Below are 52442 nucleotides of genomic sequence, written 5' to 3' on the forward strand. Positions count from 1 at the left end.
CGGTGCGCCGTGTGTCTTACGTGGTGGAAAACGCTCGCGTCGAGCAGCGTACCAACCTGGACAAGCTGGTTATCGACCTGGAAACCAACGGTACCCTGGATCCGGAAGAGGCTATCCGTCGTGCCGCGACCATTCTGCAGCAGCAGCTGGCCGCGTTCGTCGACCTCAAGGGTGACAGTGAGCCTGTGGTAGTCGAGCAGGAAGACGAGATCGATCCGATCCTGCTGCGTCCGGTAGATGACCTGGAATTGACCGTGCGTTCGGCCAACTGCCTGAAGGCAGAAAACATTTACTACATCGGCGACCTGATTCAGCGCACCGAAGTAGAACTGTTGAAAACCCCGAACCTGGGCAAGAAATCCCTGACCGAAATCAAGGATGTTCTGGCCTCTCGCGGTCTGTCCCTCGGTATGCGCCTCGACAACTGGCCGCCGGCAAGTCTGAAGAAAGACGATAAGGCGACTGCCTGATCGTCATCATCACCGAACGTGAGTTTGGTAAGGAATTGAACCATGCGTCATCGTAAAAGTGGCCGTCACCTGAGCCGTACCAGCGCGCACCGCCAGGCCATGTTCCAGAACATGGCGGTTTCGCTGTTCGAGCACGAGCTGATCAAAACTACTCTGCCGAAAGCCAAAGAACTGCGTCGCGTTGCCGAGCCGCTGATCACTCTGGCCAAGGTAGACAGCGTTGCTAACCGTCGTCTGGCATTCGATCGTACCCGTTCGAAAGCCATTGTCGGCAAGCTGTTCAACGACCTGGGCAAGCGCTACGCCACCCGTCAGGGCGGCTACCTGCGCATCCTCAAGTGCGGTTTCCGCGCTGGTGACAACGCGCCGATGGCTTACGTTGAGCTGGTCGACCGTCCGGTCGGCGGCGCAGTGGAAGCTGCTGAGTAAGTTGTAGGTTGTGACAAGGAACCGGGCTCAGGCCCGGTTTTTTGTTGCCTGAATGAATGATATTCCGCACGTCGTGTTTGATATTGTGTGCGCCTGGTGCCTCGGGTATGGTTGCTTCGACTTCCTTTCCGCCGCCTACCGGCCTCCTATAACAACAAGTGCCTATCATGTCCGAACCTACCGCGTTGAGTTTGATTCCCCCCGTCGTCGTGCTGGTCTGCGCCATCTGGCTGCGTCGACCTATCCTTGCGCTGCTGCTTGGCGCCATCAGTGGCCTGCTCCTGCTCGGCCCGCAGCACTCACTTTCCGGCTTTGCCGAGATATCGCTCAAGGTGATGCAGGATGAGACCATCGGCTGGCTGATCCTGGTCTGCGGCAGCTTCGGCGCGCTGATCGCCTTGCTGGTACGCACCGGCGGCGCGCTGGCGTTCGGCCGGGCTGCGCTGAAGCTGGCGAAGGGGCGGCGCTCGTCCTTGCTCATGACCTGTGTGCTCGGCGTGGTGATCTTCGTCGACGACTACCTGAATGCGTTGACCGTCGGCGAGACCATGAAGCGCGTCACCGACCGCTTCAAGGTGTCGCGGGAGATGCTGGCCTATGTGGTCGACTCCACCGCCGCGCCGGTGTGCGTGCTGGTACCGTTGTCGACCTGGGCGGTGTTCTTCGGCGGGCTGCTGGAGAGCAACGGCATCGCCGAGGCGGGCAGTGGTATCAGCGTTTACATGCAGGCCATTCCCTACATGTTCTATGCCTGGCTGTCGGTGCTGATCGTGCTGCTGGTGGCCGGTGGGCTGATCCCGGCCATCGGGCCGATGCGCAAGGCGGAAGTGCTTGCCCGTCATGGTTCGGCCGGCGCCATGCACGTCGGAGAGCTGGGTTCCGGGCTGGACCTTGGTGCCCAGGGCTCGGAGGACGGCCTGGAGCAGTCCGGCGAGGCGCGCGGCAAGCTCTACAACTTTCTGCTGCCCCTGCTGCTGCTGGTCGGCTTTACCGTGTATTTCGATATCGACGTGTGGATGGGCATGCTGGCGACGCTGGCCCTGGTGGTGCCTTTCTACCTGGTGCAGGGGTTGATGCCGCTGGACGAGATGCTCGAGCAGATGATGGAGGGCTTCAAGTCGATGCTGCCGGCCATCGGTACGGTTATCGCGGCGTTTATCTTCAAGGATGTCTGTGACCAGCTGCTGTTGCCGCAGTTCGTGGTTGCGTCGCTGCAGCCCTACATGAGCGCCCAGTTGTTGCCGGGCGTGGTGTTCGTGGCGATGGCCCTGCTGGCATTCGCCACCGGTTCGTCCTGGGGGATCTTCGCGGTGACCATCCCGATCGTCATGCCCCTGGCCTATGCCCTGAATGCCGATATCCCGCTGGTGATCGGCGCCTTGCTGTCGGCCTCGGCCTTCGGCAGCCAGGCCTGTTTCTACAGTGACTCCACGGTGCTGGCCGCCCAGGGTTCGGGTTGTAACCTGATCAGCCATGCGTTGACGCAGTTGCCCTACACCTTGATCGCGGCGGGTCTGGCGTTCGTAGGCTTCGTGCTGATTGCCTAGCGGTTGGCGGTGATCGGTGCCTGCTTCTTGTGCTCTGCGCGCGCCCCAGAACGGCGCGATGAATGCACTGCGGGGCAGATAGACCAAGCGCCTCCTTCGGGAGGCGTTTGCCTTCGGGCTTGACCGGCCGGCCCGCTGCGACCAGCATGGGCCGCTGTTTTCCGCCGTTACCCAAGGAATGTCCGGATGAAAGGCCAAGTCGAAGTCATCGACTATTTGAAAGTGTTGCTCAAGGGTGAGCTGGCCGCTCGCGATCAGTATTTCATTCACTCGCGGCTGTATGCGGATTGGGGCTTCGACAAGCTCTTCGTGCGCATCAATCACGAGATGGAAGAGGAAACCCAGCACGCCGATGCCCTGTTGCAGCGCATCCTGTTTCTCGAGGGCCTGCCAGACATGACGCCGGCGCCCTTCACGTTCGGGCAGAGCGTGCCGGAGGCCCTCAAGCTCGATCTGGCGCTGGAGTACGAAGTGCGCGCGGCCCTGAGCAAGGGGATCGAGCTGTGCGAGCGCCACCAGGACTACCAGACACGCGACATCCTCCTCGCGCAGCTGAAGGATACCGAAGAGGACCACGCCTACTGGCTGGAGATCCAGTTGCAGCTGATCGACAAGCTGGGCCTGGAGAAGTACCTGCAGGCGCAGCTCTAGCCGCCACGGCAGGTAAGAAAAAGCCCCGGATTGCCGGGGCTTTTTCGTGGTGCTGAGGCGCGCCGGGTCAGCTGGTGACGCCAGCGGCGGCGGGCAGGCGATCGCGCTGCAGCAGGGGGCGGAGGAAGTGGCCGGTGTGTGACTGGGCCATTTCCGCGACCTCTTCCGGGGTGCCGCAGGCGATGATCTGGCCACCTTTCGAGCCGCCCTCGGGACCGAGGTCTACCAGCCAGTCGGCGGTCTTGATCACGTCCAGATTGTGCTCGATCACCACCACGGTGTTGCCGTGGTCGCGCAGGCGGTGGAGCACGTCGAGCAGCTGCTGGATGTCGGCGAAGTGCAGGCCGGTGGTCGGCTCGTCGAGGATGTACAAAGTCTTGCCGGTGTCGCGCTTGGACAGCTCTCGGCTCAGCTTGACCCGCTGCGCCTCGCCGCCGGACAGGGTCGTCGCGCTCTGCCCCAGCTTGATGTAGGACAGGCCGACGTCCATCAGGGTCTGCAGCTTGCGTGCAATCGCCGGGACCGCGTCGAAGAAGCCGCGGGCCTCCTCGATGGTCATGTCGAGCACCTCGGTGATGCTCTTGCCCTTGTACTTCACTTCCAGGGTCTCGCGGTTGTAGCGCTTGCCCTTGCACACGTCGCAGGGCACGTAGATGTCCGGCAGGAAGTGCATCTCCACCTTGATCACGCCGTCGCCCTGGCAGGCCTCGCAGCGCCCGCCCTTGACGTTGAAGCTGAAGCGGCCCGGACCATAACCGCGCGAGCGCGACTCCGGCACGCCGGCGAACAGCTCGCGGATCGGAGTGAACAGGCCGGTGTAGGTGGCCGGGTTGGAGCGCGGGGTGCGGCCGATCGGGCTCTGGTCGATGTCGACCACCTTGTCCAGGTGCTGCAGGCCGTCGAAGCTGTCGTGGGCGGCGGCTTCCAGGGTGGTGGCGCCGTTCAGCGCGGTGGCCGCGAGGGGGAACAGGGTGTTGTTGATCAGGGTCGACTTGCCCGAGCCGGACACCCCGGTGACGCAGGTCAGCAGACCGACCGGTAGCTCCAGGTCGACGTTGCGCAGGTTGTTGCCGCGGGCGCCCTTGAGCTTGAGCAGCTTCTTGCGGTCGATGGGCGTGCGGGTCTCCGGGTAGCGGATGCGCACCCGGCCGGAGAGGTACTTGCCGGTCAGCGAGTCCGGGTGGTTCATCACCTCGTCCGGGGTGCCCTCGGCGACGATGCGGCCGCCGTGCACGCCAGCGCCGGGGCCGATGTCGACCACGTAGTCGGCCAGGCGGATGGCGTCCTCGTCGTGCTCGACCACGATGACCGTGTTGCCCAGGTTGCGCAGGTGGGTGAGGGTGCCGAGCAGGCGTTCGTTGTCGCGCTGGTGCAGGCCGATGGAGGGCTCGTCGAGGATGTACATCACCCCTACCAGGCCGGCGCCGATCTGGCTGGCCAGGCGGATGCGCTGGGCCTCGCCGCCTGACAGGGTGTCGGCGCTGCGGTCCAGGGTCAGGTAGTCGAGGCCGACGTTGACCAGGAACTGCAGGCGCTCGCGGATTTCCTTGAGGATCTTCTCGGCGATCTCGCCACGGCGGCCGGTCAGGTGCAGTTCGCCGAAATAGTCGCAGGCCTCGCCCACCGGCAGGCCGGTGACTGCCGGCAGGGTGCGCTCGCCGATCCACACGTGGCGCGCCTCGCGGCGCAGGCGGGTGCCGCGGCAGTCCGGGCAGGGTTGGGTGCTGAGAAACTTGGCCAGCTCCTCGCGCACGCTGGCCGATTCGGTTTCGCGGTAGCGCCGCTCCAGGTTCGGCACGATGCCCTCGAAGGGGTGTGAACGCTTGACGATGTCGCCGCGGTCGTTGAGGTACTTGAAGTCGACGTTCTGCGCGCCGCTGCCGAACAGGATGACTTTCTGCTGTTCGGCGGCCAGTTCGTCGAAGGGGATTTCCAGGCTGAAGCCGAAATGCGCGGCCAGCGAGCCGAGCATCTGGAAGTAGTAGACGTTGCGCCGGTCCCAGCCGCGGATCGCGCCTTCGGCCAGGGTCAGCTCGCCATTGATCAGGCGCTTGGTGTCGAAGAACTGCTTGACCCCCAGGCCGTCGCAGGTCGGGCAGGCGCCGGCGGGGTTGTTGAAGGAGAACAGCTTGGGTTCCAGCTCGCTGATCGAGTGGCCGCAGTGCGGGCAGGCGAAGCGCGCGGAGAAGATGATCTCCTCGCCGGGCTCTTCGTCCATTGGCGCCACCAGGGCGATGCCGTCGGCCAGGTTGAGGGCGGTCTCGAAGGACTCGGCCAGGCGCTGCTGCAGGTCTTCGCGGACCTTGAAGCGGTCGACCACCACGTCGATCGAGTGCTTCTTCTGCTTGTCCAGCTTGGGCAGCTCGTCCAGTTCATGCAGGCGGCCGTTGACCCGGGCGCGGACGAAACCCTGGGCGCGCAGCTCCTCGAACACCGACAGGTGCTCGCCCTTGCGCTCGCGGATGACCGGGGCCAGCAGCATCAGCTTGCGGCCCTCGGGCAGGGCCAGCACCTGGTCGACCATCTGGCTGACGGTCTGCGCCTCCAGCGGTACGTCGTGGTCCGGGCAGCGCGGGATGCCGACGCGGGCGTAGAGCAGGCGCAGGTAGTCGTAGATTTCGGTGATGGTGCCGACGGTGGAGCGCGGGTTGTGCGAGGTGGACTTTTGCTCGATGGAGATGGCCGGTGACAGGCCCTCGATGGTGTCGACGTCGGGCTTCTCCATCATCGACAGGAACTGCCGGGCATAGGCCGAAAGCGATTCGACGTAGCGGCGCTGGCCCTCGGCATACAGGGTGTCGAAGGCCAGGGAGGATTTGCCGGAGCCGGACAGGCCGGTGATCACGATCAGCTTGTCCCGCGGCAGGGTCAGGTCGATGTTTTTCAGGTTATGGGTGCGTGCCCCACGGATCAGAATCTTGTCCACAAACAGCGGCCTCGCTTGGCGGGCGGAAACCCTCGAGTATACGGCCCGCTTGCACCCTGCGGCAAAGTGCGCGCCTGTGCCGCAGGCGGGATGGCTGCTAGAATCGCCGCCTTGTTTCGATGGGGTTCTGGTAAATGCACGATCCGCACAGCGAGCGCATGAGTGGCGGCGAAACCCGCGCGGCCGGTGGCCTGGCCCTGGTGTTTGCCTTTCGCATGCTCGGCATGTTCATGGTGTTGCCGGTGCTGGCGACCTACGGCATGGAGCTGCGCGGCAGCACGCCGGCGCTGATCGGCCTGGCTATTGGCGCCTACGGCCTGACCCAAGCGTTTCTGCAGATTCCCTTCGGCATGCTTTCCGACCGCATCGGCCGCCGTCCGGTGATCTATGTCGGGCTGCTGATCTTCGCCGCCGGCAGCGTTCTGGCGGCCAACGCCGACTCGATCTATGGGGTGATCGCCGGGCGCGTGCTGCAGGGCGCCGGAGCCATCTCCGCGGCGGTGATGGCGCTGCTGTCGGACCTGACCCGCGAGCAGCACCGGACCAAGGCGATGGCGATGATCGGCATGAGCATCGGCCTGTCCTTCGCCGTGGCCATGGTGGTCGGGCCGCTGCTGACCCGCGCCTTCGGCCTGTCCGGGCTGTTCTGGGTCACCGCGGCCATGGCCCTGCTGGGCATTCTGATCGTCGCCGGCCTGGTGCCGCGTACGGCCGGGCCGTTGCAGCACCGCGAGTCGGGCGTGGCCAGGCAGGCGCTCTGGCCGACCCTGAAGCATACCGACCTGCTGCGCCTGGACTTCGGCATCCTCGCCCTGCACGCCATCCTCATGGCCAGCTTCGTCGCCCTGCCGCTGGCCCTGGTGGAGCAGGGCGGCCTGCCCAAGGAAGAGCACTGGTGGGTCTACCTGACCGCGTTGCTGGTGGGTTTCTTCGGCATGCTGCCGTTCATCATCTATGGCGAGAAGAAGCGTCAGATGAAGCGCGTGCTGCTGGGCTCGGTGGCGGTGCTGCTGGCCTGCGAGCTGTATTTCTGGGTCTGGGGCAGCAGCCTGGGTGCGCTGGTGCTGGGCGCCGTGGTGTTCTTCACCGCGTTCAACCTGCTGGAGGCTTCGCTGCCCTCGCTGATCAGCAAGGTGGCCCCGGCCGGCGGCAAGGGCACGGCGATGGGCGTGTACTCCACCAGCCAGTTCCTCGGCGCGGCCCTGGGTGGCATCCTCGGCGGCTGGCTGTACCAGCACTACAGCCTGTCGGGCGTGTTCCTCGGCTGCGCCGTGCTGGCCCTGCTTTGGCTGGTCTTTGCTGTTACTATGCGCGAACCGCCTTATGTCACCAGCCTGCGCCTGCCGCTTTCAGCGGCGGCATTGCAAGAAGCGGGGCTGGCCGAGCGATTACTGGCAGTGCCTGGAGTGGCGGATGCCGTGGTGGTGGCCGACGAGGCCGCCATCTATATCAAAGTGGATACCCAACAATTGGATCGCATGTCCCTGGAGCGCCTGATCAATTCGGCGCCGGCGACGTGCTGAAAGCCTAGGAGAACGTTATGGCCCGTGGGGTTAACAAAGTCATTCTGGTCGGTACCTGCGGACAGGACCCGGAAACCCGCTACCTGCCCAGCGGCAACGCGGTCACCAACCTGAGCCTGGCCACCAGCGAGCAGTGGACCGACAAGCAGACCGGGCAGAAGGTCGAGAAGACCGAGTGGCACCGCGTGTCGCTGTTCGGCAAGGTCGCCGAGATCGCCGGCGAGTACCTGCGCAAGGGCTCCCAGGTGTACATCGAGGGCAAGCTGCAGACCCGCGAGTGGGAAAAGGACGGCGTCAAGCGCTACACCACCGAAGTCATCGTCGACATGCAGGGCACCATGCAGCTGCTTGGCGGCCGCCCGAGCGGCGACAGCGGCGACTCGGCGCCGCGCCAGCAGCGCCCGGCACCTCAGCGTGCCCCGCAGCAGCAGGCCCCGCGCCCGGCAGCACAGCAGCCGGCCCAACCGGCGGCTGATTTCGACAGCTTCGACGACGACATCCCGTTCTGATCGCCTGAGTTCAGCCTTAATCATGCGAATGCGCCTGATGCTGCTGGGTGGCGGCAATGCGCTGGGGCAGTCCCTGATCCGTCTCGGCGCCGAGGAAGACATCGGCTTCCTCGCCCCGCGTCCGCCTAACGCCGGCTGGGATGCCGCCAGCCTGACCCAGCTGCTCGACGACACCCGCCCCGACGCTTTGGTCAACCTGGCCTATTACTTCGACTGGTTCCAGGCCGAGGGCGTCGACGCTGCACGCCTGGCTGCCCAGGAGCGGGCGGTCGAGCGCCTGGCCGAGCTGTGCAAGCATCACGAAATCCGCCTGCTGCAGCCCTCCAGCTACCGGGTGTTCGACGGCTCGCGGGTCACCGCCTACAGCGAGAAGGAAGACCCGCAGCCCCTGGGCGAGCGCGGTCTGGCCCTCTGGCGCCTGGAGCAGAGCGTTCGATCGGCCTGCCCAAAACACGTGCTGCTGCGCTTCGGCTGGCTGCTGGATGACAGCCCCCAGGGGCTGCTCGCCCGCTTCCTGGCCCGCGCCGAGGGCGAGCAGGAGGTGCGTCTCGCCGACGATCGGCGGGGCAATCCGACCCCGGTGGACGATGCCGCGCGGGTGATCCTCGCCGTACTCAAGCAGCTCGACTGCGAGTCGCCGCTGTGGGGCACCTACCACTACGGTGGTCACGAGGCGACCACTGCGCTGGCGCTGGGCCAGGCGGTGCTGAGCGAGGCGCGTCACTATCGTCATAACCTGGTGGAGGAGATCGCCGCCCAGGCTCATGCCGCCCGCGCCGACGCCGCGGTGGAGCCGCAACATGCGGTGCTCGCCTGCAAGAAGATCTTCCACACCTTCGGCATCAAGCCGCGCGCCTGGCGCGCCGGGTTGCCGAGCCTACTGGATAGCTACTACCGCCATGTCTGACGCGCCCGTTCTGGTTACCGGCGGTGCCGGCTTCATCGGCTCGCACCTGGTCGATGCCCTGCTGGCCCAAGGCCGCAGCGTGCGGGTGCTGGACAACCTGTCGATGGGCAAGCGCAGCAACCTGCCAATGGACAATCCGCGCCTGCAGTTGCTCGAAGGCGACGTCGCCGATGCGGCGCTGGTGAGTGAGGCGCTGAGTGGCTGCCAGGCCGTGGCGCACCTGGCCGCGGTGGCCTCGGTGCAGGCATCGGTGGACGATCCGGTGAGCACTCACCAGAGCAACTTCGTCGGCACCCTGAATGTCTGCGAGGCCATGCGCGAGCAGGGCGTCAAGCGGGTGCTGTTCGCCTCCAGCGCGGCGGTCTATGGCAACAACGGCGAGGGTCAGGCGATCGACGAGGACACGCCGAAGGCACCGCTGACCCCCTATGCGGCGGACAAGCTGGCCAGCGAGCACTACCTGGACTTCTACCGTCGCCAGCACGGCCTGCAGCCGGCGGTCTTTCGTTTCTTCAATATATTCGGCCCGCGCCAGGACCCGTCCTCGCCCTATTCCGGGGTGATCAGCATCTTCACCCAGCGCGCCCAGCAGGGCCTGCCGATCACCGTGTTCGGCGATGGTGAGCAAACCCGTGACTTCTTCTATGTCGCCGACCTGGTCGAGCTGCTGCTGCAGGCCCTGCTGGCGCCGCAGGTGGTCAGTGGGGCGGTCAACGTCGGTTGGAACCAGGCCACCAGCCTCAATCAGCTGCTGGCCGAGATCGGCGGCCTGTTCGGCGGTCTGCCGCCGGTCAGCCACCAGGCGCCGCGGCCGGGCGATATCCGCCATTCGCGGGCCGACAACGGACGCCTGCGCAGCAGCTACCGGCTGCCGCCCGCGACGCCCTTGCGCAAGGGCCTGCAGGGCCTGCTCGGTCTCGACTGAGGCTTTCGCCCTGACCCCGAAAGCCGGCGCCATGCCGGCTTTTTTGTGAGGCGTAGCGCGCCTAGAAGCGGTAGCCGAGGCCGAGCATATAGACGTACGGGTCGACGTCCAGGTCGACCTTGACCTCGGCGCCGCCGTAGGAGGTGGTGGCGCTGGTGTCGATGTCGATATAGCGCACCTGGGCGTTGAGCAGCAGGTTGTCGCTCAACAGATAGTCCACGCCGAGCTGTGCGGCCAGCCCCCATGAGTCCTCTAGGTCCAGGCCCTCAAATCCCTTGGTTTCGGCTGCGCTGCTCAGTTGCGTGTCGAAGAACCAGGTGTAATTGAGGCCGGCGCCGACATAGGGCTGCAAGGCCGAGGCGTTCGCCAGCGGGTAGTACACCAGGCTCAAGGTCGGCGGCAGCTGCCTGAGTTCGCCCAGTTGGCCGTTCAGCCCGGCGAAGATGCCCGGCATGCCTTTCACGCCGACATCGTGATTGAAGGGTGTGGCGACCAGCAGTTCGATGCCCAAATGCACGCTGAGCATGTAGGTGGCGGTCAGGCCCAGTTGGGTGTCGCTCGTCACGGTGGCCCGGGTTCCGGCTACCTGGCTGTTCAGGGCGCCGACCCATATGTCGCCGCTCTCTTCCCGTGGGTCTGCGCCGATGGCGCCGGCGCGCAGAACGATGTCACCGGCCTGATAGGCCTGGGCCTGGGCCTGGGCCGGGCCCGCGGTCAGCAGGGCGGTGAGGAGGGTGAGGGTGAACAGCGGCTTGCGCATGGGCGGCTCCAGTTGGGTCAGGGGTGGCGGTGCTGGCGGCATTGTTAGGGCGCTAGGAAAAGGCGCTTTTGACTTGGCTCAATAGAGCGCGCAGGCGCTGTCATTGGAATCTGGTCGTTGCCTTCGCTGCGACTAAAGATGATAATGGTTCTCTTTTTGATCTGGCCCAAGGACGAGGACTGTCCCATGCCCCTAGATTCCCCCCGAGCACTGGCCGCGGCCGTGCTGCTTGCCAGTGCGCCGCTGCTGGCGGCGCCGCTGGATGCCGCGCTGGACGAAAGCCAGCGTCTGGCCCTCGAGGCCAAGGCCTCCCAGGCGCGCATCGAACAGCTCGATGACAGCAGCCGCGGGATGCTCACCGAGTACCGCGCTGCCCTGCAGCAGGCCGAGGCCCTTCAGGACTACAACCGTCAGCTGCGTGCGCTGGTCGCCGCCCAGCGCCAGGAGCTGGCGAGCTATCAGCGCCAGCTGGAGGGCATCGAGCGTACCCAGCAGGCGGTGACACCGCAGATGGCGCGGATGGTCGAGGTCCTAGGCCAGTTCATCGCCGCGGACCTGCCCTTCCTGCCCGAGGAGCGCGCCGACCGCCTGGCCCAGTTGCAGGAACTGCTGCCGCGCGCCGACGTCAGCCTGGCGGAAAAGTACCGGCGCATCCTCGAGGCCTACCAGGTCGAGAGCGACTACGGTCGTACCCTGGAGGCCTGGCGCGGCGAGCTGCAGGGCGAGGCCGGTGCGCGTAGCGTGCAGTTTCTGCGCCTGGGGCGGACGATGCTCTACTACCAGACCCTCGACGGTCATGAGAGCGGCTGGTGGAGCCCGCACAGCCGCAGCTGGCAACCACTCGATGGCGGGGCCCGACGCCCGTTGTACCGGGCCATTGCCATCGCCCGCCAGGAGCAGGGTCCCGCGCTGCTCGACCTGCCGGTGAAGACCCTGAGCCAGGAGGCACGACCATGAGCCTTCGACTGTTGTTCGCCCTGGCCCTGCTGCCGGCCCTGGCCGGCGCCGCCGAGTCGCTCGATCCCGATCAGCTGCTGCAGCGCATTCGCGCCGAGCGCGTGGCCGAGGTCGCGGCCATGGCGGCGCGCGAGCAGGCCTTCGTCGCCGAGCGCGGCGAGCGCGCGCGCCTGTTGGCCGGCGCCCGCGCCGCCCTGCACGAGCAGAAGGCCGAGGCCGAGCGGCTGAAGGCCGAGTTCGATCGCCAGGAGGCGGAGCTGGCCGAGCGGGAGCAGCGGCTGAATCAGCGCGCCGGGCATCTCGGCGAGCTGTTCGCGGTGGTTCGCCAGAGCGCCGGCGATGTCGCCGGGCAATGGCAGGACAGCCTGCTCAACGCCCAGTACCCCGAGCGCTTGGGGCGCCTAACGGCCCTGGCCGAGAGCCGCAACCTGCCCTCGGCCGAGGACCTGGAGGGCTATTGGATGCTGCTGCTCGAAGACCTGGCCGCCAGTGGCCGTATCGAGCAGGTCGAGCTGCCGGTGGTGGCCGCCGATGGCACCCGCAGCGCTCAGCCGGTGCTGCGCGTCGGCACCTTCTCCGCTTTCGGCGACGGGGCCTTCCTGCGCTATGACGCCGATGCCGGCGAGCTACTGGCGCCGTCCCGGCAGCCGGCCGGCCTGGGCCTGGTCGCGGACTACCGCGGCAGCCAGGAGGGCCTCGCCCGCCTGCCGATCGACCCCAGTCGTGGCGCCCTGCTGGCGCAGCTGCAGCGCCAGCCGACCCTGTGGGATCGCCTGCAGCAGGGCGGCCTGGTCGGCGGGGTGATAGTCGTGCTGGGCGTGGTGGGGTTGCTCCTGGCCATCTGGCGCCTGGTCCATCTGGTCGGTGTCGGCCGTGGGGTGAGCGCGCAGATCCGCGAACTCGGCACGCCGCGTGCGGACAATCCATTGGGCCGGGTGATCGGCGTGCTCGGGCCCGCGCCGCAGCTGGCCGACCTGGAGACCCTGGAGCTCAAGCTGGACGAGGCGATCCTGCAGGAGACCCCGCCGCTGGAGCGTGGCCAGGGCCTGCTCAAGCTGCTGGCCGCGGTGGCGCCGCTGCTCGGCCTGCTCGGCACGGTCACCGGGATGATCGTCACCTTCCAGGCCATCACCCAGGGCGGTGGCGATTCGCGGCTGATGGCCGAGGGCATCTCCCAGGCCCTGGTGACCACGGTGCTGGGCCTGGTGGTGGCGATCCCGCTGCTGTTCCTGCACAGCCTGCTGGCCAGCCGCAGCAAGGGGCTGATCCAGTTGCTCGAGCAGCAGAGCGCCGGCCTGATCGCCCTGCACCTGTCGGGGACACCGCGCCGTGAGTGACGGACTCGGCCTGTGGCTGCGCCTGGTCGACAGCAGCCATGGACTGCTCGACTTCATGGCCGCCGGCGGCGTGGTGATGTGGGGGCTGGCCGGGCTCTGCGTGCTGTTCTGGACCCTGGTGTTCGAACGTTTCTGGTACGTGCGGCGGATCTTCCCGCGCTGGGGCGAAGAGCGTCGACGGGCCTGGCAGCGGTTGCTGCGCGAGGGGGGCGGCAACTGGCAGCGGACGGTGCGCAGCGCCTGGCTGGCCCAGGCCCGCCAGCAGCTGGCCGGGCCCCTGCGCCTGGGCAAGACCCTGGTGGCGCTGTATCCGCTGCTGGGGCTGCTCGGCACCGTCAGCGGCATGGTCGCGGTGTTCGACGTGCTGGCGCTGAACGGCACCGGCAACCCCCGCGGCATGGCTGCCGGGGTCTGGCAGGCGACCCTGCCGACCCTGGCCGGGATGGTCCTGGCCATCAGTGGATTGTTCAGCCTGGCGCGTCTGGAACGCGATGCCCGCCGGGCCCTCGAGCAGCTGGCCGACCAGCTGCGTCATGACTGAGGCTGCAAGAATATGAGAATGCGCCGTCATCACCAGCAAGACGAAGACACCGGCATCGACCTGACGCCGATGCTCGACGTGGTCTTCATCATGCTGATCTTCTTCATTGTCACCAGCTCCTTCATCAAGGAGGCCGGCGTCGAGGTGCAGCGTCCCCAGGCGCAGACCGCCAGCCCCCAGGACAAGGGCAATATCCTTATCGCCATCACCGCCGACGGCCAGGTGTGGATGGACAAAAAGCAGGTCGATGTGCGCAGCGTGCGCGCCCATGTCGAGCGCCTGCGGGTCGATCAGCCGGACGGTGCGGTGGTGGTACAGGCCGATCAGGATGCGCGCACCGGCCTGGTGGTGCAGGTCATGGACCAGGCGCGCCTGGCCGGCGTGCAGGACGTCGCCCTGGCCGCCAGTACGGGGGCGCTCTGATGCGTCTGGCGCTGTCCTTCCTCGGTGCCTGCCTGATGGTCCTGGCCTTGTTCGCCCTGATGCTCTACCTGGTCGCGCCGCCGCGCAGCCAGCCGAGCGATGCGCCGGTGACCGTGGCCAACTTCGTGCGCCTCGACGGCGAGGCGAGCCGTGCCGCCACCCGCTCGCGCCAGCAGGCACCGCAGCCGCCCCAGGCCCAGCCCACCCAGACGCCGCCGGCGCCCACGCCGCTGGCGGCGGCGCCCAGCACCACGCTGCCGGCCCTGGACCTGGCCGTGCCCAGCTTGAGCAGTGCGGTCAGTGTCGCCAGTGCGCCGACGCCGAGCCTCAGCGGCCTGGCGGCGGGCGTGTCGGCCCCCGGTAGCGCCGCCGCCAGCGAGGCCGCTGGCCAGCCCGGGGGGGCGGAGAGCGAGGTGATGCCGCTCAACGACGTCAGCCCCGAATACCCGCGCTACGCCCTGCAGCGCGGCATCCAGGGCCACGTCAGGCTGGCCTTCACCATCAACCGCTCCGGGGCGGTGGAGAACCTGCGGGTGCTGGAGGCCAGCCCGGCCAATGTCTTCGAGCGCGAGGCGCGCCGGGCCGCCGTGCGCTGGCGCTTCGCCCCGCGCACGGAGAATGGTCTGGCCGTGGCCCGCGAGGCGGTGAAGACCCTGTACTTCCGCCTGGAAGGAGGGCGCTGAGATGCCTCGTCTGTTGCTAACGCTGATGCTCTGCATGAGCGGCACCGTGCTGGCTGCCACCCAGAGCGTCGACCCGGCGGTTTTCCGCGCCCTGAATGCCGCGCAGAGCGCCCAGCAGCAGGGCGACTACGCCGCCGCCCGGCGCGCCCTGGAGGCGGCCACGGCCCCGTCCGGCAGCCTGGAGCAGGCCCTGCTGTGGCGCAGTCGTGGCTACCTGGCCTGGGCGCAGGGGCAGAACGCCGCGGCGATCGACTGGCTGGAGCAGGCGCTGCAAAGCGGCGAGCTGGCCGCCGACCTGGCGGCCGATGAGCAGCTGAACCTGGCCAGACTGAATCTGCTGGAGCGCCGCTACGCGCGGGTCGTGGAGCTGCTGGCGCCGCGTCAGGCCGCGGCCGGGGAGGCGGAACTGCAACTGCTGGTGCAGGCCTATCAGAGCCTGGAACAGCCGGCAAAGGCCCTGCCCCTGGCCGAGCGCTACGTGCAGGCCAATCCCCGGGCAGCGGACAGCTGGCTGCAGTTCCTGGTGGCGGTAAACGCCGATCTCGAGCGTTATCCGGCCGCCGAGCGCTGGCAGCGCCGGCTGCTCGCTCGCGAGCCCGAGCAGTCCACGCGCTGGCGCCAGCTGGCGGCCTTGCAACAGTTGGGCGGCGGCCATGCCAAGGCCCTGGCTACCCTGCGTGCCGCCCACAGCAAGGGCCTGCGTTTCAGCGCGGCCGAACTGGACAGCCTGGCGCTGCTGGCCGGCGCGGCGCAGCAGCCCTGGCAGGGCGCCCAGCTGCTGACCGGGATGCTCGAGCAGGGGCTGCTGCCGCGTACCGCCGAGCGCCAGGAGCGCCTTGCCCAGCTCTGGTGGCAGGCGCGCGAGCGCGACGCGGCGGCGGCGCAGTTCCGCGAGCTGGCGCAGCGCACCGGCAGTGCCCGGCATTGGCTGAGCCTGGCCCAGCTGGAGCTGGAGCAGCGCCGTTGGCGTGCGGGCCTGGCCGCCCTGGCGAAGGCCGAGGGTGTCGGCGCCGAGCGCCGCCAGGTCCGTGCCTGGCGCGAATGGGCGCAGCAGGAGTTGCGCCGCGAGGAGCAGGATCGGCACGCCAGTGCACGCTGAGTGCCTGGGCGAAGACGAAAAAGCCAGCCCCATGGGGCTGGCTTTTTAGGTTTGGACCGTATCGCGGATTGCCGGCCTGCGCTCAGCCGTCTTCCAGCTGGTAGGCGTAGATCTTCTGCGCCTGCATCCGGTAGCCGGCCTCGGCCAGCTCGCTGCTGCTCGACTCGACCTGCAGCGGGCCCTCGATCCAGAACGGCTGGTACAGCGCATCGAGCAGCACGCCCAGCTCGCTGGTGACGTGGACGATCTGGTTGGACGGCGGTGGCGGCACATGGATGCAGGCGCCGAAGTAGGGCACCAGGAGGAACTCGGTGACGCGGCCTTCCTCGCTGACATCCAGCGGCACGATGTAGCCCGGCAGTTTCACCGCGCTGCCGTGCAGGGCCTTGACCACGGGGGCGGCCGGCGCCTGCTGTTTCGCCGCCGGGGCCGTTTCGGCGGCCAGGGCGTCGGCCAGCTGCGACAGGTCATGCACGGGGGCGGGCGAGCTGATCTGCGGCGGCGCGTCGGCGGGGATCAGCTCGGACCAGGTCAGCTCACGGGCCTGTTCCGCCACGCACGGCAAGGCCAGGACAGCGAGCAGGGCGACAAACAGGGAACGGAACATGCAGGAGCCTCACAAACGAATGGACAGGCCGTCGGCGAGCGACTGCCGGTAGGCGCGCCAGGCCGGCACGCCACCCATCAACAGGGCGGCGGCCAGAATAGCGCCGAGCAGGCTCCACTCATAGGGCGTCGGCGCATTCAGCGGCAGGTACAGGCCGTAGTAGGCCTGCACCGGGGCCTGGGCGACGGCGATGCCCAGGTACAGCAGCAGCAGGCCCAGCAGCAAGCCGGCCAGCGCCAGCGCCGACGCCTCCAGCACCAGCAGGCCGCCGATGTGCCAGGGCCGGGCGCCGAGCGAGCGCAGAATGGCCATCTCCCTGCGCCGTTCATTGAGGCTGGTGAGGATCGCCGTGAGCATGCCGATCAGCCCGGTCAGCACGACGAACAACGAGACCACGAACAGTGCCCGCTCCGCCGTGCCCATCAGGCTCCACAGCTCCTGCAGGGCGACCCCGGGAAGAATGGCCAGCAGCGGCTCGCCGCGGAACTCGTTGATCGCGCGTTGGACGCTGAAGGTGGCGATCTTGCTGTTGAGCCCCAGTAGCACTGCAGTAATGGCCTCGGGCTGCAGGTCCAGGGTGCGGGCCCGCTCGGCCGAGATCCTGGCCGAGCCGCGGGCCGGCATGCCGCTCTGCCAGTCGAGGTGCAGCGCCTGCATGCCGCCCAGGGAAATGTGCAGGGTGCGGTCCACCGGGGTGCCGGTGCGGGCGAGGATGCCGACCACCGTGAACGGCTTGTCGTCGTGCTTGAGCAGGCTGATATCGGCCACGCCGTGGGCCAGTACCAGTTCGGCGCCGAGCCGGTAGTGCAGCGCCTCGGCCACCTCGGCACCGAGCACCACCTCGAACGGATCGCTGTCGAAGGGCCGGCCCTCGGCCAGTTGCAACTGGCGGTCGCGGGCGAAGCGATAGTGCTCGAAATAGGCGGTGCTGGTGCCGAGCACCCGGTAGCCGCGGTGCGAGTCGCCCAACGACAGGGGGATGGCCCATTTGACCTGGGGGTGCTCGGCGAAGTGGCGGAAGCTGTCCCAGCGGATGTTGTTGGTGGCGTTGCCGATGCGGAACACCGAGTACAGCAGCAGGTTCACGCTGCCCGAGCGCGCCCCGACGATCAGGTCGGTGCCGCTGATGGTGCTGGCGAAGCTGGCGCGGGCCTCGTGGCGCACCCGCTCGACGGCCAGCAGCAGGCACATCGACAGGGCGATGGCGAACACCGTCAGCAGCGCGGTGAAGCGGCGGTTGGCCAGGCTGGCCAGGGCGATGCGCAGCAGGTGCATCTCAGGCCTCCCGGGTGCGCGCGGCGCGGTTGAGCTCGGCCAGCGACAGGCTGCGATCGAACAGGTGGGCCAGGCTCTGGTCATGGCTGACGAACAGCAGGCTGGCGCCAGCCGCGCGGCATTCGGCGAACAGCAACTGGAGGAAACTCTCGCGGGCGTCATGGTCCAGCGCCGAGGTGGGCTCGTCGGCGATCACCAGTTCCGGCTGGCCGATCAGCGCGCGGGCGGCGGCGACGCGCTGCTGCTGGCCGATGGACAGCTGGTCGGCGCGGCGCTCGAGCAGCTCGGTCTGCAGGCCCAGGTGCTCGAGCAGGGCGGCGGCGGCCCCGTCGACGCTGCCGTGACGCTGGCTGGCGCGCTGCGCTCGCAGCCGCGAGAAGCGGCAGGGCAGCTCGACGTTGTCGCGCACCGAGAGAAACGGCAGCAGGTTGAACTGCTGGAAGATGTAGCCGGTGTGGTCGACCCGGAAGCGGTCGCGGGCGCCGGCGGAGAGCTGGCCGAGGTCCTGGCCGAGCAGACGGATATGCCCGTGCTGGGCCCGCTGCACGCCGCCGAGCAGGCCGAGCAGGGTGGTCTTGCCACTGCCGCTGGGGCCCTTGAGAAACAGGGTCTCGCCGCGTTGCAGGGAGAAGTGGGGAATATCCAGCAATTGCGCCTGGCCGGGCCAGGCGAAGCCGAGGTCGGCGAGTTCGATCAGAGCTTGGGTCATGGTCCGGCTATCGGGTGATTCGTGGGGCCAGGGCTGTCGCTGCGGGAGAGGCGGGTCCGCTCCCGCAACGGCTCAGAAACTCAGGCGTGGCTGCGCCGCGGTCAGCTCGACGCCCTGCTGGCCGCTCGGGCCGATCAGTTGTACCTGAATCTTCTCGGTGGCGGGGAAGCGTTTGAACAGTTCGCCCAGGTCCAGTTGTTTCAATTCGTTCGCGCGGGTGCAGTCGAAGCGATAGTGGGCGTGGACCTCGCTGTGCTCGCCTTCGTCGGCGTGGTGCTCGTGGTCATGGGCATCGCCGCCAAATAGCGGGCTTTGCAGTTCCACCTGGGTCACCTTGCAGTCGCCGGCGGCGAGGGCGAACAGCGTCAGCGGCTGCTCCAGCTCGGCCTTGACGGCGGCAACCTTGGCCTTGTCGGCGTCGCTTGCGGCGGCGTGCTCGAAGCCCACCAGGTTCATCGCCGGGCTTTCCAGCTGCAGTTCCAGGCGCAGGCCTTCGAGTACCACATTGAGGCTGGCTGCGCCGTGCTCGTGGGCGCTCAGGCTCTCGTGCGCATGGTCGTGCTCGTTGGCCTGGGCGATGGCCAGGGGCAGCAGGGCGAAGGGCAGGGCAAGCAGCAGGCGGCGCATGGAGGTCTCCGATCCGAGAAGTATGAATGGTTATGTTATAACAACTTGGCCCTGGGCTGGCCAGCCCCTTGGCCATCGGCGGCCGCCATGGGAGCATGGCGGCATCGATTGGGAGGGATGGGCAATGGTGCGCATACGCGGACGGATCGGCGACTGGCCGGTGGATTTGACCCTGGAACTGGACGCCGAGGACTGGGCGCAGCTGGCCAAGCATTTGCCGGCGGCGGTCGCCGAGCCAGTCGCCGCGGCAGCGCCGGTGGTGGAGCAGGGCGACAGCCTGTGGCGCACCACCCTGGAGCTGTTGCGCCAGGCTAGGCAGGTCGAGGGGCCGCAGCTGCTGGCCCAGCTGGCCGCGCTGAGCGGCGGCGAGGCCGCGGGCAAGCGCCTGCTGGTGCGTCTGCGCCATAGTCCCCAGGTGCGCGTGGAAACCGGCGCGGACACACCGGTCTATCACTGGCAGGGCGATTAGCCGGCCTGGTCGATGCGCACCCCCGGCGCGCCGCGCTGCAGCAATTCGCGCAGGTCGTCGGGAACGCTGACCTTGTGCAAGGCCGTGCTGTCGACCATGACGTAGGTGACTTCGCCCCTTGCGAGCAGCCGCTGGTCCTCATGGCGCAGGATGTCCACCTGCAGGCTGTAGGAACTGTTGCCGATGCGCAGGGTCTGCACGCGCAGTTCGAGCACCTCGTCGAAGTGCGCCGATGCGCTCCAGTCGATGTTCAGGCGCACCACCTGGGTGTCCAGGCCCCGCTCCAGCAAGGCCCGATAGCTGCCGAGCAGGGCCCGGTAGAACTCCCCGGCAGCCAGGTCGATGTAGTCGGCGTAGCGGGCGTTGAACACCACTTGCTGGGCGTCGCACTCGGCATAGCGCACCCGCAGCAGTAACTGAAAGGGCGGCTCCATGTCAGTAGATCGCCTGGTACAGCTTGCGTCGGTAAGTGGTGACCAGCGGGTGGTCGTTGCCGAGCAGGTCGAACACCTGCAGCAGGCTCTTGTGGGCCACGCCGTCGGCATAGCCGCGGTTGCGCACGAACAGCTTGAGTAGGGCGTCCAGCGCCGCCTCGTACTGCTGGCGGGCCAGTTGCTGAATGGCCAGCTGGTAGGCGGCCTCGTCGTCTTCGCCGTTCTGCGCCAGGCGGCTCTTCAGGCTGGCCACCTCCGGCAGGTCGGCGGCCTGCCGGAGGAAGGTCAGTTGCGCGCGGGCGCCGGCCAGGGCCTGTTTGTGTTCATCGCCCTGGACCGCATTGAGCACGGTCTCGGCTTCGCCCAGTTCGCCCCGCTCGGCCAGGCAGCGGGCGTAGAGAATCAGAGCGCCGGCGTTTTCGTTGTCCTCGCCGAGCAACTGCTTGAGCAGGGCTTCCGCTTCGCCGATGCGGCCGTCGGCGAACAGCGCCTGGGCGCTCTGCAGCAGGTCGGCCTCGGGGGCCGCGGGCTCGGCGACGTGGGGCTGGAGCATGGCGCGGATCGCCGACTCCGGCTGGGCGCCGGCGAAGCCATCGACCGGCTGGCCGTCCTTGAACAGCACCACGGTGGGCAGGCTGCGGATGCCGAAGCGGGCGACGATGTCCTGCTCGGCGTCGCAGTCGACCTTGGCCAGCAGCAGCTCACCCTGGTAGCCCTCGGCGATCTTCGCCAGCAGCGGCATCAGCGCCTTGCAGGGCGCACACCATTCGGCCCAGAAGTCCACCAGCACCGGTTTGTGAAAGGAGTTCTGGACGACCAGCTGTTCGAAGCTGGCGGCGCCGGATACGTCGAAGATATAGGGGGTGTCGCTCATGGTCGGTCTCGGACAGGGGCAAAGTGGTTAGGACTATAGATGCGGCCGTGGGTGGCTGGAAACAAGGGCGGTGGCCACCGCGGCGTTCAGCTGCGTTGTGCGTGGTACAGGCTGACCTGGCGAAACTCAGCCGGTTCGGCCAGGTCCGGCCAGGTGCAGGCGTCGAGCAGCGCGAGGCGCTGATACAGCGGGTGGCGAAAATCCCGTACCCGCGAGTCGGCCACCAGGGCCTCACGGCCGCGGCTGAGGAACTGATCGAGCAGCGGCAGGTTGGCGCGGTCGTAGAGCGCGTCGGCGACGATGATCAGGTCGAAGCGGTCGGTCTCCTGAAAGAAGTCCGCCGAGTAGCTCAGCTCGACGCCATTGAGTGCAGCGTTGGCCTGGCAGGCCAGCAGGGCCAGCGGATCCAGGTCGCAGGCCATCACTTCCAGTGCTCCGGCCCTGGCCGCGGCAATGGCCGCCACCCCGGAGCCGGCGCCGAAGTCCAGCACGCGCTTGCCGCGTACCCAGTGCGGATGCTCGGCCAGCCAGCGCGCCAGCACCAGGCCGCTGGCCCAGCAGAAACACCAGTAGGGCGGTTCCTCAAGGATGCGCCGGGTTTCATCCGGGCTGAAGGCGCGATCCATATTGGCGGCATCGATCAGCCACAGCCGCAGCTCGCTGCCGGGCAAGGTGGCGACGCCGAGGCGGGCGTCGCCGAGCAGCTCGGCCAATGCGCGCTGCAGCTGCGCGGGCGCATTCATGGCGCCGGCACTAGGCGCAAGCTGCCGACGCCCTGGTTGTCGGCGTGACGGATGGGCAGGGGCGGCAGGCGCAGGATCAGGCGGCCGGAGTGATGGGCGCGGCCACGCAATTCGACTCGCAGGTTACGGGGGAAGGCGTGCGGGTTGAAGCTCAGGCGGAACGGCAGGGCGCGGCCGTTGCCGCTCAACTGGATGTTGCCCAACAGGCGCTGCGGCAGGCCGCGCTGGTCCAGGGTCAGCAGGGCCAGCTCGACCTCGGCGCCGCTGGGCACGCCGAGCAGCAGTCCGCTGAGCTCGCGCAGGTGCTCGGGCACGGGTGGCGGGGGCGCGGCGGGCTTGGGGCTGGCCGCTGGCGGCGCGGCAGTGTCGGGGGCGCTTGCGCAGGCGGCGAGTAATACGGCCAGGGCAAACGCTGCAAGCGGTCTCGGCGACATGGGGAAGTCCATCGGCACGGGTGCCTGGAAGCTTAGTTGCAGGCGCGCCTGTATACCGCAAAGTAGGCGGCTTGTCTTGCCTGCGGGATGCGCTACCATGACGCCTTTCCGTTCAAGGCCTAGCCCATCTATGCACTGTCCGTTCTGCGGTGCCAACGACACCAAGGTCATCGACTCGCGCCTGGTCGCCGAGGGCGAGCAAGTGCGCCGCCGGCGCGAGTGCCTGGCCTGCGAGGAGCGTTTCACCACCTTCGAAACCGCCGAGCTGGTGATGCCGCGGCTGATCAAGCAGGACGGCAGCCGCCAGCCCTTCGATGAAGAGAAGCTGCGCGCCGGCATGCAGCGTGCGCTGGAGAAGCGTCCGGTGAGCATCGAGCGCCTGGAGGCGGCCATCGCCCATATCAAGCACAAGCTGCGCGCCACCGGCGAGCGCGAGATCAAGTCGCTGGTGCTCGGTGAGTTGGTGATGGGCGAGCTGCAGAAGCTCGACGAGGTCGCCTACATCCGCTTCGCCTCGGTGTACCGGCGCTTCCAGGATCTCAACGAATTCCGCGAGGAAATCGAGCGCCTGTCCCGCGAGCCGTCGAAAGACTGATGCACAACTGTGACCAGGCCTTCATGGCCCGCGCCCTCGAGCTGGCCCGCAAGGGCCTGTACTCCACCCACCCGAACCCGCGCGTCGGCTGCGTCGTGGTCGCCGATGGGCGCATTGTCGGCGAAGGCTGGCATGCCCGGGCCGGCGAGCCCCATGCCGAGGTGCACGCGCTGCGCCAGGCCGGCGAGCGGGCCCGCGGCGCCACCGCCTACGTGACCCTGGAGCCCTGCAGTCACCATGGACGCACGCCGCCCTGCGCCGACGCGCTGATCGCCGCCGGCGTCAAACGGGTGGTCGCGGCCATGCAGGACCCCAACCCGCAGGTGGCCGGCAATGGCCTGGCGCGCCTGCAGCAGGCCGGGATCGAGGTGCTCAGCGGGGTGCTCGAAGGCGAGGCGCGGATTCTCAATGCCGGTTTCATCAAGCGTATGGAGCAGGGGCTGCCCCTGGTCCGGGTCAAGCTGGCGATGAGCCTGGACGGCCGCACCGCCATGGCCAGCGGCGAGAGTCAGTGGATCACCGGGCCGGCGGCGCGGGCCGCGGTGCAGCGCTTGCGCGCCCGTTCCAGCGTGGTGCTGAGCGGAGCCGACACGGTGCTGGCCGACGGCGCGCGGCTGACCGTGCGCCCCGACGAACTGGGCCTGGGCGCCGAACTGACCGCCCTGGCCGCGGCCCGTCCACCGCTGCGGGTGCTGATCGACGGGCGCCTGCGGGTGCCACTGGACGTGCCGTTCTTCCGGGCCGGGCCGGCGCTGGTGGCCACCTGTGCCGCCGCCGCGGCGCGCGAGCGCTTTCTCGAGGAGGGGCACGAGCTGCTGGCCGTGCCCGGCAGTAACGGCCACGTGCATCTGCGCAAGCTGCTGGCCGAACTGGCCGCGCGCGGCGCCAACGAGGTGCTGGTCGAGGCCGGGCCGCGCCTGGCCGGGGCCTTCGCCCGCCAGGGCCTGGTCGACGAATACCAGCTGTTCGTCGCGCCCAAGCTGCTCGGCTCCACTGCCCGGCCGCTGCTCGAGCTGCCCCTGGCGCGCATGGCCGAGGCGCCGGAGCTGGAGATCGTCGATATGCGTGCGGTGGGTGAGGACTGGCGGATCATCGCCGTGCCCAAGGCCAAGGGCTGATCGGCCGATCGCAGGCCCGGGCGCGCTCGCAGCCATGCAGGCGCGGGTCAATTGTGGTAAAACGCCTGTCGGCCACCTGGTGGCCGCAACGTTCTCAGGGCGGGGTGCAATTCCCCACCGGCGGTAATGGCGCGCAAGGCGTCGAGCCCGCGAGCGCTTGCCGACTGTCCTGTTGCAGGGCGATGGCAAGGTCAGCAGACCCGGTGCGATCCCGGGGCCGACGGTCACAGTCCGGATAAAGAGAGAGCGGGATTGTCTGAAAGGGCGCCGATGCGGGCGCCTGCTAGATCCCTTTCGATCAGTCACGCCCTGTTTGTTTATAAACAGGAGTTCGTCTAGATGTCACAGGCTTATCAATCGATCCCGGCACGCGGCGTGTTCGCTCCGCTGCGTGTCGTATCCGAGTCCGCGGAGGCGCTATGTTCACCGGCATAATCGAGGCCATCGGCAATATCCGGGCGTTGAGCCCCAAGGGCGGCGACGTGCGTGTCTACGTCGAGACCGGCAAGCTCGACCTGGGCGATGTAAAGCTGGGCGACAGCATCGCGGTAAACGGCGTGTGCCTGACCGCGGTGGAGCTGCCGGGCGACGGTTTCTGGGCCGACGTCAGCCGCGAAACCCTGGCGCGCACCGCCTTCATCGACTTCAAGCCCGGCAGCCGGGTCAACCTGGAAAAGGCCCTGACCCCGACCAGCCGCCTGGGCGGTCACCTGGTCAGTGGTCATGTCGACGGCGTCGGCGAGGTGCTGTCCCGCGAGGACAACGCCCGTGCCGTGCAATTCAAGATCCGCGCGCCGCGGGAACTGGCCAAGTACATCGCCCACAAGGGCTCGATCACCGTCGACGGCACCAGCCTGACGGTGAACGCGGTCAGCGGCGCCGAGTTCGAGCTGACCATAGTCCCGCACACCCTGGCCGAGACCATCATGGTCGACTACCGTCCAGGACGGCTGGTCAACCTCGAGGTCGACCTGCTGGCGCGTTACCTGGAGCGCCTGCTGCTCGGCGACAAGGCCGCCGAGCCCAAGGCCGGCGGCCTGACGGAAAGTTTTCTGGCCGAACACGGCTACCTGAAGAATTAAGGAACCGCCAGCATGGCACTCAACAGCATCGAAGAACTGATCGAAGACATCCGCGCCGGCAAGATGGTCATCCTCATGGATGACGAGGACCGCGAGAACGAGGGCGACCTGATCATCGCCTCGGAAGCGGTCACCGCCGAGCACATCAACTTCATGGCGCGCTTCGCCCGCGGCCTGATCTGCATGCCCATGACCCGCGAGCGCTGCGAGCTGCTCAAGCTGCCGCTGATGGCGCCGCGCAACGGTTCCGGCTTCGGCACCAAGTTCACCGTCTCCATCGAGGCCGCCGAAGGCGTCACCACCGGCATCTCGGCCGCCGACCGGGCCCGCACCGTGCAGGCCGCGGCGGCGAAGAGCGCCAAGGCCGACGATATCGTCAGCCCCGGGCACATCTTCCCGCTGATGGCGCAGCCAGGCGGTGTGCTGGCCCGTGCCGGGCACACCGAGGCAGCCTGCGACCTGGCGCGCATGGGCGGCTTCGAGCCGAGCGGGGTGATCTGCGAGATCATGAACGACGACGGCACCATGGCCCGCCGCCCGGAGCTGGAGGAGTTCGCCGCCGAACACGGCATCAAGATCGGCACCATCGCCGACCTGATCCACTACCGGCTGATTCACGAGCGCACCGTCGAGCGCATCAGCGAACAGGAACTGGACACCGAGCAGGGCCACTTCAACCTAGTGACCTACCGCGATGCGGTGGAAGGCGACGTGCACATGGCCCTGACCCTGGGCGCCATCAGCCCGGAGGAGCCGACCCTGGTGCGGGTGCACAACATGGACCCGCTGCGCGACCTGTTCATGGTCAAGCAGGAAGGGCGCTGGAGCCTGCGCGCGGCCATGGCCGAGGTGGCCAAGGCCGGCAGCGGCGTGGTGCTGCTGCTGGGCAATCCGCTGACCGGACAGGACCTGCTGGCCCACCTGGAGCGTCAGCTGGGCCACGAGCACAAGGCGGCCAGCCCGACCACCTACAGCACCGTCGGTGCCGGCTCGCAGATCCTGCGCGACCTCGGCGTGCGCCAGATGCGCCTGATGAGTTCGCCAATGAAGTTCAACGCAATATCCGGTTTCGACCTGGAAGTTGTAGAATACCTGCCCTCCGAATAACCCCGAGGGGCGCCAAGGGCGCCCCGGCTCTTTTTCCAGACGAGACCCGCTATGACCCTGAAGACCATCGAAGGTACTTTCATCGCCCCCAAGGGCCGCTTTGCCCTGGTGGTCGGCCGCTTCAACAGCTTCGTCGTCGAAAGCCTGGTGAGCGGTGCCGTCGACGCCCTGGTGCGTCACGGCGTGAGCGAAAGCGACATCACCATCATCCGTGCGCCGGGTGCCTTCGAGATTCCCCTGGTGGCGCAGAAGGTCGCGCAGCGCAGCGAGTTCGACGCCATCATCGCCCTCGGCGCGGTGATTCGCGGCGGTACCCCGCACTTCGAATACGTCGCCGGTGAATGCACCAAGGGCCTGGCCCAGGTGTCCATGGAGTTCGGCGTGCCGGTGGCCTTCGGCGTGCTGACCGTGGACTCCATCGAGCAGGCCATCGAGCGTTCCGGCACCAAGGCCGGCAACAAGGGTGCGGAAGCTGCGCTGTCCGCCCTGGAAATGGTCAGCCTGCTGGCGCAGTTGGAGGCCAAGTGAGCCAGAACGACAGCCAAGGCCAGAAGCCGCAGCCGGCCAAGAAGGGCCCCAGTGCCAAGACCCTGGCGCGCCGCGAGGCGCGCACCCTGGCCATGCAGGCGCTGTATTCCTGGCATATCGCCGGCCAGGCGCTGAACGAGATCGAAGCGCAGTTTCGCGTGGACAATGACTTCAGTGCCGTCGACGGCGCCTACTTCCATGAGATTTTGCATGGCGTGGCGCGGCAGAAGACCGAGATCGACGGCGCCTTCGAGCCCCTGCTCGACCGGCCGCTGGACGAGATCGACCCGGTCGAGCTGTCGATCCTGCGCCTGTCCACCTACGAGCTGAAGAACCGCATCGACATCCCCTATCGGGTGGTGATCAACGAAGGCATCGAGTTGGCCAAGGTGTTCGGCGCCACCGACGGACACAAGTTCGTCAACGGTGTGCTGGACAAGCTGGCGCCGCGCCTGCGGGCCGACGAAGTTCGCGCCCACAAGCGCTGACTCGGACGCGCCTGGCCTTGGGTGAGTTCGAACTGATCCGCCACTACTTCGCCGCCGCGTCCTGCGCGCAGGCCGGCGAGGGCGTGGCCCTGGGCATTGGCGACGACTGCGCCTTGCTGGATCTGCCGGCCGGCGAACAGCTGGCGGTGTCCACCGACACCCTGGTCGAGGCGGTGCACTTCCCGGCTTCGGCCGACCCCTTTCTGCTCGCCCAGCGCGCCCTCGGGGTGTCGCTGAGCGATCTGGCCGCCATGGGCGCGACGCCCATCGGTTTCACCCTGGCCCTGACCCTGCCCCGTGCCGAGCCGGACTGGCTGCAGGCCTTCGCCCATGGCCTCGACCGCATGGCGCAGCAGTGCGGGGCGCGCCTGATCGGCGGCGATACCACGCGGGGCCCGTTGAGCCTGACCGTCACCGTGTTTGGCCGGGTGCCGGCCGGGCAGGCGCTGACCCGGCGCGGCGCCCAGGCTGGCGATCTGCTCTGTGTCGGCGGCTGCCTGGGTGACGGCGCCGGGGCACTCTCGCTGGTGCTGGGACAACGCCAGGCGCCGGCGCAGGTCGCCGAGGCGCTGCTGGCGCGCTATTGGTCGCCGCAACCGCAACTGGCCCTGGGCCAGGCGCTGCGGGGCAAGGCCACGGCGGCGCTGGATATTTCCGATGGCCTGCTGGCCGACTGCGGGCACATCGCCGCGGCGTCCGGGGTGGCGCTGCTGGTCGAGCAGGCGCGGCTGCCGCTGTCCCAGGCGCTGCTGGCCTTGCTCGGCGAGGAGGGCGCGCGCCAGTGCGCACTCAGCGGTGGCGACGACTACGTGCTGGCTTTCACCCTGCCGCCCGCCCAGCTGCACGGCTTGCAGGCGGCCGGCTGGCCGCTGCAGGTGATCGGCCGGGTCGAGGCCGGGGAGGGGGTGCAGCTGCTGGACGAGCAGGGGGGGCGTATCACGCCCTCGGCGCAGGGTTATCAGCATTTCGGGGGCAACGGTGTCTGAGACTTCACGCGTGCCGCCTTCGGTCTGGCGCAATCCCTGGCATTTCCTGGCCTTCGGTTTCGGCTCGGGCACCCTGCCCAAGGCGCCGGGTACCTGGGGCTCGCTGGTGGCTCTGCCGTTCATCCCGCTGTGGCAGATGCTCCCGGACTGGGGCTACTGGCTGATGCTCGGCCTGACCATGCTGTTCGGCTTCTGGCTGTGCGGCAAGGTCGCCGAGGACCTGCGGGTACATGACCACGAGGGCATCGTCTGGGACGAGATGGTCGGCATGTGGATCACCCTCTGGCTGGTGCCGGAAGGCTGGGGCTGGTTGCTGCTAGGCTTCCTCATGTTCCGCTTGTTCGACATCCTCAAGCCCTGGCCGATCAGCTGGGTCGATCGGCACGTGCATGGCGGCGTCGGCATCATGCTCGACGACGTGCTGGCGGGGGTATTCGCCTGGCTGGCCATGCAGCTGCTGGTGTGGGGCTGGGCCAACGGCCTGGCCGCGGGACTGGGTCTATAGCGAGCAGAGAACGACGCATGCGGGGATGCTGGCTGGCGTTACTGATGGGGCTGCTGACCTGGACCGGTGCCCAGGCCGAATCGGCCGTGCCGAGCCATATCCGTCTGGCCAGCGAGGTCTGGGAAGAGGATACCGAGGCCGACGGCACCGGCCTGGCCTGGGACATCCTGCGCCAGGTGTTCGAGCCCGCTGGTGTCGAGCTGGCGATCCAGAGCGTGCCCTATACCCGCTCCATCGGCCTGGTCCAGCGCGGCGAGGCGGATGCCTGGGTCGGTTCCTATCGCGATGAGATCGACCACGGCGTCATCTACCCACGCTGGCACTACGATGCCGACCAGATCGACGCCCTGGGCCTGAGCGAGCGGCCGGCGCCGACGCTGGCGAGCATCGGTACGGCCCAGCTGGTGTGGATGCGCGGATACGCTTTCCAGCGTTATCTGCCCAATCTGAAAAGCTACCGGGAAATTCAGCGCGATAGCGATATCCCGCGGATGTTGCAGGTCCACCGCGCCGACTTCTATATCGACTCGCGCGCCGAGGTCGAGGCTGTGCTCGGTCAGGCGACCGAGCCGGCGCGCTTTCGCATCACGCCGTTGACCCGCCTGCCGCTGTACCTGGGCTTTGCCGACAACCCGCGCGGACGTGCCCTGGCGCAGGTGTTCGATACGCGGATGGACGAACTGGTCAAAAACGGCGGCCTGCGCCCGGTATTTGCGCGCTGGCAGCAGCCCTATCCGTTCGAATGAGGAGTGATAGACGCATGATGCAGTGTCTGAAGTGGCTGGGCCTCGGCCTGCTGTTGACGGCAGTCGGGTTCGCCTGGGCGGCGCCCCAGGTGCGGGTGGTAGGGCTGTTTCCCGGCGCGGCGGTGCTCAATGTCGATGGCCAGCGCAAGCTGGTGAAGGTCGGCCAGACCGGTCCCGGCGGCGTGGTGGTGGTCAGCGCCGACAGCCGCGGCGCGGTGCTGCGGGTCGAGGGTGTCGAGCGCAGCTATGGCCTCAGTCGCGAGTACAGCAATGGCTTCGCCGAGCCGACCAGGCGCCAGTTGAGCATCGCCAAGGGCGTCGGCGGGCACTACTGGATAGCCGGTTCGGTGAATGGCCATCCGGTGCAGTTCCTGGTCGATACCGGCGCCACGGCGGTGGCCTTGAACGATGGTCAGGCCCGGCGCCTGGGCATCGACTACCGGGTCAGCGGCCTGCCGCTGCAGGTCAACACCGCCAGTGGCACGGTGCGCGGTTGGCGGGTCAACCTCAACAGCGTCAAGGTCGGTGACCTCGAGGTGCTGGGCGTTGAGGCCGTGGTGCTCGAAGGCGGTTCGCCAACCGAGGCCCTGCTCGGCATGAGTTTCCTCAGCCGGGTCGGCTGGAAGGTCGAGCAGGATGTGTTGATGCTCGAGTCCAAGCACTGAGTCTGCACGCACCGCCTGTTTCGATGCCTATCATCGGCAATTCAGGCTGACCCGCCGGCAGGGGCTGCTGTTACAATGCCGCCCTTGCCATATTCCAGCCCTTATCTTCTTAGGAGCATCCGGTGCCTGTCGTGTTCGTCGCCGCCTCCCAACTGCCTACGCCCTTTGGCGTGTTTACCATGCATGGCTTCCTCGAGGAGGCCACCGGCAAGGAGCATGTCGCGCTGACCTTCGGCGATGTGGCCGGCGACGAGCCGGTGCTGGGCCGCCTGCATTCCGAATGCCTGACCGGAGATGCCTTGTTCAGCCTGCGCTGCGACTGCGGCTTCCAGCTCGAGGCGGCGTTGCGGGCGATTGCCAGCGAGGGGCGCGGCGTGCTGCTCTACCTGCGCCAGGAAGGTCGCGGCATCGGCCTGCTGAACAAGATCCGCGCCTACGAGTTGCAGGATGGCGGCGCCGATACCGTGGAGGCCAACGAGCGCCTGGGCTTCGGCGCCGACCAGCGCGACTACGCGATCTGCCGGCCGATGCTCGAGCACCTGGGTATTCGCAAGCTCAAGCTGATGACCAACAACCCGCGCAAGGTCAATGCTCTGGGCGACATGGGCATCAGCGTGGCGACCCGCGTGCCGCTGCAGATCGACCACAACCCGCACAACAAGAAGTACCTGGCGACCAAGGCCGGCAAGCTCGGCCACCTGCTCGGCAGCCTGCATCAGGGCGAGGTCGAGGATCCCCGTGACGCGTAGCGAGCAGCGCCGGCGCCTGGCGCTGCGGTGGTGGGGGCTGCTGCTGCTGGCCCTGGCGCCGCTGTTTGTCCTCAATCTGCTGTTCGGTGCCGGTCGCCAGCCGGGCGTCCTGGCCATGCCGCTGTTCATCGCCGGGCTGCTGGCGATGTTCGCCAGCCTGCCGTTGTTCGGCGCCTACAAGCGCGCCCTGGTGGCGACCGAGAAGGCCCTGGATACGCCGCAGGAAACCGCCGCCTGGCAGGCGTTGGGCGTGTGCCGCGGGCGGGCCCTGCTGGTGGCCGCACTGCCTGCCTGGATCGCCGCCATCGCCGTGTTCACCGGCCTGGAAGGCATACCGCTGCTGCTGCTGGCGCTGTCCAGCGTGGTCCTGCTCTACCTCTACCGCATTCCCCGCCAGCTCGGCTGATGACTCGCCTGGGCCTTTGCCTGCTCGCGCTGCTGGCCTGGCCGGCTCTGGCGGTCGAGCGGGTGGTCAGCCTGGCGCCCTCGCTCAGTGAAATCGTCCTGGAGCTCAATGCCGCCGATCTGCTGGTCGGCGTGCTGGACGGCGGCGAGCGGCCGGCCGCGCTCAGCCATGTGCCGTCGGTGGGGCGCTATGGCCAGCTGGAGATGGAACGCCTGCTCAAGCTGCAGCCCGATCTGGTGCTGCTCTGGCCCGACAGCATCGGCCCGGCCCAGCGCCAGCAGCTGCAGGCGTTCGGCATTCCCCTGCTGGTCGTCGAGCCCCGTGATCTTGCCCGCCTGGCCGAGCAGTTCGCCGAGATCGGTGCGCGCATCGGCCGGGGCGAGCAGGGACAGCTGTTGCGCCGGCGCTTCAGCGAGCGCCTCGCCGAGCTGGGCCAGCGCTATGGGCGGGAGCAGCCCGTGCGGGTGTTCTACCAGGTCTGGGACAGGCCGCTGTACACCATCGGCGGCCAGCAGATCATCAGCGATGCCCTGCGGTTGTGCGGCGCCGAGAACGTGTTCGCCGACCTGAGCCTGCCGGCGCCGCAGGTCAGCGTCGAGGCGGTGTTGCAGCGCGATCCCGAGGTCATCCTCGCCGGCAGCGGCGCCCAGCTGGACAGCTGGCGCCGCTGGCCGCAACTGGCTGCGGTACGGCGCCAGCAACTCTGGCCGGTGCCGGACAAGGGCCTGGAGCGGCCCAGCTTCCAGATGCTGGCCGCAACCGAGAAGCTGTGCGCCCAACTGGCCGAGGCCAAGTAGAGCGCTGAATGCACAAGGCCCCGCGATTGCGGGGCCTTGTTGCAAGTGGCTGCTTAGAAGCGGTAGCCGACGCTCAGTTGCACATCCTCTTCCGGTGCCGGATACAGCCCCTTGTTTCCCGGCGTCCAGGCTGAGTAGGTGGCGAAACTATCGTAGCGTTTGCCGGTGAGGTTGTTGACCCGCAGCTTGGCGTTGAACTGCTGATACTCGTACTTAAACGCCGCGTTGAACAGGGTATAGCCCCCTTCCCGCGGCAGGACATGGGCGTCGTCGCTGGAGAGGTAGCGGGCTCCGGTGTAGATCGCTTCCAGATAGGCGTTCAGCCCTGGCAGGATCACGTAGTTCAGATGCGCGCCGGCGCTATGGCGGGATACCCAGGGTACTTCGTTGCCCTTGTTCTGGCCGGCGCGGAACTCCGAGTCGGTGAAGCTGTACTGGGCACCGACACTGAGCTTGTCGGTCAGCGAACCCTCACCCTCGAGCAGCAGACCCTCGCGACGGGTCTTGTCCAGGTTGATATTGGCACCGGCGCCAGGGCCGAATACGGCGTGTTCGGCGAGTGGGTCGTACAGCAGCTCGTCTTGCAGATCCAGGCGGTAGAGAGTGGCCTGGTAACGCTGGCGGCCATCGCGCCACTCGATTCCGCTTTCCCAGGACTCGCCGGTCTGTGGCTTGAGGAAGGTCACGCCGGGCCCGACGGAGGCGTTCTCATTGACGTTGGCCCAGCGCAGTACATCCTCGCGCTTGATGAACAGGCTGGTCTGCTGGTTCGGCTGCCACTGCAGGGCAACGCTGGTGCTGCCTTCCCGGTCTGTATGACTGAGGTCGTTGCGCTTGTTGCGGTCCTCGGCCTCGCTGGCGCGGTAGCCCAGGATCAGGTTGACATCGCTGGCCAGTGGCTGGCTCAGCTGGGTGTACCAGTCGCGCTGAGTCTGGCGCGCCATGCTGCTGAAGCTCGGAAAGCTGGCGTAGGCGGCCTGGTAATCGCTGGTGATGTGGTCGTGGCCGATCAGCCACTCGCTGCGGCCCAGGCCGCTATCGAAGTGGGCCGTCAGGCGCGGGCTGAAGCTCTCCACGCGGGTGCCGTCGTTGAACGGGCTGCCGGAAATCAGGCCTACTCCGTCGGCGTCGCGGAAGCTGTAATCGAAGTTGCCGGTCCAGTTGGCGCCGATGGCCTGTTCCAAAGCGAAGCGGTGGACCTGGGTTTTGCTGTCGTTCCACTCGTTGGAGGCGCTCGCCTTGCGGTCGGCGCGGCGTTGGGCAATGGTCAGGGCGCCTGGGTAGAGCAGTTCATCGTCGGTGCTCTGATACTCGTAGAGCGCCCAGCCATCGGCGTGATCGTAGCGCAGCCGGCCGAAGCCGTTGCTGTAGCTGGCGTTGTTGTGGTCGCGATAATTGTCGGTGTGGCGCGTTTCGCCGCTGGCATAGACGGAGAAACCGGCGCCTAGCTGCTGGAACAGATGCCCGCGATAGGCCTCCAGGTCGTGGCTGCCCTGGGTCGTCTCCACATAGGCTTCGTTGTCGAGCGGGGTGCGAGTGATGATGTTGATCACCCCGCCCACCGCCTGGTCGCCGTAGAGCACGGTGCCGGCGCCGCGGATGATCTCGATGCGCTCGATGTTGGCCAGGGGCACGCTGTTGAGATCGGGACCGCTCAGGCTCGGATTGTTCAGGCGGCGGCCATCCACCAGCACCAGGGTGTTGTTCACCGCATTCTCGCCGAAACCGCGCAGGCTGATCGACGCGCGGTTGCCATCGCCCAGGGTGTCGCGAACCTGCAGCCCCGCCTGCCCGCGCAGCACATCGATCAGACTGCTGGCGGCGGTCTTCTCGATTTGTTTGCGGTCGATTACCCGGACGCTGGCCGGCGCAGGCTTCTGCAACGGGGTGCCGCGGGTCACGACCAGTGGCTGGGCCTGATAGGGTTCGGCGGGCTCGGCAGCCAGCGCCAGGCTCGGGGTCAGCGCGATGGCCAGGGCCAGGGGGGACAGCTTCATGAATAAATCCTCAAAAGGGAGAAGTCTTTTGAGGAGGGCAGGGACAAGCACGGGCAAGCGGACGGGTGCCAGCGCTTGACGGTGATGCCCTCCGCAACACCAGTCAGATTGCGCCGAGGCAGGTCTCCGGGCTGTCGACTGCGATCTTCCCACCTTCCCAGGCGAACCCAGTGGTGTGTCGGGAGGACCGGCGCCAGAGCGAGCGGCTCAGGTGCTGTCGATTACCGTTGCGGGGGCAGCGCAGGCTTGGCGGCTGTCGGCTGACAGCGGCGCACCTGCTTCCCTTTTCACGCGGCTGGTGTGGCCGCGACCTCGGACAACTTAAAACGCCGCGCACCATAAGGGGCTGCGGCGGGTAAAGCAATGGTGCGACACGGGCAGTCGTCGCCCGGGGCGCGTCGATCAGGCTTGGAGTGCGGCCAGGCGTTGACGGATGGCGGCCTCGATGCCGGCTTCGTCGAGGCCGCATTCGGCGAGCATCTGCGCCGGCTTGGCGTGTTCGACGTAGTAGTCCGGCAGGCCCAGGTGCAGCACCGACTTGAGCAGGCCCGCGCCGGCCAGGAATTCGCTGACCGCGCTGCCGGCGCCGCCCATGATGCTGTTTTCCTCGACGGTCACCAGCAGCTCGTGGTCCGCCGCCAGCTGGCGCACCAGGGCCTCATCCAGGGGTTTGACAAAGCGCATGTCGACCACCGTGGCGTCCAGGCTTTCGCCCACCTTCAGCGCCTCGGCCAGCTGCACGCCGAACACCAGCAGGGCGACGCCGCGGCCCTGGCGACGGACCACGCCCTTGCCGATCTGCAGCGGCTCCAGGCCCAGCTCGATGGCGGCGTTGGGGCCGCTGCCGCGCGGGTAGCGCACCGCCGCCGGGCCCAGGTACTGGTAGCCGGTGGTGAGCATGCGGCGCAGTTCGTTCTCGTCGCTGGGGGTCATCACCAGCATGCCGGGCACGCAGCGCAGGTAGGAGAGGTCGAAGCTGCCGGCGTGGGTCGGCCCGTCCTCGCCGACCAGGCCGGCGCGGTCGATGGCGAACAGCACGTCGAGGTGCTGCACGGCGACATCGTGGATCAGCTGGTCGTAGGCGCGCTGCAGGAAGGTGGAGTAGATCGCCACCACCGGCTTGGCGCCGTCGCAGGCCATGCCGGCGGCCAGGGTCACCGCATGCTGCTCGGCGATGGCCACGTCGAAGTAGCGCTGCGGGTAGCGTTCGCTGAAGGCCACCAAGTCCGAGCCTTCCTTCATCGCCGGGGTGATGCCGACCAGGCGATTGTCCTGGGCGGCCATGTCGCACAGCCACTGGCCGAAGACGCTGGAGTACTTGGGCCCGGCGGGCTTTTTCGGCGCGCTGGTCGGCGCGTCGATCGGCTCCAGCTTGGTGATCGCGTGGTAGCCGATCGGGTCGGCCTCGGCCGGGGCGAAGCCCTTGCCCTTCTTGGTGATCACATGGAGGAACTGCGGGCCGTCCAGGTCGCGCATGTTGCGCAGGGTGGCGAGCAGGGTCGGCAGGTCGTGGCCGTCGATCGGGCCGATGTAGTTCCAGCCCAGCTCCTCGAACAGGGTGCCGGGGACCAGCATGCCCTTGGCGTGCTCCTCGGTCTTGCGGGCGATCTCCCAGGCGCCGGGCAGGCGCGACAGCACCTTCTTGCTGCCTTCGCGCATGCTGGCGTAGGTGCGGCTGGAGAGCAGCTTGGCCAGGTAGTTGGACAGACCGCCGACATTCTTGGAGATCGACATGTCGTTGTCGTTGAGGATCACCAGCATGTTGGCGTTCAGGTCGGAGGCGTGGTTCAGCGCCTCGAAGGCCATGCCGGCGGTGAGCGCGCCATCGCCGATCACCGCCACGCTCTTGCGCTTGCTGTTGTCCAGGCGCGCGGCAATGGCCATCCCCAGGGCGGCGCTGATCGAGGTGCTGGAGTGGCCGACGCCGAAGGTGTCGTATTCGCTCTCGCTGCGCCGCGGGAAGGCGGCGATGCCGTCTTTCTGGCGCAGGCTGCTCATCTGCTCGCGACGCCCGGTGAGAATCTTGTGCGGGTAGGCCTGATGGCCGACGTCCCACACCAGGCGGTCGTCCGGGGTGTCGAAGACGTAGTGCAGGGCGATGGTCAGTTCGATCACCCCGAGGCCGGCGCCGAAGTGCCCGCCGGTCTGGCCGACCGTGAAGAGCAGGTACTGGCGCAGCTCGTCGGCCAGGGTTTCCAGCTCGGCCTCGCCCAGGCGGCGCAGTTCGTCCGGCGTGTTCGCGCGGTCGAGCAGGGGCGTCAGCGGGCGCTCGCGGGGAATCTCATCGAAGGTCGTCGGCATCGGGCGAATCGTTATAGGCAAAAAGATGCGGCAGTTTACCCGAAAGCGATGCCAAGCTTTAAGCCATAACTCCGCGCAAGCGTGGCGGGTGGCTCAGTGGCGGCGCTCGACGATGTAGCGGGCCAGCTCGCGCAGCGGCTCGGCGCCGTTGTCGAAGGCGCGCAGGGCGTGCAGGGCCTGGTCGCGCAGCTCCAGGGCATAGGCCTTGGCCTGTTCCAGGCCGAGCAGCGCGGGGTAGGTCGGCTTGTGGTTAGCCTGGTCCTTGCCTTGGGTCTTGCCCAGGGTGGCGGTGTCGCTCTCCACGTCGAGGACATCGTCCTGCACCTGGAACGCCAGGCCAATGGCCTGGGCATAGGCATGCAGGGCCTTCAGCGCGACGTCGTCGGCGCGGCCGCTGGCCAGGGCGCCGAGGCGCACACTGGCTTCGATCAGCGCGCCGGTCTTGTACCGGTGCATGGTCTCCAGGGCCGACTGGTCCAGCTGCTGGCCCACCGAACCGAGGTCGATGGCCTGGCCGCCGACCATCCCGGCCGGACCGGCGGCGCGGCTCAGGGCGGTGATCATCGCCAGGCGCAGCTCGGCAGCGTGTGGGTTGCGCTCGGCGTCGGCGAGCACCTCGAAGGCCAGGCTCTGCAGGCCGTCGCCGGCGAGTATGGCGGACGCCTCGTCGAAGGCCTTGTGGGTGGTGGGCTGGCCGCGGCGCAGGTCGTCGTCGTCCATGGCCGGCAGGTCGTCGTGGACCAGGGAGTAGGCGTGGATCAGCTCCACCGCGCAGGCCGCGCCATCGGCGTCTTGCGCCTCGCCACCGAGGGCCTCGCAGGCGGCGTAGACCAGCAGCGGGCGCACCCGTTTGCCGCCGTTGACCACGCTGTAATGCATGGCCTGGTAGAGCCGCTGCAGTTCAGCGCCGGGGGGCTGGAGCAGCTCGCTCAGCGCGGCATCGACGCGGCACTGGCACTGGGCCTGGTAGGCCGCGATCATGCCGAGCGGTCCGCGTCGAAGGGGGCTTCCTCCAGTTCGCCGTCGCGCTCCAGAAGAATCTGTACCTTCTGCTCGGCCTGGGTCAGGGCGGTCTGGCAATCGCGGGTCAGGCGGATGCCCTGCTCGAAAGCAGTCAGCGAATCCTCCAGCGACAGCTCGCCGCTTTCCAGGCGCTCGACCAGGCTCTGCAGGTCGGTGAGGGACTGCTCGAAGTCGAGCGCGGCTTTTTTACGGGCCATGGCGGACGGTCTCTGGAGGGGGCTCTGGCAGGGGGTGTGACCGGCGCGACACTAGCAGAGGCGCGGCGCCCGGGCAAATCCACGGCCTTGGCCGGAGCACTGTCAGGCCGCGAAATAGGTGGCCCAGAAGTAATAGGTGGTCATGCCGCCGCCCACTCCGATCACCAGGCTGCGCAGCAGGGCCGGCGGCAGGCGCTGGCCCAGGGCGCCGCCGGCATAGCCGCCGAGGGTGGCGCCGGTCAGCAGGATGGCCAGCTCGTACCAGCTGACCCGACCGGCGACCACGAAGGTCACGGTGGCGATGCTGTAGATCACCGCCGAGATAAGGTTCTTCAGGGCGTTGGCGCGGGCCACCGGGTGGCCCTCGATGGAGAACGCCGCCAGCTGCAGGATGCCCATGCCGGCGCCGAAGTAGCCGCCGTAGATCGATACGCCGACATGGGCGCCGAGCGACAGCGGGCTGTGCGGTGGCTGTGCGCTCGGCGCCGCCTGCGCCCGGCGCGCGGCCAGCAGGCGGCTGAGCCAGGGGCTGGCGGCGAACAGGGCTGTGGCAGCCAGCAGCAGCCAGGGGATCAGGTGGCGAAAGATCTCGTCGCCGCCGGCCAGCAGCAACAGGCCGCCGCCCAGGCCGCCGCACAACCCGGCCAGCAGCAATGGCAGCAGGTAGCGACCCAGCGGCCGCAGGCTGCTGCGCGCCGCCCAGGCCGCGGCCAGGCTGGCCGGCCACAGGGCCACGGCGTTGGTGGCATTGGCGGTGACCGGCGGCAGGCCGGCGGCCAGCAGCGCAGGGAAGGAGAAGAAGGTGCCGCCGCCGGCCAGGGCGTTCATGCCGCCGGCGGCGAAACCGGCGAGGACCAGCAACAGGATATCGTTCAGGCTCATGGTGCGATCCGCACAAAAGGAGCCGAGCTTACCCAGCTCGGGAGCGGCGGCCAAGCCGACCAAGGTGGTGTGGCGCGCTGCGACTGCTGTCGACCTAGTCGCCGCTCGCGCAGCAGCGACCGTCTTGCTGAACCGGCGGGCAGCACACCGAGCCGAAGGAGCAGAAGACGCAACAGTCTCCCGGTTTGGGCCGCAGCAGCACCTTGCACTGGCAGCATTCGTAGTAGTACTGGCAGGCATCGGTGGGCATGCGCTCGCGCTTGGCGAAGCCGCAGCGCGGGCAGGTCAACACGGATTCGAGAACGACGGGCTTCATCACGGTGCTACTCCCGTACCCTGGACGGATAGCCGGCATTGCCGGTCGCCTCGATCAGCGCCGCCGGCCGAGTCCGGTCGGGGTCGTATTGGAGGCTGGCGGTCTTGCGCTCGAAATCGACCTGCACCTTCTCGACCCCCGGCACTTGTTCCAGGGCCCGCTTGACCGTCAGCGGACAGAGCCCGCAGGTCATGTTCTGCACCTCGAGAGTCAGTGGTTGCGGTGGGGCGGCGAGCGCCAGCAGGGGCAAGGCGGCCAGGGCCGTCAGCAGCAGTTTGCGCATGGGACACCTCCTTTCAGTAGAGCAGTGGGGCAAGCCAGGGCACGGCGAGCAACGTCAGCAGCAGCGGCGTGACGATCCAGAACAGCAGGCGCTGGCGCCTCAGCGCGCGTGGGTCGGCGCAGGGCACTCCGGGCGCGCAGAGCTGCGGCACGAAGTACAGTCGGCGAAACGCCAGGCCGAGGAACAGCAGGGTCAAGCCAATGAAGATCGGCCGGTAGGGCTCCAGCGCCGTCAAGCTGGTCATCCACGAGCCGCCTATGCCGAGCGCCAGCAACGCCAGTGGTGCGACGCAACACAGCGACGCGCCTATGGCCGCCAGTCCGCCCGCCAGCAGCGAGCCTCTTCCGCTAAGCATGCCCATGTCGACTCCTTGAACCCGTGTACGATGAGGTCAGTCTAAATTCCGTACCTGGGTACAGAGTCAAGGGGTGTCGATGGACGTTGAACTGAGTATCGGCAAATTGGCCAAGGCCGCCGAGGTGAGCGTCGAGACGATCCGCTACTACCAGCGCCGTGGCCTGCTGGCTGAACCGCCCAAGCCGCCGGGCGGCCAGCGCCGCTACCCGGCGGCGATGGTCGCGCGTCTGTGCTTTATCAAGCGGGCGCAAGCGCTGGGCTTCAGCCTCGCGGAGGTGGCCGATCTGCTCAGCCTGGACGCGGCCAGCGCCTGCGCCGAGACACGCGCGCTGGCGGCGCGCAAGTTGGCGCTGATCGAGCGGAAGATGGCCGAGCTGGCGACGATGCGGCAGGTGCTGGGCGAACTGGTCGGCCGGTGCGATGCGGGAGGCGGCGAGGCGAGCTGTCCGATCATCGAGGTGCTGGCCAGGGAGGGTTGAGCGCAGTGGAAATGGATGACTATCGGCTCGACCTCTTCATCAGCCGTGGCGGGCGTTCGTGCGCCGCTATCCGATCCTGCCCAGCGCCGGAAACACCCGCAGAAACCAGTAGGACAAGGCCGCCAGTTGACCGGTGATCATGGCCAGTCCCATGAAAATCAGGATGACACCCGCTCCTAGATGGATGGCCCGACTCCAGCGCCGCAGCCGTTTCAGGTGCGCCAGGAAATGGTTGATGAACAGGGCGCTCAGCAGGAACGGCACGCCCAGACCCAGTGAGTAGATGGACAACAGCGCGATGCCATCAACCCTGGTTCTGGAGGCGCTGATCGTCAGGATGCTGCCCAGGATAGGGCCGATGCAGGGCGTCCAGCCGAAGGCGAACGCTGCGCCCAGGGCATAGGTAGCCACAGGACCTAGCCTGGCATTGAAGCGATGGACCAGGCGTACATCCAGATGCAGCCAGCGCGGGTTGATCAGGCCGGTCATGAACAGGCCAAAGGCGATCACGATGGCGCCGCCGATAAGGTTTGTCTGCTGCTGATAGGTCAGCAGCAGCTTGCTCAGCGCGCTGGCGCTGGCACCCAGTACGACGAACACAGTTGAGAAACCGAGTACGAAGGTCAGGCTCATGCCGACTACGGCGATACGTTCGCGCCGGTTTTGCATGGATTGCAGCTCGTCCACCGAGCGGCCCGCGATAAACGACAGGTAGCCGGGCACCAGTGGCAGCACGCAGGGGGAAATGAAGGAGATCATCCCGGCCGCAAAGGCGCTCAGGATGCCGATATCGCTTAGCGTCGGCACCGCTCAGCCCCCCTGGGGCGTGCCGATGAGTTCGCGCAGGTACTCGATGACCTCGGGATGGTCCCATTCGGCAGCGCCCAGTTTCCTGCCCAGCTCCCGGCCATGACGGTCGAGCAGTAGGGTGGCGGGCAGACCGAAGGCGCCGAGGCTGCCGATGGCCCGGGCACTCGCGTCGATATAGAGCTCGAGGTGCTGGATGCCGATTTCCGCGTAGAAGTCCCGCACCACCTGTTCCCCGTCCGGGTCGACCGAGAGGGCCAGCACCTGGAAATCGGCGCCGCCGAGTTGCCCCTGCAACCGATCCAGGGTCGGCATCTCCTCACGGCATGGGCCGCACCAGGTGGCCCAGAGATTGAGCAGGACAATCCGGCCCTTGAAGTCGCTGAGGGTGCGAGGCTTGCCCTGGCTATCGGTAAATTCGACTTCGGCTACGGTCTTCGGCTCGGGCCAGATCGTTAGGTCGGCAGGGGGCGCGGCCGCAGCGGTCTGCAGGAATAGGAGCAGCAGGCCGGCCATAGCCAGGGGCCAAGCCCGGCTTGGCGCCGGGCATTCAGCCGGAGCGAGCGTACTCGGGGTAGGTGTATGCCAGTCCATGCTTTGCCCTCGTCGCGTCATGCCGCGGCGGAATGGCGGCAGCAGCTGCGCAAGACGGTCTAGCCTTCAGTGTAGTCAACTGGCCCCGGGCACTGTTGAGCGGCGGGGCGCGATTGCCTAGTTCGCCGGATATTCGGCGACAACCTGGTCAGTGCCCGCCTGGGTCAGTCCGATCACCTGGTAGGCCTGCTGCTTGCCGCCGACCTCCATGCCCGGTGAACCGGCCGGCATGCCCGGCACGGCGATGCCGAGCAGATCGGTGCGCTGGCTCAGTTCGATGATCTGCGCCGCCGGCACATGGCCCTCGACGAACTTGCCGTCGATCACCGCCGTGTGGCAGGCGGCCAGGCGGGGTGCCACGCCGAGGCGCTGCTTGACGGCGGGCATGTCGGATTCGACATGGTCGATGACCTTGAAGCCGTTGTCTTGCAGATGCGCGACCCATTTCTTGCAGCAGCCACAGTTGGCGTCGCGGTGCACGTCGATGGTCAGCGGCTCGGCGGCCTGCGCCGCGGCGGCGAACAGCAGGGCGGCCAAGGCGCTGGCCTGAATGCCGGCTCGGTAGAGGTTGGATTTAGTGGGCATGCACATGTTCCTTGCCATCGGCGTGGAGGTGGGTCGTGGTTGCTGGCTTTGGCACCTCGGCAGCTATCTTGGTGTCGTGGTGGCTGGCGCCGGGCATCTCGCCGGCATGGTGGTCATCCTCGGCCTGATCGTGATGGCTCATGTCGGCCATTTCGCCGGCGTGGTGATCGTCGCTGGCGCCGCCATGCTGTCCTTCATGGTCGTGCATGTCGGATTCACCGCCGCCGTGCTGGTGGCCGCCGCTGGAGGCGACCAAGGCGCGGTATTGCCGGGCGTCCATCTCCGGCAGCTGCTGCAGGAAGGCGACCATGCCCCAGATGTAGGGGTCGTCCATGCTCTTGCCCCAGGCCGGCATGCCGCTGGCCTTGATGCCGTGCTTGATGGTCCAGAAGGTGGCCGCCGGCTTGCCCTTGTCGCCGACCTCGGTCAGGTTTGGCGGCTCTGGGTAGAGCGCTTGGCTCAACTCGGTTTCGGCGATGCCCGGGGCCAGGTGGCAGCCAACGCACATGGCGTTGTAGTTGCCGGCGCCGGCGCGGATCAGCTCCTGATCGTTCAGGTCGGGCACCGGGATATTGCGTGAGCGCACTTCGATGGAGCGTTCCCGGGCCATGGTCAGAAAGGCGTGGACGATGGGCAGGTGCGGGTCGTCGGCGCCGACGTTGACCAGGCCGAAGTAGGCGCCGGTGGTGACTGCGGCGCTGCCGACGATGCTGGCGGCGACCAGGGTCGTGATTGTTCTCTTCATCTCAGCTCCCTAGAACCACAGCCGGATGCCGGCGACCAGGCGCGCCTCGCTGGCGTCGCCGCCTTCCTCGCGGACCATATCGGCGGTATTGCCGTAGGCGCGGTTCCAGGTGACGCCAACGTAGGGGGCGAACTCGCGGCGGATCTCGTAGCGCAGGCGCAAGCCGACTTCGCTGTTGGCCAGGCCGGAGCCGACGCCGCGCTCGTGGTCGTTCTTGCCGTAGAAGTTCAGCTCGGCGGTGGGCTGCAGGATCAGGCGGTTGGTCAGCAGCATGTCGTAGTCGCCCTCCAGGCGCAGGGCGCTCTGTCCTTGCTCGCCGACGAAGCCGGTGGCCTCGAATTCCAGGCCGTACAGGGGCATGCCCTGGATGCCGAAGGCGCCCCAGGTCTGCGGTGAGCCTGGCTTGAAGTCCTGGCGCACGCCGCCGACCAGCTCCCACCAGGGGCCGATGGCATGGCCCCAGAGCGCCTGCAGCTCGGCCTCCTCGGTCATGCCATTGGTTCGCTCACCCTCCGAGCGCAGCCACAGGCGGTCGATGTCGCCGCCGATCCAGGCGGCGGCATCCCAGCTCAGCACGCTGCCTTCGTCGGCGTTCTGGTACTCCAGTTGTTCGAACAGCAGGAACCAGCTGAGCATCTTGTCGTGCACGGCATGACCGGGCAGCGGCGGGAACGCGGCGGCGCGGTCGGCATCGGTGAGCACCGGGACCGGCGTGCGACTGCTCGTGGTGGGCGTCGGCGCGCTGCTAGCCGGGGCTGCGGCGCCGTGGCCCATCTGGCTGTGGTCCATGGCCTTAGGCTGCTGGGGTGCCGGCTGCACGCTGCCGTGGCCCATGGCCCCGTGGTCCATCTGGCTGTGGTCCATGGCCTTAGGCTGCTGGGGTGCCGGCTGTACGCTGCCATGGCCCATGGCCCCATGGTCCATCTGGCTGTGGTCCATGGCCTTAGGCGGCTGGGGTGCCGGCTGCACGCTGCCGTGGCCCATGGCTCCATGGTCCATCTGGCTGTGATCCATGGCTTTGGGCTGCTTGGGCGATGACTGAGCGCTGCCGTGGCCCATGGCCGAATGATCCATCTGCGCGTGATCCATCTGCTCGGCGGCGCTGGCCATGCCGGCGCCGGTCACGCCCAGGGCGAGCGCCAGGGCGCCGCCGAGCCGTCTTGCTGTGTTCAATGAGTGGTTCATCTCTCGCTTTCCTTACTCGTCCACGCGCACTTCACGGAACATGCCCATTTCCATGTGCAGCAGCAGGTGGCAGTGGTAGGCCCAGCGGCCCAGTGCGTCGGCGGTGACCCGGTAGCTGCGCTTGGAGCCGGGCGGCATGTCGATGGTGTGCTTGCGCACCCGGAAGTTGCCGTTGTCGTCTTCCAGGTCGCTCCACATGCCGTGCAGGTGGATGGGGTGGGTCATCATGGTGTCGTTGACCAGGGTGATGCGCAGCCGCTCGCCGTACTTGAGACGCAGCGGCTCGGCGTCGGAGAACTTGATGCCGTCGAACGACCAGGCGAACTTCTCCATGTGCCCGGTCAGGTGCAGCTCGATGGTACGGCTGGGCTCGCGGCCGTCCGGGTCGGGGAAGGTGCTCTTCAGGTCGGCGTAGGTCAGTACCCGCCGCCCGTTGTCGCGCAGGCCCATGCCCGGGTCGTCGAGCTTGGAGGTGGGCATCATGGTCTGCATGTCGACCAGCGGATTGTTGGTTTCGGAGGCCGGGTGGGATTGCATCTGCCCGCCCATGGCGGCCATGCCTGCCATCTGGCTGTGGTCCATGCCGGCCATGCTGCCATGGTCCATTCCGGCCATCTGGCTATGGTCCATGCCAGCCATGCTGCCGTGATCCATGCCCATGTCGTCCATGCCGATCAGCGGGCGTGGGTCGACCTCGGGCACCGGGGCGCTCAGGCCTTCGCGCACGGCCAGGGTGCCGCGGGCGTAGCCGGTGCGGTCCATGGACTGGGCGAAGATGGTGTAGGCCTCGGCGCTGGCCGGCTCGACTATCACGTCATAGGTTTCCGCCACGGCGATGCGCAGTTCGTCGACGCTGACCGGCTCCACGTGCAGCCCGTCGGCGGCCACCACGGTCATCTTCAGGCCGGGGATGCGCACGTCGAAATAGCTCATGGCCGAGCCGTTGATGAAGCGCAGGCGCAGTTTCTCGCCCGGCTTGAACAGGCCTGTCCAGTTGCCATTGGGCGCCTGGCCGTTCATCAGGTAGGTGTAGGTATAACCGCTGACATCGGCCAGGTCGGTGGGGCTCATCTTCATCTCGGCCCACATCTTGCGGTCGGCCACCGCGGCCGCCCAACCCTGCTCGCTGACGTCGTCGATGAAGTCACCGACCGTGCGCTTGTGGAAGTTGTAGTAGTCCGACTGCTTCTTCAGCTTGGCCATCAAGCGATTCGGGTCTTCATCGGTCCAGTCGGTGAGCATCACCACGTAGTCGCGGTCGTACTGGAAGGGTTCCGGCTCCTTGGCGTCGATGACGATAGCCCCATAGACCCCGGCCTGCTCCTGCAGCCCCGAGTGGCTGTGGTACCAGTAGGTGCCGTTCTGCTGCACCTTGAACCGGTACTCGTACATGCCATCGGGTGCGATGCCGTGGAAGCTCAGGCCCGGCACGCCATCCATGTTGGCCGGCAGGATGATGCCGTGCCAGTGGATCGAGGTGTCTTCGCTCAGGCGGTTGCGCACCCGCAGGGTCACGGTGTCGCCTTCGCGCCAGTGCAGGATGGGGCCCGGCAAGCTGCCGTTGATGGTCATCGCGGTGCGGGCCTTGCCGGTGATGTTCACCGGGCTCTCGCCGATGAACAGCTCGAAGTCGGTGCCCGCCAGCACGGTCGGCTGGCCAGGGCTGGTGACGGCCCACACCGGTGTGCGCCACAGGCCCAGTCCGGCCAGCAGGCCGCCGGCGGTCAGGCCTTTGACGAATGTTCGCCTCGAGGTTTTCGCTTGCATGTCATTCCTGTCCAATCGTTCGCGGTAAACCGGTGCTGGTGCGCAATTGCCTGCAGGCTAGAGGCAGCAGCCGAGCCAGGTGGGGCTGTTGACGCGCTGCCCCACGCTGCTCCGGGTTGCGTCAGTGATGTTGAGAAAGTGCCATAGTCCAACCTTCAGGGCGATTACATTTCTGTAAGGTTGGTCGACGGAGCCGATCAGCACTTGGCGTGTTCGGCCTTTTTCGTCTTGCTTTCGGCCATCGGTGTTGCGCTCTTCTGCTGCTGGGCAACCTGCGTCGAGACCGCTTCAGCCGACTGCATGCGGGCGAAGGTACGGTCGCCGCCGCCCTCGGCCATGGCCAGGGAGGAAAGGCTCAGGGCCGCGATGGCGAAGAGGGTTTTCAGCGTGTTCATGTGGATATCCTCAGTAGCGTTGTGTCGGACCGCCGAGCACTGTGTGCACGATCTGCGGGGTGAGCTTCAGGCTCGAGCCCACCTTAGCCGGCAGCGCCTGTCAGTCCGCTGAGGTAGACATTACGGTTCTGTCAGGATGCGTTTTAATTCTTGAAGGCCCTCCGCTCGTCTCTGTACTGTCATGCTCATGCCTCTCTGGCATATCAGGCAGCGATGCCTGGGTTTCTTTCGGTTGGTTCGGCGAGTGCCGATGCCGACCTCAACGCCAAGCACTCAAGAGAGATAACGATATGTCGAACAAATCTACCGCCAGCACCGGCGCGGCACTGGCACTGGCTGCCGCCAGCCTCTTCAGCACCCTGCCGGCACAAGCGACTGAGCAGGCGCAGACCGCCGAGGTGCAGTGCTTCGGCGTCAACGCCTGCAAAGGCCAGAACGACTGCATGACCGCCACCAATGCCTGCAAGGGGCAAGGCGCCTGCAAGGGCCAGGGTTATCAGCTGATGACCCAGGCCAAGTGCGATGAAGCCGGTGGCAAGGCTGGCGAGTGAAGCCAGGCGGGGGAGTGCCAGTCACTCCCCCGGTCACGGGGCCGAACGGGCAGGCGCCATCCCCTGAACGGCATCCGCTTCAGGCGCTGAGCTGCGTGGGGTAGCCCAGGTCTTCGATCACCGCGCGGATATCCTCCTGGCTCTCGACGCTCGCCACCTTCACCTTGCCGGCCGCTCGATCCACTTCGACCTTGGCCTGGCTGTCCAGGGCCTGGATGGCCTTGGTGATCTTGCTGACACAGCTGCCGCAACCCATTCCGGAAACGTCTAGAGCGAACATAATCAGTCCTCGTGCTGTATGGCACCATTGCCACGACCGCAGCATCGACCCTGACATCGTGGCAAGGTCAAGCCCGGGCTAGCCGGGCATCAGGGCGGGCCATTCTCTCTCAGGATTTCCAGGGCGCGCGCGAGGCTGGCGCGGGATAGCTCGCCCAGATGGTTGCCGACCTGGCGGCCCTCGGCGTCGTAGAACAGCGTGGTCGGCAGGGCCATGGAGCCGACCTGCTGGCCGAGGCGCCCGTCGCTGTCGAGCAGTACGTTGCGCAGCTGGAGGCCGCCGTGGTCGAGGAAGCGACGGATCTCGCCCGGCCCCTCGCCCTGGTTGACGAACAGGAAGGTCAGGGCCGGTTCCCGGGCTTGCGCCTCGGCCAGCACCGGCATTTCCCGCCGGCACGGCGGACACCAGGTCGCCCAGAGATTGATCACCAGCGGTTTGCCCCGGTAGTCCTGCAGTGCGACCGGCGCGCCACTAATGTCGCGCAGCACCAGTTCGGGCAGGCGGGTGCCTTGTTCCAGTGCCTGCCAGGCGAGTGTGCCGATTCCCCAGCTCAGTACCCCGACGGCCAGCGCCACGCCGAGCGGCTTGCGCAGGCCACGGTCGCGCCAGGCCTGCCAGGCGCCCAGCATGAGCGCAGCGAGGACACCGGGCCAGGCGATGAAGCCGCCGTCACGGATGTCCACGACCTTCCACAGCGCGTCTCGGTAGTGCTCGATATAGCTCACCACGAACGCCAGGCGGGCGACCAGCAGGGCCACCAGCAACAGCCGGAACACCTGTTGTTCCGGGTTGCGGCCGCTGGCGCGGCCAGCCCACCAGCCGCTAAGCGTCGCCAGCAGCAAGCTGCCGATCAGCAGCAGGTGGGGTACGCCCAGGGTCAGCGGGCCCAGGTTAACGGTTAACACGCGAGAGCCTCCCGGCTACCAGGATGAGATTGTGCGCGGGCGCGCTGCGCGAATTCCCTCGGGAGCGATAGGTAGCGGCGCTAGCTGCCAGGCCGTCAGGGTGTTCAGTCGCCCAGGCTATCCTCTGCCTTGTCTCGGGGCCAGGTAGAGAGCGCCAGGAAATACAGGAGGATCAGGTTGACGAGCGGCACAATCATCAGCAGCCCCAGCCACTGCGAATACCCGGCCTTTTTGAAGATCAGACAGAATGGCAGGATGATCAGGGCGGCAAAGAGCAGCATCGTCAAAGGCCCGAGTGGCCACATCGTGGTGTCATGCATCGGTCGTCTCCGGGCTATGGGTTGATACATTGGTCGGGTGCAGGGGCGCCCGGCGTCCTCGATCAGTCGATGGCGACCTGCGGTAGGCGCAGGGCATGACTCATTCCCTAGGCTCATGCCTGGTGCTGTCCGATTCGCCATGCTGATGGCGATGACCACCATGATGATGGCCGAACAGGTGCATCAGCGGGCATAGCAGCAGGATCAGGTAGGGCAGAAGCTGCGAGATATGCCCGTAGTGTTCCCGGGCCAGATAGAACAGGGCGATGGCCAGCAGCATCAGCACCACGCCGTTCCTGCTTTTCCAGAAAGGCGTCGTGGGGGCATCGGAGCGAGGTGGCGAGTGGGGCATCAGGCGACTCCCGGGGCGAATTGGGCGCGGCAGGCGGCGCTCCGCGAAGGCAAGCGAACACTTGGACGCCTCATTCACAGCCTAGACAGTGCCCCTGTCAGGCAGCTGATACGGAGATTACATTTGCGTAAGCTGCTGGTTGGTGTGGCCGATTCGCTGCACACTCGCCGTCTTAGCAACCCGGAAAATCGCCCATGAAAATTCTGGTGGCCGAAGATGAGCCCAAGACCGGCATCTACCTGCAGCAGGGCCTCAGCGAGGCCGGCTTCAACGTGGATCGGGTGATGACTGGCACCGAAGCCCTGCAATATGCCCTCGAGCAGCCCTATGACCTGCTGATTCTCGATGTGATGATGCCCGGCCTGGACGGCTGGGAGGTCCTGCGCCTGGTGCGGGCAGCCGGCAAGGCGATGCCGGTGCTGTTCCTCACCGCCCGCGACCGGGTCGAGGACCGGGTCAAGGGGCTCGAGTTGGGCGCCGACGACTACCTGATCAAGCCCTTCGCCTTCTCCGAGCTGCTGGCCAGGGTGCGCACGCTGCTGCGTCGCGGCAACAGCGCGCCGAGCCTGGCCAGCCTGCAGATCGCCGACCTGGAGGTCGACCTGCTCAAGCGCCGGGCCATTCGCGCCGGCAAGCGTATCGACCTGACCGCCAAGGAGTTCGCCCTGCTCGAGCTGCTGCTGCGTCGGCGTGGCGAGGTGTTGCCCAAGTCGCTGATCGCCTCGCAGGTGTGGGACATGAACTTCGACAGCGACACCAATGTCATCGAGGTCGCCGTGCGCCGCCTGCGGGCGAAGATCGACGATGAGTTCGCAGTCAAGCTGATCCATACCGTGCGCGGCATGGGTTATATGCTCGAGGAGCCGGAGTCTTGATCAATCGGCTGTCCCTGACGGCCCGTATGAGCCTGATGTTCATGCTGGCGGTGGCCGCGGTGTTGACTATCGCGGCGCTGAGTTTCAATCGCCTCAGCCAGCATCACTTCGAATTGCTCGATCGTCAGACCCTGGAGGAGAAGCTCGCTTCCACCCAGGGCATCCTCCGGGCGGCGCCCGGCACCGACCTGGCGAAGGCGCGGGGGCAGCTGAATGCGCTGCTGGGCGCGCACCATGATCTGAGCGCGCTGATCCTCGATGGTGACGGCAGCGTGCTGTTCTCCAGTACGGACTCGCTGAGCATCCCGGCGCGGTATCGCCGCTATCCCGAGGCCACGCTGTGGGAGTGGCAGGCCGGCAAGCGCATGTACCGCGGCATCACCGCGCCCGTACCGATAGCGCGCGGCGAGCCGCTGACGGTGCTGCTGGCGCTCGACGTGACCACCCACATGTCGTTCTTCGGCACGTTGCAGCGCTGGTTCTGGTTCGGCCTGGCCATCAGCGCCCTGGTCAGCGCCGGGCTGGGCTGGGTGGTGGCGCGCAGCGGGCTGCGGCCGTTGCGCCGAGTCACCGAGCTGGCGGCATCGATGTCGGCCAAGTCGCTCAATGAGCGCATTCCCCTGGAGCCGGTACCGCTGGAGCTGCAGCAACTGGCGACCTCGTTCAACGCCATGCTGGGCCGGCTGGACGAGGCCTTCGTGCGCCTCTCCAGCTTCTCCGCGGACATCGCCCACGAACTGCGTACACCGCTCAGCAGCCTGATGACCCACACCGAGGTCATTCTCAGCCGCAAGCGCGACGTCGAAGCCTACGAGGAGAATCTTCATTCCAACCTGGAGGACCTCAGGCGCATGGCGCGGATGATCGACGACATGCTGTTTCTGGCCAAGTCGGACAACGGCCTGATCATTCCGCAGCAGCAACCGGTCGCCCTCGAGTCCGTGGTGAGCAAGCTGTTCGACTACTACCAGCTGCTGGCCGACGAGCGAGGGATCACGCTCAGGGTATCCGGGGCGGCCAGCGTCTGCGGCGACCCGCTGATGCTGCACCGGGCGATCTCGAATCTGCTGTCCAATGCCCTGCGCTACACCGCCGAAGGCCAGGTCATCTCGGTGGATATCCGCCAGAGCGATTCGGCTGTCGAACTGGTGGTGGAAAATCCGGGGGAAAGCATTGCCCCGGAACACCTCGAGCGCCTGTTCGACAGGTTCTACCGCGCCGATCCGGCACGCCGGGAGGGCGGGCCGAGCAATGCAGGCCTGGGGCTGGCGATCACCCGCTCGATCGTCGAGGCCCATGGCGGCCGCATCTGGTGTACCTCGATGGATGGACGGACGGCGTTCCACATGGCGTTCGCCAGCTAGCTGCGGGGAATCCAGGTCCTATGCCCAAGGCGAGCCGGCCGTTGGGGCTGGCAGTGCAGTTCCGGCTGCTCATCGGTTGTTGCGACGGCCAGGCAATCCATTCAGAACGAATGGCTGAGCAGCAATCCACCGCCGGAGTCCGGGCTGGCATCGGAGAACCCTTTGAGCGCGTACAGCTGCACCTTCCAGGATGGGCTGAGTCGCTGGCTCAGGAACAGCGTGATCTCCTGGGTCTCGTGGCCATTGGCGGTCACCTTCTGGCGCCAGTCATAGGCCGCGCCCACGGAAGTCGCGGGCGCAAGCCTGGTAACGAAGCCGAGTGAGGCGTAGATCGGGTCGCGAAAGTCCGTGCCCGCTGGGTCGCCGAACTTCTTCCAGCCCAGGGTGGCAAAACCACTGAGCGCACCGAAGCTCCGGGCGAGGTCGATCTGGGCGGAGTAGTCGGTCTTGCCGGTACCGAGGCAGCGATCTTCATCGGCAGTGGGCAGCTTGACCTTGCCGACCAGGTCCAGAAACAGCCCGTCGCCTCGACTGCCGTCCAGCAGTGCATAGCCCGCGCTGGCCACAGTGTCGCCCAGGCCGCTTTCAACGCTGGCGCAGCCCCCGGACAAGGGTTCGCCATCCGGGCCCACCGAGGGATTGCTGATGCGCAGGTAGGGGATGGTCAGTTTGTAGATCAGCGGGCCCGTTTCATACCTGGCGATCACCGGTACATACCAGGTCTCGCTGGTGACGGGCGTCCCATACCGGCCCCGCGAGTAATCCAGGCCCGTTGTCAGCGTGAACGACTCGGCAAGGGCGGGCATGGCCAGGAATACCAGCAGGCCTGGCAGGATCACTCGAACGCCTCTCATGTCTACCTCGTTGCTATCGCGATATCGAAGCCCGGATTTCCAGCGTGGCCCGCCCCGACGCCAGCTTCACCGCGTCCGGCTACCCCGGCTCCCCGGTGGGCCGGGCGGGAACACCATCGCACCCGCTTTAGCTTAGCCGGCTATCTGCTTCGCGCTTCAGCCCGGGCCGGAGCTGTCGACTCGCTCGGGCCTGTCCACGCGCTCTATCCGCTCGATCCGTTCCGGCTTGTCATCGCGATCGATCCGTTCGATCCGTTCGACCCGTTCCGGCTTGTCATCGCGATCTATCCGCTCGATCCGCTCGATCCGCTCGATCCGCTCGACTCGCACGCCGTTCTCGAAGATTTCGATCCGTTCCCGGGTTTCCAGTCGGTCGGCGGATTCACGGATCTCGATCCGCTCGCGACGCTCCAGGTCGCCGGAAGCGGACTCCTCTCTGCGCTCGATTCTCTCCCGGGTCTCGCCGTCATGGCTTCGCACGCGCGACTCAGTGGTGCGTCGGCCAGAACCCGTACTTTCGTGCTGCTCGGTGTCTGTGCTGGACGCGCTGTCTTGGCCCGAACCCTGCTGGCTGGAGGAGAAGGGGCGCTCAGGGGAAAGATCGATGCGCGCGGCCCGGATTTCCCGTTCCTTGCTGAATATGCCGGTCACCCGAATACGCCGGTCGACCGCGAGGTCGCCGACCTGCCCGCCGGAGTAGGCGGTGCTGCGGTCCACATAGGCCGTGAACCCGCCGAGTTCGATGCGATTGCCCTGTTGGCCGCGCACCAGACCCTCCACCAGCGCGTTACGCACCCGTCCGGCGAAGGGGATGCCGGGATCGCGCTGCGTACGGGCGACATTCAGCCGCTTGCCGTCCCAGGTCCCGCGCACCAGCACCTCGCCGCTGGGTGCCAGCGGCTTGCTCAGGGCCAGCCCCTGCAGGTCGCCGGCTCGCTGCACGGCGCCGATTGCGCTGACCTGCGTCAGGTTCGGTGCCCGATCAATCCGGCTGGCAACCACTTCGCCCCGGGCATTGCGCAGGCCGCTGACCCGTACCGGCTCGCCGATGCGCAAGCCTTGCGCTACCCGGGCCCCCGGCGCGAGGTGAACAGGTTGCTGCATTACGCGCAGCGCGGCGGCGCCCGCCTGTGCATCCGTAATCGGACCTTCATAGGCGTGCAGGATGGCGATGCTGCGTGCCCGCAGCCCGTGGGGCGAAGCGCTGGCCTCCACCGCCACCACCTGGCCGACGGCCAGCCTGTCGGTGCTGGCGGGGGCGCCGTTCTCACTGAGCGCAACCGCGGAGTCGAAGTGCACTTCCACGCCATTGACGCAGATGGAGCCAAAGCCGGTGATGGTGCCCACAATGCCCGTGCCGCCCATTCCGCCCTCATCGGCAGGCGCACCGGTGCCGC

At 67.4% G+C, this 52442-nt stretch carries 63 protein-coding genes and 2 riboswitches (2 of these 65 cut by a window edge); of the genes, 32 read left to right on the forward strand and 31 right to left on the reverse strand.

The annotated features are described in order from the left end of the window. The 4 genes from KDW96_RS15075 to bfr all read left to right on the forward strand — a co-directional run. Positions 1-470: the 3' portion of a DNA-directed RNA polymerase subunit alpha gene (locus tag KDW96_RS15075; RefSeq protein WP_255837046.1), read on the forward strand. 532 nt of this gene lie to the left of the window's left edge; 470 of the gene's 1002 nt are visible here — the last part of the coding sequence; the start codon falls outside the window, past its left edge; it ends in the stop codon at positions 468-470. A 42-nt stretch (positions 471-512) separates the two neighbouring features. Continuing rightward, positions 513-899 (forward strand): 50S ribosomal protein L17, encoded by a 387-nt coding sequence (gene rplQ, locus KDW96_RS15080; RefSeq protein ID WP_213641484.1) that lies wholly within the window; start codon positions 513-515, stop codon positions 897-899. Positions 900-1066: 167 nt separating this feature from the next. Then, entirely contained in the window at positions 1067-2446 is a 1380-nt protein-coding gene (locus KDW96_RS15085; protein WP_255837047.1) for a Na+/H+ antiporter NhaC family protein, read from the forward strand. Between the two features lie 186 nt (positions 2447-2632). Further along, positions 2633-3097, forward strand: coding sequence for a bacterioferritin (gene bfr, locus KDW96_RS15090; RefSeq protein ID WP_255837048.1), 465 nt, complete (start codon positions 2633-2635; stop codon positions 3095-3097). 67 nt (positions 3098-3164) lie between these two features. Here the strand turns inward: bfr and uvrA are convergent, their stop codons facing one another. Next, positions 3165-6023: an excinuclease ABC subunit UvrA gene (gene uvrA / locus KDW96_RS15095; protein WP_255837049.1), complete on the reverse strand. Its 2859-nt coding sequence runs from the start codon at positions 6021-6023 to the stop codon at positions 3165-3167. 134 nt (positions 6024-6157) lie between these two features. Here uvrA and KDW96_RS15100 point away from each other — a divergent pair, with 134 nt between their 5' ends. From KDW96_RS15100 to KDW96_RS15115, 4 genes are read left to right on the forward strand one after another with little or no spacing between them, the layout of a single operon-like run. Further along, the gene (locus tag KDW96_RS15100; protein ID WP_255837050.1) at positions 6158-7546 is read left to right on the forward strand and encodes an MFS transporter; all 1389 of its coding nucleotides are present in this window, start codon (positions 6158-6160) and stop codon (positions 7544-7546) included. A 17-nt stretch (positions 7547-7563) separates the two neighbouring features. Then, positions 7564-8055, forward strand: coding sequence for a single-stranded DNA-binding protein (locus tag KDW96_RS15105; RefSeq protein WP_255837051.1), 492 nt, complete (start codon positions 7564-7566; stop codon positions 8053-8055). 22 nt (positions 8056-8077) lie between these two features. Continuing rightward, positions 8078-8962, forward strand: a complete 885-nt coding sequence (locus KDW96_RS15110) for a sugar nucleotide-binding protein (RefSeq protein WP_255837052.1) — start codon at positions 8078-8080, stop codon at positions 8960-8962. Next, the gene (locus tag KDW96_RS15115) at positions 8955-9887 is read left to right on the forward strand and encodes an NAD-dependent epimerase/dehydratase family protein (protein ID WP_255837053.1); all 933 of its coding nucleotides are present in this window, start codon (positions 8955-8957) and stop codon (positions 9885-9887) included. Before KDW96_RS15110 ends, KDW96_RS15115 begins: the two co-directional genes overlap by 8 nt. A gap of 61 nt (positions 9888-9948) precedes the next feature. Here the strand turns inward: KDW96_RS15115 and KDW96_RS15120 are convergent, their stop codons facing one another. Beyond that, on the reverse strand, positions 9949-10647 hold the full coding sequence (locus KDW96_RS15120) for an OmpW/AlkL family protein (RefSeq protein WP_255837054.1): 699 nt from the start codon (positions 10645-10647) through the stop codon (positions 9949-9951). Between the two features lie 186 nt (positions 10648-10833). Between KDW96_RS15120 and KDW96_RS15125 the strand changes: the two genes are divergently transcribed. From KDW96_RS15125 to KDW96_RS15150, 6 genes are read left to right on the forward strand one after another with little or no spacing between them, the layout of a single operon-like run. Next, on the forward strand, positions 10834-11604 hold the full coding sequence (locus KDW96_RS15125; RefSeq protein ID WP_255837055.1) for a DUF3450 domain-containing protein: 771 nt from the start codon (positions 10834-10836) through the stop codon (positions 11602-11604). Beyond that, positions 11601-12941: a MotA/TolQ/ExbB proton channel family protein gene (locus KDW96_RS15130; protein ID WP_255837056.1), complete on the forward strand. Its 1341-nt coding sequence runs from the start codon at positions 11601-11603 to the stop codon at positions 12939-12941. Before KDW96_RS15125 ends, KDW96_RS15130 begins: the two co-directional genes overlap by 4 nt. Before the next feature lie 55 nt (positions 12942-12996). Then, positions 12997-13482, forward strand: a complete 486-nt coding sequence (locus KDW96_RS15135; protein ID WP_255840533.1) for a MotA/TolQ/ExbB proton channel family protein — start codon at positions 12997-12999, stop codon at positions 13480-13482. A 12-nt stretch (positions 13483-13494) separates the two neighbouring features. Beyond that, entirely contained in the window at positions 13495-13905 is a 411-nt protein-coding gene (locus tag KDW96_RS15140; protein ID WP_255837057.1) for an ExbD/TolR family protein, read from the forward strand. Next, positions 13905-14588 carry an energy transducer TonB gene (locus KDW96_RS15145; RefSeq protein ID WP_255837058.1) on the forward strand — a complete coding sequence of 228 codons (684 nt, stop codon included), beginning with the start codon at positions 13905-13907 and terminating at the stop codon, positions 14586-14588. The genes KDW96_RS15140 and KDW96_RS15145 overlap by 1 nt, the downstream gene beginning before the upstream one ends. A 1-nt stretch (position 14589) precedes the next feature. Further along, a complete protein-coding gene (locus tag KDW96_RS15150; protein WP_255837059.1) occupies positions 14590-15687 on the forward strand; it encodes a tetratricopeptide repeat protein in 1098 nt (365 codons plus the stop codon). Positions 15688-15769: 82 nt separating this feature from the next. Here KDW96_RS15150 and KDW96_RS15155 read toward each other — a convergent pair whose 3' ends face one another. The 4 genes from KDW96_RS15155 to KDW96_RS15170 form a co-directional block, all read right to left on the reverse strand. After that, positions 15770-16294: a DUF3299 domain-containing protein gene (locus KDW96_RS15155; RefSeq protein ID WP_255837060.1), complete on the reverse strand. Its 525-nt coding sequence runs from the start codon at positions 16292-16294 to the stop codon at positions 15770-15772. A 9-nt stretch (positions 16295-16303) separates the two neighbouring features. Further along, a complete protein-coding gene (locus tag KDW96_RS15160; protein ID WP_255837061.1) occupies positions 16304-17569 on the reverse strand; it encodes an ABC transporter permease in 1266 nt (421 codons plus the stop codon). 1 nt (position 17570) lies between these two features. Continuing rightward, complete coding sequence (locus KDW96_RS15165) at positions 17571-18278, reverse strand: ABC transporter ATP-binding protein (RefSeq protein ID WP_255837062.1); 708 nt, start codon at positions 18276-18278, stop codon at positions 17571-17573. 72 nt (positions 18279-18350) lie between these two features. Next, positions 18351-18905, reverse strand: a complete 555-nt coding sequence (locus KDW96_RS15170; RefSeq protein ID WP_255837063.1) for a DUF2796 domain-containing protein — start codon at positions 18903-18905, stop codon at positions 18351-18353. A 124-nt stretch (positions 18906-19029) separates the two neighbouring features. Between KDW96_RS15170 and KDW96_RS15175 the strand changes: the two genes are divergently transcribed. Further along, positions 19030-19374: a hypothetical protein gene (locus KDW96_RS15175; protein WP_255837064.1), complete on the forward strand. Its 345-nt coding sequence runs from the start codon at positions 19030-19032 to the stop codon at positions 19372-19374. Here the strand turns inward: KDW96_RS15175 and KDW96_RS15180 are convergent. The 4 genes from KDW96_RS15180 to KDW96_RS15195 all read right to left on the reverse strand — a co-directional run bounded on the left by KDW96_RS15180 (position 19371) and on the right by KDW96_RS15195 (position 21859). After that, positions 19371-19808 (reverse strand): acyl-CoA thioesterase, encoded by a 438-nt coding sequence (locus KDW96_RS15180; protein WP_255837065.1) that lies wholly within the window; start codon positions 19806-19808, stop codon positions 19371-19373. The genes KDW96_RS15175 and KDW96_RS15180 overlap by 4 nt on opposite strands. A 1-nt stretch (position 19809) precedes the next feature. Next, complete coding sequence (gene trxA / locus KDW96_RS15185; protein WP_255837066.1) at positions 19810-20682, reverse strand: thioredoxin; 873 nt, start codon at positions 20680-20682, stop codon at positions 19810-19812. Positions 20683-20768: 86 nt separating this feature from the next. Beyond that, positions 20769-21425: a class I SAM-dependent methyltransferase gene (locus tag KDW96_RS15190; protein ID WP_255837067.1), complete on the reverse strand. Its 657-nt coding sequence runs from the start codon at positions 21423-21425 to the stop codon at positions 20769-20771. Continuing rightward, positions 21422-21859, reverse strand: coding sequence for a hypothetical protein (locus KDW96_RS15195; RefSeq protein WP_255837068.1), 438 nt, complete (start codon positions 21857-21859; stop codon positions 21422-21424). The genes KDW96_RS15190 and KDW96_RS15195 overlap by 4 nt, the downstream gene beginning before the upstream one ends. A 130-nt stretch (positions 21860-21989) precedes the next feature. On the opposite strand from KDW96_RS15195, the gene nrdR reads away from it, so the two are divergent. The 13 genes from nrdR (at position 21990) to KDW96_RS15260 (ending at position 31631) form a co-directional block, all read left to right on the forward strand. After that, a complete protein-coding gene (nrdR, locus tag KDW96_RS15200; RefSeq protein WP_255837069.1) occupies positions 21990-22454 on the forward strand; it encodes a transcriptional regulator NrdR in 465 nt (154 codons plus the stop codon). After that, the gene (gene ribD, locus KDW96_RS15205) at positions 22454-23572 is read left to right on the forward strand and encodes a bifunctional diaminohydroxyphosphoribosylaminopyrimidine deaminase/5-amino-6-(5-phosphoribosylamino)uracil reductase RibD (protein ID WP_255837070.1); all 1119 of its coding nucleotides are present in this window, start codon (positions 22454-22456) and stop codon (positions 23570-23572) included. Before nrdR ends, ribD begins: the two co-directional genes overlap by 1 nt. 86 nt (positions 23573-23658) lie before the next feature. After that, positions 23659-23824, forward strand: a riboswitch (FMN riboswitch). Positions 23825-23991: 167 nt separating this feature from the next. Then, the gene (locus tag KDW96_RS15210) at positions 23992-24654 is read left to right on the forward strand and encodes a riboflavin synthase (protein WP_255837071.1); all 663 of its coding nucleotides are present in this window, start codon (positions 23992-23994) and stop codon (positions 24652-24654) included. Between the two features lie 12 nt (positions 24655-24666). Then, positions 24667-25761, forward strand: coding sequence for a bifunctional 3,4-dihydroxy-2-butanone-4-phosphate synthase/GTP cyclohydrolase II (gene ribBA / locus KDW96_RS15215; RefSeq protein WP_255837072.1), 1095 nt, complete (start codon positions 24667-24669; stop codon positions 25759-25761). 51 nt (positions 25762-25812) lie between these two features. Continuing rightward, positions 25813-26289: a 6,7-dimethyl-8-ribityllumazine synthase gene (gene ribH / locus KDW96_RS15220; RefSeq protein WP_213641459.1), complete on the forward strand. Its 477-nt coding sequence runs from the start codon at positions 25813-25815 to the stop codon at positions 26287-26289. After that, complete coding sequence (gene nusB, locus KDW96_RS15225) at positions 26286-26777, forward strand: transcription antitermination factor NusB (RefSeq protein ID WP_255837073.1); 492 nt, start codon at positions 26286-26288, stop codon at positions 26775-26777. The genes ribH and nusB overlap by 4 nt, the downstream gene beginning before the upstream one ends. 17 nt (positions 26778-26794) lie before the next feature. After that, a complete protein-coding gene (thiL, locus tag KDW96_RS15230) occupies positions 26795-27763 on the forward strand; it encodes a thiamine-phosphate kinase (RefSeq protein ID WP_255837075.1) in 969 nt (322 codons plus the stop codon). Beyond that, positions 27756-28268, forward strand: a complete 513-nt coding sequence (locus tag KDW96_RS15235) for a phosphatidylglycerophosphatase A family protein (RefSeq protein ID WP_255837076.1) — start codon at positions 27756-27758, stop codon at positions 28266-28268. Before thiL ends, KDW96_RS15235 begins: the two co-directional genes overlap by 8 nt. Before the next feature lie 44 nt (positions 28269-28312). Further along, positions 28313-29014, forward strand: coding sequence for a substrate-binding periplasmic protein (locus KDW96_RS15240; protein WP_255837077.1), 702 nt, complete (start codon positions 28313-28315; stop codon positions 29012-29014). A 17-nt stretch (positions 29015-29031) separates the two neighbouring features. Continuing rightward, a complete protein-coding gene (locus KDW96_RS15245) occupies positions 29032-29679 on the forward strand; it encodes a retropepsin-like aspartic protease family protein (RefSeq protein WP_255840534.1) in 648 nt (215 codons plus the stop codon). 122 nt (positions 29680-29801) lie between these two features. Next, positions 29802-30428 carry a GTP cyclohydrolase II gene (ribA, locus tag KDW96_RS15250; RefSeq protein ID WP_255837078.1) on the forward strand — a complete coding sequence of 209 codons (627 nt, stop codon included), beginning with the start codon at positions 29802-29804 and terminating at the stop codon, positions 30426-30428. Beyond that, positions 30418-30834 carry an MFS transporter gene (locus KDW96_RS15255; RefSeq protein ID WP_255837079.1) on the forward strand — a complete coding sequence of 139 codons (417 nt, stop codon included), beginning with the start codon at positions 30418-30420 and terminating at the stop codon, positions 30832-30834. Before ribA ends, KDW96_RS15255 begins: the two co-directional genes overlap by 11 nt. After that, entirely contained in the window at positions 30834-31631 is a 798-nt protein-coding gene (locus KDW96_RS15260; RefSeq protein WP_255837080.1) for a cobalamin-binding protein, read from the forward strand. The genes KDW96_RS15255 and KDW96_RS15260 overlap by 1 nt, the downstream gene beginning before the upstream one ends. Before the next feature lie 53 nt (positions 31632-31684). Here KDW96_RS15260 and KDW96_RS15265 read toward each other — a convergent pair whose 3' ends face one another. The 8 genes from KDW96_RS15265 to KDW96_RS15300 form a co-directional block, all read right to left on the reverse strand. After that, complete coding sequence (locus KDW96_RS15265) at positions 31685-33628, reverse strand: TonB-dependent receptor (RefSeq protein ID WP_255837081.1); 1944 nt, start codon at positions 33626-33628, stop codon at positions 31685-31687. A 100-nt stretch (positions 33629-33728) separates the two neighbouring features. After that, positions 33729-33958, reverse strand: a riboswitch (cobalamin riboswitch). A gap of 72 nt (positions 33959-34030) precedes the next feature. Beyond that, entirely contained in the window at positions 34031-35929 is a 1899-nt protein-coding gene (gene dxs / locus KDW96_RS15270) for a 1-deoxy-D-xylulose-5-phosphate synthase (RefSeq protein ID WP_255837082.1), read from the reverse strand. A 93-nt stretch (positions 35930-36022) separates the two neighbouring features. Next, the gene (gene ispA / locus KDW96_RS15275; RefSeq protein ID WP_255837083.1) at positions 36023-36910 is read right to left on the reverse strand and encodes a (2E,6E)-farnesyl diphosphate synthase; all 888 of its coding nucleotides are present in this window, start codon (positions 36908-36910) and stop codon (positions 36023-36025) included. Further along, the gene (locus KDW96_RS15280) at positions 36907-37149 is read right to left on the reverse strand and encodes an exodeoxyribonuclease VII small subunit (protein ID WP_255837084.1); all 243 of its coding nucleotides are present in this window, start codon (positions 37147-37149) and stop codon (positions 36907-36909) included. The genes ispA and KDW96_RS15280 overlap by 4 nt, the downstream gene beginning before the upstream one ends. Before the next feature lie 102 nt (positions 37150-37251). After that, a complete protein-coding gene (locus tag KDW96_RS15285) occupies positions 37252-38031 on the reverse strand; it encodes a sulfite exporter TauE/SafE family protein (RefSeq protein WP_255837085.1) in 780 nt (259 codons plus the stop codon). A gap of 94 nt (positions 38032-38125) precedes the next feature. Beyond that, positions 38126-38347, reverse strand: a complete 222-nt coding sequence (locus tag KDW96_RS15290) for a GDCCVxC domain-containing (seleno)protein (RefSeq protein WP_255837086.1) — start codon at positions 38345-38347, stop codon at positions 38126-38128. Positions 38348-38354: 7 nt separating this feature from the next. Beyond that, positions 38355-38630, reverse strand: coding sequence for a mercury resistance system periplasmic binding protein MerP (merP, locus tag KDW96_RS15295; RefSeq protein WP_255837087.1), 276 nt, complete (start codon positions 38628-38630; stop codon positions 38355-38357). Between the two features lie 13 nt (positions 38631-38643). Continuing rightward, positions 38644-38985 carry a mercuric transporter MerT family protein gene (locus tag KDW96_RS15300; RefSeq protein ID WP_440447117.1) on the reverse strand — a complete coding sequence of 114 codons (342 nt, stop codon included), beginning with the start codon at positions 38983-38985 and terminating at the stop codon, positions 38644-38646. A gap of 79 nt (positions 38986-39064) precedes the next feature. On the opposite strand from KDW96_RS15300, the gene merR reads away from it, so the two are divergent. Further along, on the forward strand, positions 39065-39466 hold the full coding sequence (merR, locus tag KDW96_RS15305; RefSeq protein ID WP_370295110.1) for a mercury resistance transcriptional regulator MerR: 402 nt from the start codon (positions 39065-39067) through the stop codon (positions 39464-39466). 66 nt (positions 39467-39532) lie between these two features. Here the strand turns inward: merR and KDW96_RS15310 are convergent, their stop codons facing one another. From KDW96_RS15310 to KDW96_RS15340, 7 genes are all read right to left on the reverse strand, one after another. After that, a complete protein-coding gene (locus KDW96_RS15310; protein ID WP_255837090.1) occupies positions 39533-40273 on the reverse strand; it encodes a cytochrome c biogenesis CcdA family protein in 741 nt (246 codons plus the stop codon). Positions 40274-40276: 3 nt separating this feature from the next. Beyond that, positions 40277-40789, reverse strand: coding sequence for a TlpA family protein disulfide reductase (locus KDW96_RS15315; RefSeq protein WP_255837091.1), 513 nt, complete (start codon positions 40787-40789; stop codon positions 40277-40279). Positions 40790-40984: 195 nt separating this feature from the next. After that, a complete protein-coding gene (locus tag KDW96_RS15320) occupies positions 40985-41452 on the reverse strand; it encodes a DUF411 domain-containing protein (RefSeq protein ID WP_255837092.1) in 468 nt (155 codons plus the stop codon). Next, positions 41442-42197 (reverse strand): c-type cytochrome, encoded by a 756-nt coding sequence (locus KDW96_RS15325; protein WP_255837093.1) that lies wholly within the window; start codon positions 42195-42197, stop codon positions 41442-41444. The genes KDW96_RS15320 and KDW96_RS15325 overlap by 11 nt, the downstream gene beginning before the upstream one ends. A 9-nt stretch (positions 42198-42206) precedes the next feature. Further along, on the reverse strand, positions 42207-43286 hold the full coding sequence (locus KDW96_RS15330; protein WP_304665580.1) for a copper resistance protein B: 1080 nt from the start codon (positions 43284-43286) through the stop codon (positions 42207-42209). 108 nt (positions 43287-43394) lie between these two features. Then, entirely contained in the window at positions 43395-45149 is a 1755-nt protein-coding gene (locus KDW96_RS15335; RefSeq protein WP_255837094.1) for a copper resistance system multicopper oxidase, read from the reverse strand. Positions 45150-45346: 197 nt separating this feature from the next. Further along, a complete protein-coding gene (locus KDW96_RS15340) occupies positions 45347-45544 on the reverse strand; it encodes a co-regulatory protein PtrA N-terminal domain-containing protein (protein WP_255837095.1) in 198 nt (65 codons plus the stop codon). A gap of 290 nt (positions 45545-45834) precedes the next feature. Between KDW96_RS15340 and bufA2 the strand changes: the two genes are divergently transcribed. Next, positions 45835-46095, forward strand: coding sequence for a BufA2 family periplasmic bufferin-type metallophore (gene bufA2 / locus KDW96_RS15345; protein ID WP_255837096.1), 261 nt, complete (start codon positions 45835-45837; stop codon positions 46093-46095). A gap of 79 nt (positions 46096-46174) precedes the next feature. Here bufA2 and KDW96_RS15350 read toward each other — a convergent pair whose 3' ends face one another. The 4 genes from KDW96_RS15350 to KDW96_RS15365 all read right to left on the reverse strand — a co-directional run bounded on the left by KDW96_RS15350 (position 46175) and on the right by KDW96_RS15365 (position 47952). Then, the gene (locus KDW96_RS15350; protein WP_255837097.1) at positions 46175-46375 is read right to left on the reverse strand and encodes a heavy-metal-associated domain-containing protein; all 201 of its coding nucleotides are present in this window, start codon (positions 46373-46375) and stop codon (positions 46175-46177) included. An 89-nt stretch (positions 46376-46464) separates the two neighbouring features. Then, a complete protein-coding gene (locus tag KDW96_RS15355; protein ID WP_255837098.1) occupies positions 46465-47280 on the reverse strand; it encodes a TlpA disulfide reductase family protein in 816 nt (271 codons plus the stop codon). A gap of 104 nt (positions 47281-47384) precedes the next feature. After that, a complete protein-coding gene (locus KDW96_RS15360; RefSeq protein WP_255837099.1) occupies positions 47385-47600 on the reverse strand; it encodes a hypothetical protein in 216 nt (71 codons plus the stop codon). 100 nt (positions 47601-47700) lie between these two features. Further along, a complete protein-coding gene (locus KDW96_RS15365; protein ID WP_255837100.1) occupies positions 47701-47952 on the reverse strand; it encodes a DUF2933 domain-containing protein in 252 nt (83 codons plus the stop codon). 194 nt (positions 47953-48146) lie between these two features. On the opposite strand from KDW96_RS15365, the gene KDW96_RS15370 reads away from it, so the two are divergent. Both KDW96_RS15370 and KDW96_RS15375 read left to right on the forward strand, forming a co-directional pair. Beyond that, positions 48147-48827 (forward strand): heavy metal response regulator transcription factor, encoded by a 681-nt coding sequence (locus KDW96_RS15370; protein WP_255837101.1) that lies wholly within the window; start codon positions 48147-48149, stop codon positions 48825-48827. Beyond that, positions 48827-50191, forward strand: a complete 1365-nt coding sequence (locus tag KDW96_RS15375) for a heavy metal sensor histidine kinase (protein WP_255840536.1) — start codon at positions 48827-48829, stop codon at positions 50189-50191. Before KDW96_RS15370 ends, KDW96_RS15375 begins: the two co-directional genes overlap by 1 nt. A 101-nt stretch (positions 50192-50292) precedes the next feature. Here the strand turns inward: KDW96_RS15375 and KDW96_RS15380 are convergent, their stop codons facing one another. Together KDW96_RS15380 and KDW96_RS15385 are read right to left on the reverse strand one after the other, a co-directional pair. Continuing rightward, the gene (locus KDW96_RS15380; RefSeq protein WP_255837102.1) at positions 50293-51045 is read right to left on the reverse strand and encodes a hypothetical protein; all 753 of its coding nucleotides are present in this window, start codon (positions 51043-51045) and stop codon (positions 50293-50295) included. 156 nt (positions 51046-51201) lie between these two features. Next, on the reverse strand, positions 51202-52442 hold the 3' portion of the coding sequence (locus tag KDW96_RS15385) for a DUF5666 domain-containing protein (protein WP_255837103.1). It continues 145 nt past the right edge of the window; 1241 of the gene's 1386 nt are visible here — the last part of the coding sequence; its start codon lies beyond the right edge, outside the window; it ends in the stop codon at positions 51202-51204.

The organism is Pseudomonas benzenivorans (genome assembly GCF_024397895.1).
Lineage (GTDB): Bacteria > Pseudomonadota > Gammaproteobacteria > Pseudomonadales > Pseudomonadaceae > Aquipseudomonas > Aquipseudomonas benzenivorans_A.

Bases quoted from the DNA above. Each gene is read 5' to 3' on its own strand.
- KDW96_RS15170 (WP_255837063.1), bottom strand. From the start codon at position 18,905: ATGCGCCGCCTGCTGCTTGCCCTGCCCTTCGCCCTGCTGCCCCTGGCC.
- KDW96_RS15190 (WP_255837067.1), bottom strand. From the start codon at position 21,425: ATGAATGCGCCCGCGCAGCTGCAGCGCGCATTGGCCGAGCTGCTCGGC.
- KDW96_RS15245 (WP_255840534.1), top strand. From the start codon at position 29,032: ATGCAGTGTCTGAAGTGGCTGGGCCTCGGCCTGCTGTTGACGGCAGTC.
- KDW96_RS15280 (WP_255837084.1), bottom strand. From the start codon at position 37,149: ATGGCCCGTAAAAAAGCCGCGCTCGACTTCGAGCAGTCCCTCACCGAC.
- KDW96_RS15150 (WP_255837059.1), top strand. From the start codon at position 14,590: ATGCCTCGTCTGTTGCTAACGCTGATGCTCTGCATGAGCGGCACCGTG.
- KDW96_RS15330 (WP_304665580.1), bottom strand. From the start codon at position 43,286: ATGGATCACGCGCAGATGGATCATTCGGCCATGGGCCACGGCAGCGCT.
- KDW96_RS15325 (WP_255837093.1), bottom strand. From the start codon at position 42,197: ATGAAGAGAACAATCACGACCCTGGTCGCCGCCAGCATCGTCGGCAGC.
- KDW96_RS15370 (WP_255837101.1), top strand. From the start codon at position 48,147: ATGAAAATTCTGGTGGCCGAAGATGAGCCCAAGACCGGCATCTACCTG.
- KDW96_RS15320 (WP_255837092.1), bottom strand. From the start codon at position 41,452: ATGCCCACTAAATCCAACCTCTACCGAGCCGGCATTCAGGCCAGCGCC.
- KDW96_RS15260 (WP_255837080.1), top strand. From the start codon at position 30,834: ATGACTCGCCTGGGCCTTTGCCTGCTCGCGCTGCTGGCCTGGCCGGCT.
- rplQ (WP_213641484.1), top strand. From the start codon at position 513: ATGCGTCATCGTAAAAGTGGCCGTCACCTGAGCCGTACCAGCGCGCAC.
- KDW96_RS15155 (WP_255837060.1), bottom strand. From the start codon at position 16,294: ATGTTCCGTTCCCTGTTTGTCGCCCTGCTCGCTGTCCTGGCCTTGCCG.
- KDW96_RS15315 (WP_255837091.1), bottom strand. From the start codon at position 40,789: ATGGCCGGCCTGCTGCTCCTATTCCTGCAGACCGCTGCGGCCGCGCCC.
- KDW96_RS15290 (WP_255837086.1), bottom strand. From the start codon at position 38,347: ATGAAGCCCGTCGTTCTCGAATCCGTGTTGACCTGCCCGCGCTGCGGC.
- KDW96_RS15130 (WP_255837056.1), top strand. From the start codon at position 11,601: ATGAGCCTTCGACTGTTGTTCGCCCTGGCCCTGCTGCCGGCCCTGGCC.
- KDW96_RS15160 (WP_255837061.1), bottom strand. From the start codon at position 17,569: ATGCACCTGCTGCGCATCGCCCTGGCCAGCCTGGCCAACCGCCGCTTC.
- merP (WP_255837087.1), bottom strand. From the start codon at position 38,630: ATGCGCAAACTGCTGCTGACGGCCCTGGCCGCCTTGCCCCTGCTGGCG.
- KDW96_RS15110 (WP_255837052.1), top strand. From the start codon at position 8,078: ATGCGAATGCGCCTGATGCTGCTGGGTGGCGGCAATGCGCTGGGGCAG.
- ribH (WP_213641459.1), top strand. From the start codon at position 25,813: ATGACCCTGAAGACCATCGAAGGTACTTTCATCGCCCCCAAGGGCCGC.
- KDW96_RS15100 (WP_255837050.1), top strand. From the start codon at position 6,158: ATGCACGATCCGCACAGCGAGCGCATGAGTGGCGGCGAAACCCGCGCG.
- KDW96_RS15195 (WP_255837068.1), bottom strand. From the start codon at position 21,859: ATGTCGCCGAGACCGCTTGCAGCGTTTGCCCTGGCCGTATTACTCGCC.
- merR (WP_370295110.1), top strand. From the start codon at position 39,065: ATGGACGTTGAACTGAGTATCGGCAAATTGGCCAAGGCCGCCGAGGTG.
- KDW96_RS15350 (WP_255837097.1), bottom strand. From the start codon at position 46,375: ATGTTCGCTCTAGACGTTTCCGGAATGGGTTGCGGCAGCTGTGTCAGC.
- KDW96_RS15115 (WP_255837053.1), top strand. From the start codon at position 8,955: ATGTCTGACGCGCCCGTTCTGGTTACCGGCGGTGCCGGCTTCATCGGC.
- KDW96_RS15145 (WP_255837058.1), top strand. From the start codon at position 13,905: ATGCGTCTGGCGCTGTCCTTCCTCGGTGCCTGCCTGATGGTCCTGGCC.
- KDW96_RS15085 (WP_255837047.1), top strand. From the start codon at position 1,067: ATGTCCGAACCTACCGCGTTGAGTTTGATTCCCCCCGTCGTCGTGCTG.
- trxA (WP_255837066.1), bottom strand. From the start codon at position 20,682: ATGAGCGACACCCCCTATATCTTCGACGTATCCGGCGCCGCCAGCTTC.
- ribD (WP_255837070.1), top strand. From the start codon at position 22,454: ATGCACAACTGTGACCAGGCCTTCATGGCCCGCGCCCTCGAGCTGGCC.
- KDW96_RS15300 (WP_440447117.1), bottom strand. From the start codon at position 38,985: ATGCTTAGCGGAAGAGGCTCGCTGCTGGCGGGCGGACTGGCGGCCATA.
- bfr (WP_255837048.1), top strand. From the start codon at position 2,633: ATGAAAGGCCAAGTCGAAGTCATCGACTATTTGAAAGTGTTGCTCAAG.
- KDW96_RS15380 (WP_255837102.1), bottom strand. From the start codon at position 51,045: ATGAGAGGCGTTCGAGTGATCCTGCCAGGCCTGCTGGTATTCCTGGCC.
- KDW96_RS15335 (WP_255837094.1), bottom strand. From the start codon at position 45,149: ATGCAAGCGAAAACCTCGAGGCGAACATTCGTCAAAGGCCTGACCGCC.
- KDW96_RS15340 (WP_255837095.1), bottom strand. From the start codon at position 45,544: ATGAACACGCTGAAAACCCTCTTCGCCATCGCGGCCCTGAGCCTTTCC.
- KDW96_RS15125 (WP_255837055.1), top strand. From the start codon at position 10,834: ATGCCCCTAGATTCCCCCCGAGCACTGGCCGCGGCCGTGCTGCTTGCC.
- KDW96_RS15180 (WP_255837065.1), bottom strand. From the start codon at position 19,808: ATGGAGCCGCCCTTTCAGTTACTGCTGCGGGTGCGCTATGCCGAGTGC.
- ispA (WP_255837083.1), bottom strand. From the start codon at position 36,910: ATGATCGCGGCCTACCAGGCCCAGTGCCAGTGCCGCGTCGATGCCGCG.
- KDW96_RS15165 (WP_255837062.1), bottom strand. From the start codon at position 18,278: ATGACCCAAGCTCTGATCGAACTCGCCGACCTCGGCTTCGCCTGGCCC.
- KDW96_RS15135 (WP_255840533.1), top strand. From the start codon at position 12,997: ATGGCCGCCGGCGGCGTGGTGATGTGGGGGCTGGCCGGGCTCTGCGTG.
- nrdR (WP_255837069.1), top strand. From the start codon at position 21,990: ATGCACTGTCCGTTCTGCGGTGCCAACGACACCAAGGTCATCGACTCG.
- KDW96_RS15265 (WP_255837081.1), bottom strand. From the start codon at position 33,628: ATGAAGCTGTCCCCCCTGGCCCTGGCCATCGCGCTGACCCCGAGCCTG.
- KDW96_RS15285 (WP_255837085.1), bottom strand. From the start codon at position 38,031: ATGAGCCTGAACGATATCCTGTTGCTGGTCCTCGCCGGTTTCGCCGCC.
- KDW96_RS15360 (WP_255837099.1), bottom strand. From the start codon at position 47,600: ATGCATGACACCACGATGTGGCCACTCGGGCCTTTGACGATGCTGCTC.
- KDW96_RS15365 (WP_255837100.1), bottom strand. From the start codon at position 47,952: ATGCCCCACTCGCCACCTCGCTCCGATGCCCCCACGACGCCTTTCTGG.
- bufA2 (WP_255837096.1), top strand. From the start codon at position 45,835: ATGTCGAACAAATCTACCGCCAGCACCGGCGCGGCACTGGCACTGGCT.
- KDW96_RS15120 (WP_255837054.1), bottom strand. From the start codon at position 10,647: ATGCGCAAGCCGCTGTTCACCCTCACCCTCCTCACCGCCCTGCTGACC.
- KDW96_RS15240 (WP_255837077.1), top strand. From the start codon at position 28,313: ATGGGGCTGCTGACCTGGACCGGTGCCCAGGCCGAATCGGCCGTGCCG.
- KDW96_RS15175 (WP_255837064.1), top strand. From the start codon at position 19,030: ATGGTGCGCATACGCGGACGGATCGGCGACTGGCCGGTGGATTTGACC.
- dxs (WP_255837082.1), bottom strand. From the start codon at position 35,929: ATGCCGACGACCTTCGATGAGATTCCCCGCGAGCGCCCGCTGACGCCC.
- ribBA (WP_255837072.1), top strand. From the start codon at position 24,667: ATGGCACTCAACAGCATCGAAGAACTGATCGAAGACATCCGCGCCGGC.
- KDW96_RS15140 (WP_255837057.1), top strand. From the start codon at position 13,495: ATGAGAATGCGCCGTCATCACCAGCAAGACGAAGACACCGGCATCGAC.
- KDW96_RS15105 (WP_255837051.1), top strand. From the start codon at position 7,564: ATGGCCCGTGGGGTTAACAAAGTCATTCTGGTCGGTACCTGCGGACAG.
- KDW96_RS15210 (WP_255837071.1), top strand. From the start codon at position 23,992: ATGTTCACCGGCATAATCGAGGCCATCGGCAATATCCGGGCGTTGAGC.